This window comes from Streptomyces sp. NPDC093252 (assembly GCF_040683675.1).
Classification (GTDB): Bacteria; Actinomycetota; Actinomycetes; order Streptomycetales; family Streptomycetaceae; genus Streptomyces.
On record NZ_JBFBEM010000008.1, the window covers coordinates 400,170 to 446,306 of the forward strand.

General features: G+C 72.8%; 28 protein-coding genes and 3 pseudogenes (1 of these 31 cut by a window edge). 15 read left to right on the plus strand and 16 right to left on the minus strand.

The genetic code is table 11. From position 1 onward, the window contains the following. A protein-coding gene (locus AB0O01_RS19570) for a glycosyltransferase (protein WP_365314954.1) crosses the window boundary here: on the plus strand, nt 1-478 show its end. The gene continues 677 nt to the left of window position 1, outside the view; the window shows 478 of its 1,155 coding nt (coding positions 678-1,155); its start codon lies off the left edge, out of view; its stop codon occupies nt 476-478. Continuing rightward, nucleotides 475-1,347: an SGNH/GDSL hydrolase family protein gene (locus tag AB0O01_RS19575; RefSeq protein WP_365314889.1), complete on the plus strand. Its 873-nt coding sequence runs from the start codon at nt 475-477 to the stop codon at nt 1,345-1,347. Before AB0O01_RS19570 ends, AB0O01_RS19575 begins: the two co-directional genes overlap by 4 nt. 19 nt (nt 1,348-1,366) lie before the next feature. On the opposite strand, the gene AB0O01_RS19580 is transcribed toward AB0O01_RS19575, so the two are convergent. The 5 genes and pseudogenes from AB0O01_RS19580 to AB0O01_RS19600 form a co-directional block, all read right to left on the minus strand. After that, entirely contained in the window at nt 1,367-2,242 is an 876-nt protein-coding gene (locus tag AB0O01_RS19580) for a biotin-dependent carboxyltransferase family protein (protein ID WP_365314890.1), read from the minus strand. 200 nt (nt 2,243-2,442) lie between these two features. Further along, nucleotides 2,443-3,042, minus strand: a pseudogene (locus AB0O01_RS19585) (allophanate hydrolase subunit 1); the annotation flags it as partial. Then, entirely contained in the window at nt 3,039-3,818 is a 780-nt protein-coding gene (locus AB0O01_RS19590) for a 5-oxoprolinase subunit PxpA (RefSeq protein ID WP_365314956.1), read from the minus strand. The gene AB0O01_RS19590 and the pseudogene AB0O01_RS19585, both read right to left, overlap by 4 nt. 221 nt (nt 3,819-4,039) lie before the next feature. Next, a complete protein-coding gene (locus tag AB0O01_RS19595) occupies nt 4,040-4,906 on the minus strand; it encodes a putative hydro-lyase (protein ID WP_365314958.1) in 867 nt (288 codons plus the stop codon). 17 nt (nt 4,907-4,923) lie between these two features. Next, the gene (locus AB0O01_RS19600; protein ID WP_365314892.1) at nt 4,924-6,243 is read right to left on the minus strand and encodes an MFS transporter; all 1,320 of its coding nucleotides are present in this window, start codon (nt 6,241-6,243) and stop codon (nt 4,924-4,926) included. Nucleotides 6,244-6,423: 180 nt separating this feature from the next. Here AB0O01_RS19600 and AB0O01_RS19605 point away from each other — a divergent pair, with 180 nt between their 5' ends. The 4 genes from AB0O01_RS19605 to AB0O01_RS19620 all read left to right on the plus strand — a co-directional run bounded on the left by AB0O01_RS19605 (nt 6,424) and on the right by AB0O01_RS19620 (nt 15,385). Beyond that, nucleotides 6,424-7,113 (plus strand): GntR family transcriptional regulator, encoded by a 690-nt coding sequence (locus AB0O01_RS19605; RefSeq protein ID WP_365314894.1) that lies wholly within the window; start codon nt 6,424-6,426, stop codon nt 7,111-7,113. Between the two features lie 468 nt (nt 7,114-7,581). Then, a complete protein-coding gene (locus AB0O01_RS19610) occupies nt 7,582-9,108 on the plus strand; it encodes a hypothetical protein (protein WP_365314895.1) in 1,527 nt (508 codons plus the stop codon). 371 nt (nt 9,109-9,479) lie between these two features. Beyond that, nucleotides 9,480-10,370 (plus strand): hypothetical protein, encoded by an 891-nt coding sequence (locus tag AB0O01_RS19615; protein WP_365314959.1) that lies wholly within the window; start codon nt 9,480-9,482, stop codon nt 10,368-10,370. A 167-nt stretch (nt 10,371-10,537) separates the two neighbouring features. Next, nucleotides 10,538-15,385 (plus strand): hypothetical protein, encoded by a 4,848-nt coding sequence (locus AB0O01_RS19620; protein WP_365314896.1) that lies wholly within the window; start codon nt 10,538-10,540, stop codon nt 15,383-15,385. Nucleotides 15,386-15,496: 111 nt separating this feature from the next. Here AB0O01_RS19620 and AB0O01_RS19625 read toward each other — a convergent pair whose 3' ends face one another. From AB0O01_RS19625 to AB0O01_RS19645, 5 genes are all read right to left on the minus strand, one after another. Next, complete coding sequence (locus tag AB0O01_RS19625; protein ID WP_365314898.1) at nt 15,497-17,074, minus strand: GMC family oxidoreductase N-terminal domain-containing protein; 1,578 nt, start codon at nt 17,072-17,074, stop codon at nt 15,497-15,499. Between the two features lie 241 nt (nt 17,075-17,315). Beyond that, the gene (locus AB0O01_RS19630) at nt 17,316-18,848 is read right to left on the minus strand and encodes an amino acid permease (RefSeq protein WP_365314899.1); all 1,533 of its coding nucleotides are present in this window, start codon (nt 18,846-18,848) and stop codon (nt 17,316-17,318) included. A gap of 204 nt (nt 18,849-19,052) precedes the next feature. Then, the gene (locus AB0O01_RS19635) at nt 19,053-20,519 is read right to left on the minus strand and encodes an aldehyde dehydrogenase family protein (protein ID WP_365314901.1); all 1,467 of its coding nucleotides are present in this window, start codon (nt 20,517-20,519) and stop codon (nt 19,053-19,055) included. Nucleotides 20,520-20,728: 209 nt separating this feature from the next. Beyond that, entirely contained in the window at nt 20,729-21,925 is a 1,197-nt protein-coding gene (gene solA, locus AB0O01_RS19640) for an N-methyl-L-tryptophan oxidase (protein WP_365314902.1), read from the minus strand. 546 nt (nt 21,926-22,471) lie between these two features. Further along, on the minus strand, nt 22,472-23,110 hold the full coding sequence (locus tag AB0O01_RS19645; RefSeq protein WP_365314960.1) for a hypothetical protein: 639 nt from the start codon (nt 23,108-23,110) through the stop codon (nt 22,472-22,474). 430 nt (nt 23,111-23,540) lie between these two features. Between AB0O01_RS19645 and AB0O01_RS19650 the strand changes: the two genes are divergently transcribed. From AB0O01_RS19650 to AB0O01_RS19670, 5 genes are all read left to right on the plus strand, one after another. Then, a complete protein-coding gene (locus AB0O01_RS19650; protein ID WP_365314904.1) occupies nt 23,541-26,732 on the plus strand; it encodes a nitrate- and nitrite sensing domain-containing protein in 3,192 nt (1,063 codons plus the stop codon). Then, nucleotides 26,729-27,166, plus strand: a complete 438-nt coding sequence (locus AB0O01_RS19655) for a roadblock/LC7 domain-containing protein (protein WP_365314905.1) — start codon at nt 26,729-26,731, stop codon at nt 27,164-27,166. The genes AB0O01_RS19650 and AB0O01_RS19655 overlap by 4 nt, the downstream gene beginning before the upstream one ends. A gap of 9 nt (nt 27,167-27,175) precedes the next feature. Then, on the plus strand, nt 27,176-27,571 hold the full coding sequence (locus tag AB0O01_RS19660) for a DUF742 domain-containing protein (protein WP_365314906.1): 396 nt from the start codon (nt 27,176-27,178) through the stop codon (nt 27,569-27,571). Nucleotides 27,572-28,017: 446 nt separating this feature from the next. Beyond that, complete coding sequence (locus AB0O01_RS19665; RefSeq protein WP_365314908.1) at nt 28,018-31,818, plus strand: hydantoinase B/oxoprolinase family protein; 3,801 nt, start codon at nt 28,018-28,020, stop codon at nt 31,816-31,818. Further along, nucleotides 31,799-32,404: an ATP/GTP-binding protein gene (locus tag AB0O01_RS19670; protein ID WP_365314910.1), complete on the plus strand. Its 606-nt coding sequence runs from the start codon at nt 31,799-31,801 to the stop codon at nt 32,402-32,404. Before AB0O01_RS19665 ends, AB0O01_RS19670 begins: the two co-directional genes overlap by 20 nt. Before the next feature lie 294 nt (nt 32,405-32,698). Here the strand turns inward: AB0O01_RS19670 and AB0O01_RS19675 are convergent, their stop codons facing one another. The 3 genes and pseudogenes from AB0O01_RS19675 to AB0O01_RS19685 form a co-directional block, all read right to left on the minus strand. Beyond that, entirely contained in the window at nt 32,699-34,351 is a 1,653-nt protein-coding gene (locus AB0O01_RS19675; RefSeq protein WP_365314912.1) for a GGDEF domain-containing protein, read from the minus strand. 237 nt (nt 34,352-34,588) lie between these two features. After that, a pseudogene (locus AB0O01_RS19680) lies at nt 34,589-35,807 on the minus strand (lipid-transfer protein). Beyond that, a pseudogene (locus AB0O01_RS19685) lies at nt 35,804-36,034 on the minus strand (benzoylsuccinyl-CoA thiolase); the annotation flags it as partial. The pseudogenes AB0O01_RS19685 and AB0O01_RS19680, both read right to left, overlap by 4 nt. Before the next feature lie 213 nt (nt 36,035-36,247). Here AB0O01_RS19685 and AB0O01_RS19690 point away from each other — a divergent pair. Next, nucleotides 36,248-37,132, plus strand: a complete 885-nt coding sequence (locus AB0O01_RS19690) for a M15 family metallopeptidase (RefSeq protein WP_365314913.1) — start codon at nt 36,248-36,250, stop codon at nt 37,130-37,132. Nucleotides 37,133-37,192: 60 nt separating this feature from the next. Then, nucleotides 37,193-37,726, plus strand: a complete 534-nt coding sequence (locus tag AB0O01_RS19695) for an NUDIX domain-containing protein (RefSeq protein ID WP_365314915.1) — start codon at nt 37,193-37,195, stop codon at nt 37,724-37,726. On the opposite strand, the gene AB0O01_RS19700 is transcribed toward AB0O01_RS19695, so the two are convergent. After that, nucleotides 37,720-40,095 (minus strand): TIM-barrel domain-containing protein, encoded by a 2,376-nt coding sequence (locus AB0O01_RS19700; RefSeq protein ID WP_365314917.1) that lies wholly within the window; start codon nt 40,093-40,095, stop codon nt 37,720-37,722. The two genes, AB0O01_RS19695 and AB0O01_RS19700, sit on opposite strands and share 7 nt — an antisense overlap. Nucleotides 40,096-40,308: 213 nt before the next feature. Here AB0O01_RS19700 and AB0O01_RS19705 point away from each other — a divergent pair, with 213 nt between their 5' ends. Beyond that, nucleotides 40,309-42,276, plus strand: a complete 1,968-nt coding sequence (locus tag AB0O01_RS19705) for an acetoacetate--CoA ligase (protein WP_365314918.1) — start codon at nt 40,309-40,311, stop codon at nt 42,274-42,276. A 177-nt stretch (nt 42,277-42,453) separates the two neighbouring features. Then, nucleotides 42,454-43,353, plus strand: a complete 900-nt coding sequence (locus AB0O01_RS19710; RefSeq protein WP_365314919.1) for a hypothetical protein — start codon at nt 42,454-42,456, stop codon at nt 43,351-43,353. Nucleotides 43,354-43,440: 87 nt separating this feature from the next. On the opposite strand, the gene ptsP is transcribed toward AB0O01_RS19710, so the two are convergent. Both ptsP and AB0O01_RS19720 read right to left on the minus strand, forming a co-directional pair. Then, nucleotides 43,441-45,111, minus strand: coding sequence for a phosphoenolpyruvate--protein phosphotransferase (gene ptsP, locus AB0O01_RS19715; protein ID WP_365314920.1), 1,671 nt, complete (start codon nt 45,109-45,111; stop codon nt 43,441-43,443). Nucleotides 45,112-45,189: 78 nt separating this feature from the next. Beyond that, a complete protein-coding gene (locus tag AB0O01_RS19720) occupies nt 45,190-45,639 on the minus strand; it encodes a PTS glucose transporter subunit IIA (protein WP_365314922.1) in 450 nt (149 codons plus the stop codon). Nucleotides 45,640-46,137: the final 498 nt, after the last annotated feature.

Below are 46,137 nucleotides of genomic sequence, written 5' to 3' on the forward strand. Positions count from 1 at the left end.
GCGGCGCGGTGTGCGGGCGGTGCTCGTGGTGGCCGGGGACGGCCCGCTGCGGGCGCGGCTCGAACAGCGGGCCGCGGAGCGCTCCCTGCCGGTGACCTTCCTGGGGCACCTCTCCGACCGCCCGCTGCTGGGCGCCCTCCAGGCCACCGCCGATGTCTGCCTGGCGCCCGGACCCGCCGAGACCTTCGGGCTGGCCGCGCTGGAGGCCCTGGCCTGCGGCACACCGGTCGCGGTGAGCGCGTCCTCCGCGCTGCCGGAGGTCGTCGGTGCGGCCGGGGCCGTGGCCGCCGACACGGGGGAGGCGTTCGCCGACGCCGTCGCGCTGCTCCTGGAGCGGGGTGAGGCGGACCGCAGGGAGGCGGCCCGCGCGCGGGCGGAGTGTTTCGGCTGGGGCACGGCCGTGGAGTCCTTCCTCGCCGCGCACGACGCCGCCGTCCGCGTGCCGCGCGGGTCCGGGCTGCCGGGAGGCGTGGCATGAGACCCGTACGGTTCGTGGCGCTCGGCGACTCGCTGACCGAGGGGGTGGGCGACCCCACGGGGAGGGGCTGGCGCGGCTGGGCCGCGCTGCTCGCCGGCGGACTCGTGGAACGCCCCGCCGACTTCACCAACCTCGCCGTCAGCGGCGCGCAGACGGGCGACGTCCTGGAACGGCAGCTCCCCGCCGCGCTGGCCCTGCGGCCGGACGTGGCGTCCGTCGTCGTGGGCGTCAACGACACCCTGCGCGCCACCTTCGACATCCGCACGGTCGCCGCCCGCCTGGACGCCGTCCACGCCGCGTTCGCCGGGAGCGGCACCCTGGTGCTCACGGTGTGCCTGCCCGACCCCGGCACGATGATGGGGCTCCCCGGCGCGCTGGCCGACCCGCTCGCGCGCCGCCAGCGGGCGGTGAACACCGTCGTCCACGCCCTCTCCGAGCGGTACGGGGCGGTCCATCTGCACGCCGCCGACGGCGACTGGACCACGGACCGGGCGATGTGGAGCGCCGACAGGATGCATCCCAGCGAGCGCGGACACCGGCAGCTCGCGCTGCGTTCGCACGCGCTGCTGACGGCCGCGGGCGTGCGGGCGGGCGGGCCCGCGCCGTCCGCCGAGCCCGAGTTCCCGCCGCCCACCCGCTCCGCCGGCCTGTGGTGGCTCGCCACGGCGGGGACGGCGTGGGTGGTGCGGCGGTGCGGCGATCTGCTGCCGCAACTGCTGCGGCTCGCCGTGGACGAACTGCGGCACCGGGTCCGGGGGACCAGCGCCCGGCTGGACCTGCGGGCGTCCCAGGCGTGCGCCGCCGCGCTGGCCGCCCTCCCGCGGGTCGGGGTCGGGGCCGGGGACACGGCGGAGGCGGAGGCGGCGTGAGGCGCCTCCGCCCCTGTCCTCAGCGGCGTCGCCGCCCCGCGCGGACGAAACGGACCGGTGTTCCCGGGCGGGCCTGGGCCACCGCCGGGAGGTCGGCCCCGGTGACCACGGCGATCACGGGGTAGCCGCCGGTGGTCGGGTGGTCGGCCAGGAAGACCACCGGGCGGCCGTCCGGGGGCACCTGCACCGCGCCCAGGACCAGCCCCTCGCTGGGGAGTTCCCCCGGGACGGCCCGCTCCAGGGCGGGCCCCTCGGTGCGCAGCCCGATGCGATTGCTGGCGGGGGAGACCCGGTACGGGCGCGTGGTGAGGGTGTCCAGGGCGGAGTCCGTGAACCAGTCGTGGCGCGGGCCGGGGGTGATCCGCAGGACCAGTTCGGCCGGGGGCCGCGGCTGCGGGGCCACGTCCACGCGCGCGGGCGGCCCGCTCACCGGGCCCAGGGGCAGGACCGTACCGTCCGCCAGGGGCGGTGGGCCGAGGCCGGAGAGCAGGTCGGTGGAACGGCTGCCCAGGACCGGCTCCACGGCGACACCGCCGGAGACGGCCACGTAGCCGCGCACCCCGGCGACCGCAGCGCCGACCTCCAGGAGCGCCCCCGCGGGGACGCGCACGGGCGCCCCCCAGGGCGCCGGACGGCCGTCCACCGTGACCGGGCTGGGGGCGCCGCCTACCGCCGCGACCAGCGGCGAACGCGGGCGCAGGGCACAGCCGTTGAGCGTGGTCTCCAGGACCGCCGCGTCGACGGGGTTGCCGACCAGCCGGTTGACCAGGGCCGCGGCGGGTGCGTCGAGCGCCCCCGAGCGCGGCACGCCCAGATGCGCGTGTCCGGGGCGCCCCAGGTCCTGCACGGTGGTGAGCGCTCCGGCGCGGACGACGGCTAGCGCGCGGTCGGTCATGGGGCGTCCGGGGTGGGGGTTGTTGCCTGTTCAACAGCGAGTTCCCTTGGGGCCGGATGCCGGGGGGCCGGGTCCCTTGGTACCGGGTGCCTTGGTGCCGATTGCCCTGGCGCCGGGGCTCCGGGCGGTCCTTCGGGCGTCCGCCTTGCCGATCCCGCCCTCGGGTCCTCCGCCCGCTCCTCCGCCCCCTCCTCCACTGCGACGAACCGCACCCGCGTCCCCGGTGACAGCAGGGCGGCCGGTACGCGCGCGTGGTCCCACAGCACGGCGTCCGTCGTCCCGATGAGCTGCCAGCCACCCGGCGAGGAACGCGGGTACACGCCCGTGTACGGCCCCGCCAGCGCCACCGAGCCCGCCGGGACGGCCGTGCGCGGGGTGGCCCGGCGCGGGACGTCGTAGCGGGCGGGCAGGCCCGTCAGATAGCCGAAGCCGGGTGCGAAACCGCAGAACGCCACCCGGAACTCGGTGCCCGCGTGGATCCGGGCCACCTCGTCCGGGCCGACACCCCAGTGCGCGGCGACAGCGGCGAGGTCGGGACCGTCGTAGCGCACCGGCACCTCGACGGTCTCTCCGGTGCGCGGGGGAACCGGCGGCACCGCGGTGCCGGACAGTTCGGCGGCCAGCCGGGACGGATCCGCGAGCCCGTCCAGGAGCACCGTCCGCGCGGCGGGCACGATCTCGCGCACGGCCAGGGTCCCCGCGGCGCGGCGCCGCACCAGTTCGGCGTGGAGCGCCTGCGCCTCCTCGCCGGACCCGACCTCCACGAGCAGCGCGTCCGTGCCCACAGGCAGCGCCCTCACGCGAACGCCTCCACCCGCACCCCGGACTCCTCCAGGCGCCGCCGGACCCGCCGGGCCAGCTCCACGGCGCCCGGCGTGTCGCCGTGCAGGCACAGCGAGCGCGCCCGCACCTCCACAACGGCACCGTCCTGCGCGACGACCGTGCCGGAGCGCGCCAGGCCCACCGAGCGCTCCACCACGGCGTCCGGGTCGGAGACCACCGCCCCGTCCCGCCCGCGCGGCACGAGCGTGCCCAGGGGCGTGTAGGCGCGGTCCGCGAACGCCTCGGGGACGGCGGGGAGCCCGGCCTCCGCGCCGAGGGCGAGCAGCCGGGACCCGGGCAGGCCCAGGACAGGCAGGGCACGGGCGGCCCGCCCGGTGCCGCCTCTCGCGAGGAGCACGCCGTCGACCACCGCGGCGGCCTGCTCCTCGTCGTGCACCACACGGTTGTAGAGCGCCCCGTGCGGTTTGACGTACGCCACCCGGGCGCCCGCGGCCCGCGCGAACACCTCCAGGGCGCCTATCTGGTAGGCCACTTCGGCGGTCAGCTCGGCGGGCGGCACGTCCATGGCGCGCCGCCCGAATCCGGCCAGGTCCCGGTAGGAGACCTGGGCGCCGATCGTCACCCCCCGCGCGACGGCCTGCTCGCACACCCGGCGCATGGTAGCCGCGTCCCCGGCGTGGAAGCCGCAGGCCACATTGGCGCTGGTGACGACCGACAGCAACTGCTCGTCGTCGGTCAGCCGCCAGCGGCCGAAGCCCTCACCGAGATCGGCGTTCAGATCGATTGCGGTCACGGTCATGCTGGGGCGTCGCTCCTTCGGACCGGCTTCCGCCGGACGGGGTTCTCCCGGCCGACCGGTTCGGTGTCGGCTGGTTCTGTACGGCTGATTCTGTGCGGCTGTTTCGGCTTGGCCTGCGCCGGATTGGATCGGTCGGGACTGGACTGCTCGGGATTGGATTGGTCGGGGTGGAACGGTTCGGCGTGGAACGGCTCGGGTTGGGACCGCTTCGGATCTCACCCCACCCGGTACTGCTCGTCCCGCGCGTCGGTCAGGAACATCTGTCCCGGCGCGTGGGTGATGGCGAAGGGCGGGCGGGACGCCGTCACGGCCGCCTGGGGGGTCACCCCGCAGGCCCAGAACACCGGGATGTCGTCGGGACCGGCGGTCACCGGGTCGCCGAAGTCGGGCCGGGCGAGGTCCGTGATGCCCAGCACCGAGGGGTCGCCGCAGTGCACGGGACCGCCGTGCACCGCCGGGAGCAGACTGCTCTCCCGGATCGCCGCCGACAGCCGCTCCGGCGGCACCGGCCGCATCGACACCACCAGGGGCCCGCTCAGCCGCCCCGCCGGACGGCACTCCCGCGCGGTGACGTACATCGGCACATTGCGCCCCTGTTCGACATGGCGGATCGGCACCCCGGCCGCCGACAGCGCCCACTCGAAGGTGAAGCTGCACCCGATCAGGAACGTCACCAGGTCGTCCCGCCAGTGCCCGGTGACATCCGTCGGTTCGGCGGCCAGCCGGCCGTCCCGCCAGATCCGGTAGCGCGGCAGATCGGTGCGCAGATCCGCGCCCGGGGCCAGCACCGTGCCGAAGGACCCGGCGTCCGTCACGTCCAGCACCGGACAGGGCTTCGGGTTGCGCTGGCAGAACAGCAGCATGTCGTACGCCCAGTCCGCGGGCACGGCGATCAGGTTCGCCTGGGTGTGCCCGGCGGCGACCCCGGCCGTGGGCCCCGACACGCCCGAACGGAAGCGGGAGCGGGCCGTTGCCGGGCTCCACGCGCGCGCGTCCGGGTGCACGAGGGCGACGGGGCGGTCCGTCCGGCGGCCGGGGGACCGGCGGGACCGGCGCCCCTCGGGGTGCGGGCGGCCGTCCAGGCGTGTGTGTGTCCGGTTCACACCAGCTCCTTCCCGCGGGTCTCCGGCAGCCCCAGCAGGGCCAGTGCCGCGAGACCGTAGCCGATCGCGCCGAAGACCAGCGCGCCGCCCACTCCCCAGCTCTCGGCCAGGAAGCCGACCGTGGTCGGGAACACGGCCCCCACCGCACGGCCCGTGTTGTACGTGAAGCCCTGCCCGGTGCCGCGCACGGCCGTCGGGTACAGCTCGCTCAGGAAGGACCCGAAGCCGCTGAAGATGGCCGACATGCAGAACCCGAGCGGGAAACCGAGCACCAGGACCAGGGTGTTGGCGCCGCTCGGGATGTTCGTGTACGCCAGGACGCAGACCGCCGACAGCAGGGCGAACAGCCAGATGTTGCGCCGCCGGCCCAGCCGGTCGGTGAGATAGCCGCCGGTCAGATAGCCGAGGAAGGCGCCGGAGATCAGGAACGTCAGATAGCCCCCGGTGCCCACCACCGACAGATCCCGCTCGGTCTTGAGATAGGTCGGTACCCAGGTCGCCAGCGTGTAGTAGCCGCCCTGGACGCCGGTCGAGAGCAGCACCGCGAAGAGCGTGGTGCGCAGCAGACCCGGTCGGAAGATGGCCGAGAACGACCCCCTGAAGGTCGCGTTCCGGGCGCTCTTCTCCCGGACGGCGGCGGCCTCGGGCGCGTCCTGGACGCTGCGCCGCAGCCAGATCACCAGCAGGGCGGGCAGCGCGCCGGTCCAGAACATCACCCGCCAGGCCAGGTCCTCGTCCAGGAACGAGAAGAGCATCGTGTAGACGATCACGGCCAGCGCCCAGCCGACCGCCCAGGAACTCTGGATCGCGCCCAGCGTGCGCCCCCGGTGCTTGGCGCTCGCGTACTCGGCGACCAGGATCGCGCCGACCGCCCACTCCCCGCCGAAGCCCAGCCCCTGGAGGGCGCGGAACAACAGCAGCGTCTCGTAGTTGGGCGCGAAGCCGCAGGCCACGGTGAAGACGGCGTAGGTGATGACGGTGATCATCAGCGCCTTGACCCGGCCGATCCGGTCCGCCAGGACGCCCGCCAGGGCGCCGCCGATCGCCGAGACCACCAGCGTGACGGTGGTGAACAGTCCGGTCTGCCCGCTGTCCAGACCGAAGTAGGCGGCCAGCGCCACCATGCTCAGCGGCAGCGTGAAGTAGTCGTACGAATCCAGCGCATAGCCGCCGAACGCGCCGCCGAAGGCGCGTCGCCCCCGGGGGCCGAGGGCGCGCAGCCAGCCGAAGGGGCCGTCGTCGCCCCCGGTCTTCCCGCCGGGCGCGGGGGCGGTGTCGGTGGCCGGTGCGGGTGGGGACGGAGGGGTCGTGCTCATGGGCACCTCGCAGAGGGAGGACGGAGGGTGCTGGGCGATGAGCAGTGCCGTGCGGGAGCGGGCACCGCCCCGCGGGCGGGGTGGTGCCGTTCATGCCATGGGCAGCAAGGTAGAGGATCGTTGAACGATCCTTCAATACCCATGTTGTTTCGTTCAGGTATCTGCGATTGAATTCCGGGCATGGCAGAGCAGCTCACGGGACTGGCCGACGACCGCGCGCTCCTGGGGCGCACCAGCACCGCGGAACGGGTCTCGGACATCCTCAGAAGCCGCATCGCCGAAGGCTTCTTCCCCCCCGGCACCCGCCTGTCCGAGGACGGCATCGGCGGGGCCCTGGGCGTCTCCCGCAACACCCTGCGCGAGGCGTTCCGGCTGCTCACCCATGAACGCCTGCTGGTCCACGAACTCAACCGGGGTGTCTTCGTCCGGGTCCTGACCGTCGAGGACGTCGAGGACATCTACCGCACCCGCCGCCTCGTCGAATGCGCCGTCGTCCGCGGCCTCGGCGACCCGCCCTACGACGTCACCGGCCTCGCCGACGCCGTCACCGAGGGCCGGACCGCCGCGCGGGACGGCGACTGGAAGGGGCTGGGCACCGCCAACATCCACTTCCACCGGGAACTGGTCGCCCTCGCCGCCAGCGAACGCACCGACGAACTCATGCGCAGCGTCTTCGCCGAACTGCGCCTCGCCTTCCACGTGGTGGACGACCCACGTGCCCTCCACGAGCCCTACCTGGCGCGGAACCACCAGATCCTGGAGACCCTGGAGGCGGGAGACCGCGACGAGGCGGAACGCCTGCTGGCGACCTACCTGGAGAACTCCCTCGACCGAGTGGTCGAGGTCTACCGCCGCCGGGTGCAGTCGTAGCAGCCGATCACCGCCCCGATGCCACCGGTCGCGCCGGTCGCGCAACGCCCTTGCTTCTCGGGGGCGCGGGGATCTGGGCGAATCGGAGGGCGCGGGGATCTGCGCGTTCTTGACGATCGCGAGGGCCTGCGCGCTTTTCAGGGGCGTGGGCAACGGCGCGCTTCTTGGGGCCGTGGGGATCTGCCCGCTTTGGAGGGGTGCGGGACCTGCGCGGTCTTCAGGGCTGCGGGGGCCTGGCGCTTGTGAGGGCCGCAGGGAACGGCGCGTTCTCGGGGGGCGCAGGTAGCTGCGCGATTGCGAGGGGCACGGGGAACCGCGCGTTCTGGAGGGGCGCGGGGAACCGCGCGACCAGCTCCCACTCACCCGCACCCGATCAACCCCCTCCACCACCCCCGACCCCACCCCACCCCCAGCGGAGCGGAAATCCCCTTTCGGCCGTTGTCAGACCCAGCGCCTAATCTGTGCATCGTGACTTCACCCGCGACACCGGACACCGCTCCGCCGCAGCTCAGCCCGGGGCCCCGCCCCGCGGTCGGCCCCGCCGCCGACGAGGGCCTGGCCCGCCGGCTGCGCGCCCTCGCCTGCACCGCCCCGCTGCACGACCTGGACGCCCGCAAGGCCAACCTCGCGGGCGAGTACTCGGTGTACGGCATGGCGGAAGTCGCCCTCGCGGCCATCGACCTGGTCACCCTCACCATGGACTTCGACACCGGCGCCGACCACGACCAGGTGGTCGCCCGGCTCATCCCCCGTATCGCCGCCCAGGCCCCGCGCCGCCTCGTCGCCGAGCACGAGCGGGTGGCCCGCTGGGTGCTGGAGAACCTGATCAACGTCGGCAGTGTCGACCGCGGCTTCCGCGCCGTCTACGGCACCTTCGCCCCGGACGGCACCTACGTCCGCCGGGACTACGACTTCAAGCTGATCGAGGAGGTCCCCGGCCCCGGCGGCAGCGTCTATCTCCGCACGACGGACGAGGCGGTCAACGTCCTGGTCGGCGCCCTCGACACGGATGTCACCAGTGCCCAGATCGCCGCCGAGGTCAAGCTGGAGGTGCTGATCAACCGCGGCCGGCTCGCCGACGCCCAGCTCGCCGCCGAACAGGCCCGCTACCGCACCGTGCAGTACTCGGAGTCGCTGCGCCGCGCCCTGGAGGCCACCCGGCGCAATGTCCGCGCGGTGGACTGGCTCGCGGCCGTCCCCGACATGATCGCCGAGGCCCTGGACCATGTGGCGGACCGCTACCGCCACGAGAACGCGATCCTGACCAACATCCGTCGCGCCCGCGACGAGTCCGAGGACCCCGAGCAGAAGCGCCGCGCTGCCGAGCTGGTCGACATCGTCAAGGACTGCATCCGCCGCCACACCCAGCTCCAGTCCCGGCTGCTGGAGGCGGGCCCGCTGTTCCGCGCCGAGCAGGACCGCCAGGCGTTCGCCCCACCGGCGCCGACCGCCGGGATTGACCTCTACGGCCAGTTGATCGCCCCGGCGCTCCCGCTGCCCGTCCAGAGCGCGGTCCGGGTCACGGACGCGTTCTTCCGGCGCGGCACCGGGCTGCGCACACCGGTGTCCGTGCGGGTGGCCGACCTGGTCGACCTGCTGTTCACGCCGCCCGTGGAGCGGGAGCACCTGGGCGCCGAGATGCCCGAACCCGACCTCATCGCCACGCCGGACGACAGCCGGTTCAGCGAGGAGCAGCTCGCCGCGGCGACCGAGCTGCTGGACCTTCCGCCCGACGCCCCGCGCCGCCTCTCCGGGCTGCTCGCCGAGGCCCGGCGCGTCGACTCCGAACTGCCGTACCTGGTGGCCCTGATGGCGGTCCACGCGGCCAGCCCGGCGGTCGGTACGGCCTACCGGCAGGGCGAGGAGAAGCTGCTGTTCGCCGTGGACGACGGGACCGAGCTGGACGACTGGGAGTTCGGCGGCGCCGATCTCATCGTCGGCACCGCGCTCCTGGATGCCGCCGGGATGGCCGCGGACCGGACGGAGGCGGCATGACACCTCCGACACCGAACGCGCGCGACACCAGGACGCCCCACTGCGTCGCCGCCCCGACTCCCGCCTCCGGGGCGCTCCACCACGTCGCCGCCCCCAGCCCCGACCCCGGGACGCCCCGCCGTGTCGCCGCTCTCACCCGCGACTCCGGGACGCCCCGCCGCGTCGCCACCCCCACCCGCGCCCCCCACGCGGGCGCCGCGCAGCTCACCGGGATCACGCCACCCCGCACCGTAACCGAGCCCCTCGCCGCCCCACCCCGCACCGCAGCCGAGCCCCGAGCCGCCCAGCCCCGCACCGCGGCCCTCCAGTCCCGCACCGCGGCCCCCCAGCCCCCCCACCGCAGCCGCCCCGCACCGCAAGGAGCCCCGACCGTGAGTGACCACGCCGACCGGCGCGACGCGGACAGCGGCGGCGCACCCCGTACCACCGCCGCCCCCCTCACCCCCTCGGACACCGCCGACGCCGCCCGGCTCGTGGCGTTCGGGCTCCAGCCCAAGGTGCAGCCCGCCCGCGACCAGGAGTACGCGGAACTGCTGCGCCGCTACCGCGACGACCCGCCCTTCGCCCGGCTCGCGGACGCGGTCGCCACCGGCCTGGGGCTGATCGTGCTGGAGGTGTCCCCGCGCGCGGGGATGGCGGTGACGGCCGCCGAGGACTCGCTGTTCGCGGTCCGGATGGGCGACTACGCGCGCCGGACCGCCGCCGACTCCGGCGACCGCTTCCTGCACGGCCTGGCCCATCTCGCCGTCGCCGCGATGGCGTTCCCGCGCCCCGAGGACCTCGCCGACGACGGCTACATCGGCCGGGTCTCGGTCAACGGCGTCGACACCTTCGTCCGGCAGGCGTGCCGCCGCCTGGAGGAGCGCGCCGAGGAGACCGGCGAGAACACCGACCCGGCGAGCGACGCGCCCGGCCTGGAGGCCGCCTGGCGGATCTGGGCCAGACGCAGCGCCACCGGAGCCACCAAGGACGCCCGACGGCTGGCCGGTTCCACCACCGGCATCATCGGCAAGGCGGTCGCCTTCCTCACCGACTCCGGCTTCCTCCAGCGCACCGGCGACGACCACGGCGGCACCTACCGCACCACGGCCCGCTACCAGTTGCAGGTCCGCGACATGGCGGGCGGCGCGGCCATGGCCGAACTCCTCGACCTGGGCATCGTCCCGGTGACCGACGGCACCCCCACCCTGCTGCCCGCCCGGGACGGCGACGACCTGGACCTGGTACCCGACGCCGGCCTGCCGTTCCACGCCACCCCCTGAAACCCGTACCGGCCCCCCACCCGCTGCTCCCTTCCCGCGCCTCCGCCCCCCGACCACTCGCCGAAACCCGACCACCAACCCCCCCTCAAAAAAGCCAACCACCCCCCACCTGATCCACCCGTCAGCTCCCGCGAACTGACACTGACGACGAATCACGAGAGTCCGCCATGTACGAGCTGTCCCGGGTCCGCCTCTACTCCATCGGGCCGGCCGGTGCGCGCTATGCCGACACCGTGCTGGACCTGCGCGGAGTGGGTGCCGTCGTGCCCGATCCCGCGCCCACCCAGGCGGAGTTCTTCGAGGAGGAGCCGGTCGGCCCGCCCCGCCGCCCCGCGCCCGCGGGGGTGCTCTTCCTGGAGAACGGCGGCGGCAAGTCCGTCCTGCTGAAGCTGATCTTCTCCGTGATGCTCCCCGGGCACCGCAACACCCTCGGCGGCGCCAGCTCCGGCGTGCTGCGCAAGTTCCTGCTCGCCGACGACTGCGGGCATGTGGCGCTGGAGTGGCAGCATGTGCTGACCGGCGAGTGCGTGGTCGTCGGCAAGGTGAGCGAGTGGCGCGGACGCCAGGTCTCCACGGACCCGCGCAAGTTCGCCGAGGCGTGGTACTCGCTGCGCCCCGGACCCGGCCTCACGCTGGACAATCTGCCGGTCGCCGAGGCCACCGCCGTCCGCCCGCCCGCCGAGGGCGCCTCCGGCGCGCAGGGCCGCCGCCGCACCATGAAGGGCTTCCGCGACGCCCTCACCGAGGCCGGCAAGGCGTACCCGCACCTGGAGGTGCACTGGGAGGACATCCACGACCGCTGGATCGAGCACCTCGGCGACCTCGGCCTCGACCCCGAACTCTTCCGCTACCAGCGGGAGATGAACGCCGACGAGGGCGAGGCGGCCGGACTCTTCGCGGTCAAGAAGGACTCCGACTTCACCGATCTGCTGCTGCGCGCGGTCACCGACACCCGGGACACCGACGGACTCGCCGACTTGGTCGGCGGCTTCGGCAACAAGCTGGGCCGGCGTGCCGAGCTGATCGCCGAACGCGACTTCACCGCCGGGTCCGTCGACCTCCTCGGCCGGATCGTGGAGGCCGCCCGGGTCCGCTCCCGCGCGCGGGACATCCACACCGCCGCCGAGCGCCGCACCCGCACCCTCGCCCGGCGGCTGTCCGCGCGCGGCGCCCGGGAGCGGGACCGGGCCGCCGACCTCGCCCAGCGGGTCACCGCCGCCGCCCACGCCGTCACCCACGCCGAGAACGCGCGCGAGCGCAGCGCCCTGATCACCGCCGAACTCGCCTACCGGCACGCCTCCCTGGCGTTGGCCGGAGCCGAGAAGTCCGCCGCCGCCCAGAAACGCGAACTGGCCGACGCCCGCACCCTGCACGCCGCCTGGCAGGCCGCCGAGGCCGTGCTGCGCCACCGCGCCGCCGCCGACCGGGTCGCCCGGGTCACCACCGCCATCCAGGAGGCCGAGCGGGACGCCGCCCCCGCCCTCGCCGCCCGCACCCGGGCCGCCGTGGACCTCGTCCGGGCCCTGCACGCGGCGGCCGGGCGCGCCGAGGCGCTCGCCAACGAGGGCGAGGAGCGCTCCGCCGCCCTCCAGGAGGCCGGGGAGAGGGCCCACCGGGACGCGACGGCCGCCGCGACGGACGCCCAGCGCGCCCGCAGCGAGGCCGGGCATCTGCGCCAGCGCCTCACCGAGGTCGAGCAGGAGACCGCCGAGGCGGTCCGCGCGGGCTGGCTCGACGACAGCGCGCCCGACGCCGACCCCGCCCGCGCGGCCCTCGCCGCGAGCGACGCCGAGAAGTCCGCCGTCGCCGCCTGGGACACCGCGCGCGAGGCGTCCCGCCGGGCCGGTGAGCACGCGCGCGAGACGGCGTCCACCGAGTCCCGCGCCGAACTCACCGCCGCCCGCGCGGCGGACGCGGCCTCGGCGGCCGAGCGGTCCCACGAGGCGGAGCGGCGGCTCGCCGAGTCGCTCGCGGCCGAGGAGCGCCTCGCCGATCTCCTGGGACTACCGGGGCTGCCGGGGCTGCCGGGGCTGCCGGGGCCGCCGGGACCCGCGGCCACCGGCGCGGGCGTGGTACCCGGCCCCCGCGCGGGAGCCCCCGGGCTCCGGACGGCGACCGGCGCGGGCGCCGCCGCCGCCGACAGCGGCCCCGGCGCCGCAGCCGCCAAGGACACGGGACCGGACGGGGCGACGGGACCGGACGGGGCCCACCCCGGCGGCCGGTCCGGCGCCGCCCCCCTGCGCCCCCGCTCCGAGGACCCCCTCACCGCCGAGGAACTCGACCGCTTCGCCGACGAGTTGCGCACCCTGCTCGACGACACCGTGTCCGCCGCCGAGCGGCAGTTGTTCGAGCTGCGCACCGCCGCCGCCGACGACTCCCGCATCCTCGGCGCACTCGGCGACGGCGGGCTGCTGCCGCCCGGCCCCGATGTGCTGGCCACCGTCGAGTACCTGGGCGAGCACGGCATCCCCGCCCTGCCCGGCTGGCGCTACCTCGCCCAGGCCGTCGACCCCGCCGACCACGCCCGCGTGCTGGCCGCCCGCCCCGAACTCGTCGACGGCGTGATCATCACCGATCCGGCGTCCCACGCGCGCGCCCGCGACACCCTCGCCGAGGCCGCCCTGCTGCCCCGCTCCGCCGTCGCCGTCGGCACGGCCGCCGCCCTCCTCGCCCCGACACCCCCGGCCGACGGGGGCGCCGGCGGCGACAGCGGCGTCTTCCTCGTCCCGCCCAACCCCGCCATGCACGACGAGCACGCCGCCGACGAGGAACGGCAGACCCTGCGCGCCCGCGCCACCGCCCGCGACGAGGACATCCGCACCCTCGCCGCCCGGCTCGGCAAGGACCGCGAACTGGCCGCCCGCCTGGCGTCCTGGCGCACCGGCTGCCCCGCCGGACGCCTCACCGAACTGGCCCGGGCCGCCGTCGACGCCCGCGCGTTCGCCGAGGAGTCCGAGGCGGAGCTGGCCGAGGCGCGCACCGCGCGGGCCGAGGCAGAGGAGGCCGCCGCCGAGGCCGCCCTGGTCCGTGACGAACGCCAGGAGGCCGCCCAGCGGGCCCGCCGGGCCGCCGACGCCCTCGCCGGACTCGCCTTCCGGCTGCGCGAACGCGCCGGCTGGCAGGTCAAGCTGCGCGAACTCGCCGACGACGCCGCCGAGTCCGAGGCCCGCGCCCAGAGCTGCCTGGAACGCGCGCGGGCCGCCGACGAGGACCGCCGCGCCGCCCAGCGCGCCGCCGACGACGCCCGCCGCACCGCCCGCGCCCTGCGCGCCGAACGCGCCGAGATCGCGGGCGCCCCCGACGACGTTGCCGACGGCGACCCCGCGAAGGCCGACGGCGGCCCGCCCAAGGCGGCGCTCCCGGCCCTCCGGGAGGCGTACCGGGCGGCGTCCCAGGTCTACGAGAAGGTCGGGGTCGGCGCCGATCTGCGGGCCGAGCAGGCGCGCGCGGAGAGCGACGAGAGCGGCGCCCGCGCGGAGCTGGACCGGCTCAGCAACAAGGTCCGCACCCGCGCGGAACAGCTCCTCCAGTCGCCCGACGGCTCCGACGGCCCCTCCCGGCAGGCCGCCGCCGCCCGCGCCGAGGAACTGGTGCAGCTCCTGGAGACCCGGATGTCCACCGCCAGCGAGCAGCTCGGCCGGCTGCGCGGCGAGGCCGAGCGCCACGCACCCGAGGACGGCGACGCCCACACCGACCTGCCCGGCGAACTCCTCCCGCGTGACGCCGAGCACGCGCAGGCGCTGCTGCGTACCGCCGCCGCCGAACTCGCCGCCCGCACCGGGGCCCGCACCGAGTCCCGCGAGGCCCACGCCGAACTCCTCGACGCCCACCGGGCCGCCGAGGACGGCGCCGGAGGCTTCGACGAGACCGCCGCCCTCCTGCGCGACCTGCTGCGCGAACCGTCCGCCGCCGATGAGGAGCGCGACGAGCCCGAGCCCTACCCCGGGAGCCTGGAGGAGGCCAGGCACTCCGCCGCCGAGGCCCGCCGCTCCCTGCGCGGCTGCGCCGCCGATCTGTCGGCCGCCGAGACCGGTGTCCGCGAGGCCGCCGACATCCTCGTACGGCATGCCAACTCCACCCGCTACGAGCAGGTGCGCACCCCCGCGCGGCAGCAGATCCGGGAGCTGCCCGCCGCCGCCCTGCCGGAGCACGCGCAGAAGTGGGCGGACGCGTTCGCGCCCCGGCTGCGGGTGCTGACGGACGAGCTGGCACAGCTCGAACGCAACCGGGACTCGATCGTGGACCGGCTGCGCGGCCTGGTGGAATCCGCGCTGGCCACCCTCCGCTCCGCCCAGCGGCTGTCGCGGCTGCCGGAGGGGCTGGGGGAGTGGTCCGGGCAGGAGTTCCTGCGGATCCGCTTCGAGGAGCCCGACCAGGCGACCCTGACCGAGCGCCTCGGCGAGGTCGTCGACGAGGCCACCCGCGCGGCCGTCCGGAAGAACTCCGATCTGCGCCGCGACGGCATGTCCCTGCTGCTGCGCGGGGTCGGTGCCGCCCTCCAGCCCAAGGGCGTCGCCGTCGAGATCCTCAAACCGGACGCCGTGCTGCGGGCGGAGCGGGTGCCCGTGGGCCAGATGGGTGATGTCTTCTCCGGCGGCCAGCTCCTCACCGCCGCCATCGCCCTCTACTGCACGATGGCCGCGCTGCGCTCCAACGACCGGGGCCGCGACAAGCACCGGCACGCCGGGACGCTCTTCCTCGACAACCCGATCGGCCGCGCCAACGCCACCTATCTCCTGGAGCTCCAGCGGGCCGTCTCGGACGCCCTGGGCGTCCAGCTCCTCTACACCACGGGCCTCTTCGACACCACGGCCCTCGCGGAGTTCCCCCTGGTCATCCGCCTCCGCAACGACGCCGATCTGAGGGCGGGCCTGAAGTACATCAGCGTGGAGGAGCATCTGCGGCCGGGCCTGCCGCAGCAGCCGCAGGCGGGGGAGACCGTCCGCAGCGAGATCACCGCGACGAGAATGTTCAAACGCCCGGCGCCGACACCGTCCCGCACAGGAACCGGCTGACGGCCCTCCTCGACGGGCCTCGCCCACTTCCGGAGGGCCTCCTCAACCGTGCCCCTTCCACCTCCGGAGGGCGTCCTCAACCGTCCCCGTCCTCCCTACCGGCAGGCGTCCTCACCCGCCCCCCTCCCGCAGCAGATCCGCGCACTTCTCCCCGATCGCCATCGTCGTGATGCACGGATTCACCGTCACCAGGTCCGGCATCACCGACCCGTCCGCCACCCGCAGCCCGCTCACGCCCTTGACCCGCAACCGGGCGTCGAGCGGAGCGAGGGCGTCCGTGTCGGCGCCCATCCGCACGGTGCAGGAGGGGTGGTAGACGGTGTTGTGGGTCCTGCGGAGATAGTCGACCAGTTCGTCGTCCGACCGGACGTCCGGGCCCGGTGCCAGCTCCGCGCCCGCCCAGCCGCTCAGCGCGGGCTGCCCGGCGATCCGCCGCGCCAGCCGCAGCCCGTACGTCATCACCCGTACGTCGTGGTCATGGGTGAAGTACCGGGGATCCACCCGGGGCTTGTCCCGGTAGTCGCGGGTCCGCAGCCGGACCGTGCCGCGCGACCGGGCGCGGGTGACATTGGGGGTGAGGCAGAACGCGTTCTCGGAGGTGGGGTAGCCGTGGCGGGCGGTGTGCAGGTCGAACGGGACACTGCCGTAGTGGAACATCAGGTCCGGCCGGTCCAGGCCGGGTTCGGTGTCGTAGAAGATCCCCGCCTCCCACCACTGGCTGGATCCGGTCGGCATGGGCCGCTGGGCCTCCCACATGATCACGCCCTCGGGATGGTCCTGGAGGTTGGCGCCGACGCCCGGCGCGTCCACGACCGGCTCGACACCGACCTCCCGCAGATGCGCCGCCGGGCCGATGCCGGACAGCATCAGCAGTTTCGGTGAGTCGATCGCCCCGCACGAGACGATCACCTCGCGCCGGGCCCGGACCGTCCGGGTGCGGATCAGATCGGGGTCGAGGTACGCGGCGCCGACGCAGCGCCGCCCCTCCAGGACCAGCCGCTTGGCGCGCACCCCGGTACGCACCTCAAGATTGGGCCGCCCGCCCAGCACCGGGTGCAGATACGCCACGGACGACGACTGCCGGACATTGTGTTCATCGGCGTTGATCTGGAACCATCCCGCGCCCCGCACCACCGTCGTCCCGGTGTTGAACCCGACGGTCGGAATCCCGGCCTGCGCGCACGCCTCCAGCAGGGCGGTCCCGCAGGGGTCCGTGCCCTTGAGGGTGCGCAGCCGGACGGGACCGGTACGGCCGTGGTGGTCGCCGGGGGCGTCGTTGGACTCCAGCCGCCGGTACAGCGGGAAGAGATCCGCCGCGCCCCACCCCGTACAGCCGCCCGCGGCCCAGGCGTCGAGGTCCTCGGCCGGGGCCCAGAACGCGATGCAGGAGTTGTGCGAGGAGCATCCGCCCAGCACCTTCGCCCGCGCGTGCCGCAGAAAGCTGTTCCCGGCGGGCTGCGGTTCGACCGGATAGTCCCAGTCGTAGCCGGACTCCAGCAGTCCCATCCAGCGGTCGAGCCTCAGGATGTCGTCGTCGCCCTCGTCGCTCGGACCGGCCTCCAGCACACAGACCGTCACGGACGGATCCTCGGAGAGCCGGGCGGCGACGACATTCCCGGCGGTGCCGCCACCGACGACGACGTAGTCGAACTCGGCGCCGGGCGATGGATCGAACGTGTCTTCGGGCATGGGGGGTCGGCCTCCTTGCGCGGTCGTTCTTGCACAGTCGTCGTTCCTGCATAGTCGTCGCACAGTCGTTCTTGCACGGTCGTTGAACGATCGTTCGAGCGGCGCCTGCCCGGTGGAGAGCGGGGTATGCCGGGGGCAGGGCGAGGTACGAGGGATTGACGCCGTCAGGGGGCGCCTGTTGAGCCCGTCTACTGCGCCGGACCGGCCGGGCCGACGACCCTGCCCGTGGCGTCCGGCACGGTCACCGCCCTTCCGCGGGCGGCGCGCTCTCCAGCCGGTGCTCGGCCAGCACCCCCGTCCGATGACGCTGCACCAACCAGTAGTAGGCGAAGCCCCCACCCGCGATGACCGCGACGAACAGCACCGCGCCCCAGCGCAGATACCAGTGGAACGGCGCACTCGCGTTGTAGATGGCGGCCCGCGGCCACATCAGATTGACCGTCATGGCCAGCCCCCACACCACCGCGACCGCGTTCACCGGCAGGCCCCAGCGCCCCAGTGAGAACCGCCCGTCACCGGCCGGCTGCCAGCGCCCGCGCAGCCGCGCCACCAGCATCGGCACCGTCACGCCCAGATACGCCAGGTAGACCATGATGATGCCGATGCTGGTCACCACGGTGATGATCTGCGGCTGGCGGATGTTGACCACCAGGATCGCCAGCGCCAGCACCCCGATCACCACGGCCGGGAGCACCGGCGTCCGGAACCGCGGGCTGACCCGGGCCAGCAGCCTGGCGGCGGGCAGATTGTTGTCCCGGGCCATGGCGAACGCCAGCCGGATCGCCGCCGTGTGCACGGCCAGCGCGCACACCGTGACCGCGATCAGCACACACCACAGCATCGCCTTCCCGGCCGTCGACCCGAGCACATCGAGCACGATGAACTGGAGCCCGGCGACGGACAACTCCTCCCCGCCCAGCGAGGACACGCTCATCAGCGCCAGCAGCAGCACCAGCCCGCCGAGCAGGAACGAGGCGACGATCGCCCGGATGATCGCCCGCGGCGCGTTCCGGGACGGATCGAGGCACTCCTCCCCGAGCGAGGACGCCGTGTCGAACCCGTACATCACATACGCCGACGCCAGCGACGCCACCAGGAACGCCCCGAGGTATCCGCCCGCCTGACCGGCACCCGTCCCCTGGGTGTCCAGCACGACCTGCGGCCCCCGCGTGATGTGCACCGCGAGCAGCACGATCAGTACGACGGTGGCGATCAGCTCGATCAGCACACCGGCGGTGTTGATGCGGGCCATCAGTCGGACGCCGAAGGCGTTCACCAGCGTGGTGAACAGGATCAGCACCGACGCCAGGACCACCGCGTTGGTCGCCACGTCGTACCGTCCGGTGCCGTCCCCGATGATCTGGAAGGCGTCGGATATCTGCGGCAGCGTCAGTTGATAGGCCAGCGCCACGGCCGCGATGGAGACGATGGACGCGACCAGCATCAGCCATCCGGCCAGCCAGCCCAGGTGCGGATTGCCCACCCGCTTTGACCAGTTGTAGACCGACCCCGCTATGGGGTGGCGGGCCGCCAGCTCGGCGAAGCACAGGGCGACCATGAACTGCCCGGCGAACACCATCGGCCACGTCCACCAGTAGGCGGGGCCGCCGCTGCCGTAGCCGAAGTAGAACAGTTGGAAGGTGCCGGTGAGGATGGAGATGTAGCTGATACCGGCGGCGAAGGTGTGGAAGTTGCCCAGGGTGCGCTTCAGTTCGGGCCGGTAGCCGAACTCGGCCAGTTCGGTGTCGTCGTGATGTGCGGCGGGCGGTGTCAAGGGCGGACTCCTCGGCGGTGAGGGGTGGTTGGTGCGGTTGGGGTGGGGGTCGGGGACGGGGTTGGAAGAGGCGGGAGCATGCGATGAGGAGAGGTCGAGTCAGGGGAGGCGAGGTGGGGCGGGGTGGGCCGGGACTCAGGCCGGGGGAGGGGACGGGTGCTGCGGGGCGAGGACGGCGAGCGCCGGCCGAAGAGCCCGCCCGCGTCAGGCGAACCAACCCTGCGGCGAAGGTGCCGTGTTGCGCCAGATGTGTTTCGGCTCCCGGTACTCCGCGAGTCCCGCAGGACCGAGTTCCCGGCCGACCCCCGACTGCTTGACGCCGCCCCACTCCGCCTGCGGTACGTAGGGGTGGTAGTCGTTGATCCACACCGTGCCCAGCCGCAGCGCCGCCGCGACCCGTGCCGCCCGCGCCTCGTCACGGGTCCACACCGCCCCGGCGAGCCCGTAGACCGTGCCGTTGGCGAGCCGCACCGCCTCGTCCTCGTCGCCGAACCGCTCCACCGTCAGCACCGGCCCGAAGGACTCCTCCTGGACCACGGACATCCCGGCCGCGCAGCCGTCGAGGACCGTCGGCAGATAGTAGAAGCCCTGGTCGAGCCCGGGATCCTCGGGCCGAGCACCACCGCACCGCAGTACCGCGCCCTCCGCCACCCCCCGCGCCACATACGCCTCCACCTTGGCCCGATGCGCCGCCGAGATCAGCGGCCCGGTCTGTGCCCGCTCGTCGAACGGCCCGCCCAGCCGGATGCCCCGCGCCCGGCGCACCACCTCCGTCGCGAACCGCTCGTGCAGCGAATCCGCCACCAGCAGTCGGGCGCCCGCCGAGCAGACCTGCCCGGAGTGCAGAAACACCGCGGTCAGCGCCATGTCCACGGCCGCCTCGAAGTCGGCGTCGGCGAACACGATGTTGGGGTTCTTGCCGCCGAGTTCGAGCGCGACCTTCTTCACGGTGCCCGCGGCGGCGGCCATCAGCAGGCGCCCGGTGTGCAGTCCGCCGGTGAAGGAGAGCAGGTCGACGTCCGGGTGCTCGGCGAGCGGGGCACCCGCCCGGGGACCGGCGCCGAGCACCAGATTGCCGGTGCCCGGCGGCAACCCCGCCTCCTGGAGCAGCCGCATCAGATGGATCGCCGTGTGCGGCGTCGCCTCGCTCGGCTTCAGCACGAACGCATTGCCCGCCGCCAGCGCCGGGGCGACCTTCCAGGCGGTCTGCAACAAGGGGTAGTTCCACGGGGTGATCAGCCCACACACCCCGACCGGCTCATACACCACCCGGCTGTCCACGTCCGCCCGCCCGGTGTCCACCACCCGCCCCTCGTCCAGCACGGCCAGCCGTCCGAAGTACCGGAAGCAACGCGCCACGTCATCCATGTCATACGCGCTCTCCACCAGCCGCTTCCCGGTGTCGAGGGACTCGGCGCGAGCGAGCGCGTCCTTGTCGCGGACCAGCAGCCCGGCGACCCTCAGCAGCAGTTCACCCCGCGCCGCAGCGGACGTCCGGGGCCAGGGCCCGGCATCGAACGCCCGCCGTGCCGCCTCGATCGCGAGCACGGTGTCCCCACCGTCTCCCTCATCGACCACGGCGACGAGGGAACCGTCCGCCGGACACCGGATCTCCCGGGTGAGACCACCGACCGCGCCCCGCCACTCGCCGTCGATGAACAGATCAGGCATGGCAGTCTCCTGGCTCGCACAGGGGATGGGACTGCTGGGCTGCTTCCCCGTTTCGAACCGGCCGAACAACCGACGCAGACCCGACCCGCACATCCACCCCCACCCCCACCCCCACCCCCACACCCACGACCCACCACCGTGCCATCAAGGCGAAGCACCCCGCCCCCCGCCCCGACCCGGCCCGGCCTAAGCCCGACCGGCCACCGGCATCATCTCGCCACGTCCCCGAACCGCGCCGGATCGAACAGCCCGATCGGATGCCGAGTCGCTCCGTCGAGTGCGAGATCGGCGAGGATCTCGCCCACCACCGGCACGAACTTGAACCCGTGCCCCGAGAACCCGCAGGCCACGCTCACCGACTCCGGATGCGCGGGATGCCGTGCGATCACGAAGTGCTCATCCGGACTCGTGGCGTACATACAGGTCGCGGCCCGGAGGAAGCGCCCGGCCAGATCCGGTATCCGATCGGCCATGTACGCGGCCATCCCCCGGATCTCCCCCTCGTGAACCGTCCGGTCGATGGTCTCCGGCGTCACAGCACCCTCACCCACCTCCCCGGCACCCCCGCTCCCCGCACGGAAGAAGGCCACCTTGGCCCCCTGCTCGGGCCCGTCGATCGCCGGAAAACCGTAGACCTGAACTCCCTCCCGGTCCTCCCAGACATAGATCGGCTGACGCTCCGGACGGAACGGCTCGACCCCGTGCCGCGGCTGGAACCAGTACATGACCTGCCGCTCGACCCTGATCGGCACCCCCAGATCAGCGAGCAGCCCCGGCGCCCAGGCCCCCGGACAGATCACCAGCCGATCCGCCGTGTACGTGCCCCCGGCGGTCCGCACCCGCACCCCGTCGCGGTACGGTTTCCAGCGCGTGACCGGCTCCTCGAAGCGCAGGTCGGCGCCCTGCCGGCCGGCGAGCTGGAGATGCGCGGCGACCGTGTTCTCGGGCCGGAGTAGCCCGGCTCTGCGTTCGTACAGCGCCACCTCGTCATCGGCCGGCGTCAGCGTCGGGAACCGCCGGCGGATCTCCTTCGCGTCCAGCATCTCGTGCGGCAGCCCCCACTCCCGCGCCGACCGCAGCGAACCCGCGACGGTACGGCTCTCCGGCCGCCCGATCATCAGGCCCCCGCCGAGAATCGCGATCTCCCGCCCGCTCGCCCGCTCCAGATCCTCGTACAACTCGTACGCCCGCAGCAGCAGCGGCACATACGCGGGATCCTCGAAGTACGACTGCCGGGTGATCCGCGACCCCCCGTGACTCGACCCCTGCCGGTGCACCGGTCGGAACTTCTCCAGCCCGAGCACCCGGGCCCCGCGCGCCGACAGATGATGCGCGGCGGCACTCCCCATCCCACCGAGCCCGACGACGATGACGTCGTACGTTGTTCCTGTTCCCCCGGAGGCCAAGGTGCCCTCCCTCCCTCTCACTTCTCGCTCCACTCGCCCGCCGCTCCCGGAACAGCGGGTCACCCACGGCAACCGACGACCGATCCATTGATCCATTGGTCCATGCGGTCAGAACCCGGCAAAGAGTCGACATGATCGGCCGAAATTGAACCCTGGTCAGTCACCGGACCGCTGCCTCGGCCCCTGCTCTGCCCGCTGCCAAGAGCGTCGACGATCCGCTCCACCGGGCACCGCACAGACTCGGCCCGTTCTGGCGACCTCGCCCGTGTCCCCAGACACCGCGCCCAGGAGCAGCGTCCCTGACACCCGCTCCAGAAGATGCCTCCCCTGACACCCGCTTCACGAGAGAGCCCCTGATACCCGCTTCAGGAGAGCGGTGCTCAGAAGCGAGCACCGTCACCCGGATCGCCTGGATCAACCGGCTCACTCGGCTCACCCGATCACCCGCAGGTCACCCTCGCCGGACGCCCACCCCTCTCCCTCTCCCTCTCCCTCCTCCGCGTTGCGCCCCTGCCCTCACTTGCCCCACGCTCGTGCCCCGCCCACTCACGGGTGCGAAAGCCGCCCGGCGTTCCCGGGCCGGCGTATCCGCTCCTGTGAACGTGCCGCCGCCCGCGCCTGGCGCCGGGCCCGCCGCCGCTCGCGGCGCAGGCTGCGCGCGGTGCTGCTGGGCGCGGAGACCACGCCGTTGCGCTGGTACCAGACCTGGCGGGTCACCCAGACGTCCAGCACGCTCCAGGTCGCCACGACCGTGCTGACCACGCTGCTGATCAGCATCGGGAACGCCAGCCATGACCCGGCCAGCGTGCTCAGCACCGTCACCATCGCCTGTATGAGCGTCACCGAGATGATCAGTACCGCCCGCACGGCAGAGGTCCGCACCGGGTCGGGCAGCCTGCGGCGCTTCGCCGGCTCCTCCACCCACAGCGGTCGGTAGCCGACCTGCGTCTCGATCCTGGGCTGCGCCGAAATCCGCCGCTCACCCGCGCTCACGCCCGTATGCGCGTACACGCTCGCACCGCCGGCTCCGGCCGTCGAGACCGTCTCTCCCCGCCCGCCCGAGACCACGTCCGCCCCCGTCCTCACCGGAACCTCGTGATCCGGCGCCCGCACTTCGTCGCGCGACTCCTTGACCTCGGCCCCCGAACCGTCCCGGGGCGCCTCCTGCCGCTGCGCCGTGCCCATCATCGTGTCACTCCCCACCGCCTCGCCGACCGGCTGCCCCGGCCCGAAGACCCGACCCCACAGTGGCTGCCCGGCTTGCGCTGATTTACGCCGCCAGGGTGCGGGATGCGGCTCGTGTGGCCGATTCCGTCCCCATTTCCCATAGAGAAGGACGAACGAGACGCCCCGAAGATTCCCCCGTATCGAAAACTTCCGGCCAACACCGGATGTCACAGAGTCGTCCCGATCCGCCCGAAGGTGACCGTGGTGACGGACACAATCTCCCGCAATGACCGGACAACTCCCCCTGTCTTGTCCCGGCTTGTCGCAGCGGCGGACGTTCGGCCTCCGGACGGCCCTTCGAGTTACTGGTGTGTCGGTAGTAGGCTCGCGCCGTTTGTTGACGCACTTGTGCACCCCCTGCCGGTGGGGGTTGTCGCTGGGGGAGGCCATGCGCTTTCGCGGGAAGTCCATCCGCAGGAAGATCGTGGCGCTGCTGCTCGTGCCCTTGGTCTCCATGAGCGCCCTGTGGGCCTTCGGCATGGTGCTCACGGGCCAGGAGGCAAGCGGTCTGTTCACCGCCTCGTCGGTCGTCGAGGACGTCGGCTACCCGACCGAGGACACCGTGCGCGTGCTCCAGCAGGAGCGCCGCCAGACCCTGGTCCACCTCGCCGACCCCCGCGACTCCGACGGCCTCGCCGCGCTCCGCCGCACCCGCGCCGCCACCGACGAGGCCGTGGCCGAACTCCGCAAGAACGCGGGCGATCCCGGCATCCGTGACGCCATGGGCGGTGCCACCGGCGAACGGCTGACCGCCGTCCTCGAAGCCTTCGACGGCATCTGGACCCTGCGCCGCAGCGTCGAGGACGGCACTGTCAACCGAAGCCAGGCACTTGACCTCTACAACCGGCTGATCGACCCCTGCTACACCCTGCTCACCAACCTCCACGCCGTCGAGGACGTCGAACTCGACAAGCAGTACCGCGCGCTCGTCGGCCTCTCCCGCGCCCGTGAACTCCTCGCCCGCGAGGACGCGCTGCTCGGCTCCGCCCTCGTCGTCGGCAGTCTCTCCGCCGCCGAGGTCCGCGACATCACCGACCTCGTCGCCCAGCGCAGCCTGACCTATGACGTCAACCTCCCGCTGCTGCCGACCGCCGAACGCAACCGCTACGAACGGTTCTGGAAGAACGCCGACTCCGCCCCGCTGCGGGTCGCCGAGGAGTCCGCGCTCGCCTCCGGCTCCGGCACGCCCCGCCATGTCGACGCGGGCGACTGGGACGAGGCCGCGGGCAAGGTCCTCGACCAGCTCGGCACCCTCAACGACGAGGCCTCCGACCGCTATCAGGACCGCGTCCGCCCCATCGCCACCGGTGTCATCGTCCGCGTCGCCTTCGCCGCCGCCCTCGGTCTGGCCGCGCTGCTCCTCTCCCTCCTCGTCTCTGTGCGGATCGGCCGCGGCCTCATCCGCGACCTGCGCCAGTTGCGCCTCGACGCCCACGAGGCGTCCGGCGTCCGCCTGCCCAGCGTGATGCGCAGGCTCTCCGCGGGTGAGCAGGTCGACGTGGAGACCGAGGTCCCGCGCCTGGAGTACGACCGGAACGAGATCGGCGAGGTCGGCCAGGCCCTCAACACCCTCCAGCGCGCCGCCGTCGAAGCGGCCGTCAAGCAGGCCGAACTCCGCTCCGGTGTCTCCGAGGTCTTCGTCAACCTCGCCCGCCGCAGCCAGGTCCTGCTGCACAAGCAGCTCACCCTGCTCGACACCATGGAGCGCCGCACCGAGGACACCGAGGAACTCGCCGACCTCTTCCGCCTCGACCACCTCACCACCCGGATGCGCCGCCACGCCGAGGGCCTGGTGATCCTCTCCGGCGCCGCCCCCTCCCGGCAGTGGCGCAAGCCCATCCAGCTCATGGACGTGGTCCGCGCGGCCGTCGCCGAGGTCGAGGACTACGAGCGCATCGAGGTCCGCCGACTGCCCCGCACCGCCATCACCGGACCGGCCGTCGCCGACCTCACCCACCTGGTCGCCGAACTCCTGGAGAACGCCACCGTCTTCTCCCCGCCCCACACCGCCGTCCAGGTCATCGGCGAGCGCGTGGCCAACGGCTTCACCCTGGAGATCCACGACCGCGGACTCGGCATGGCCGCCGAAGCGCTCCTCGACGCCAACCTGCGGCTCGCCGAGACCCCCGAGTTCGAACTCTCCGACACCGACCGTCTCGGTCTCTTCGTCGTCAGCCGTCTGGCCCAGCGCCAGAACGTGCGCGTCTCCCTGCAACCTTCCCCCTACGGTGGCACCACCGCCGTCGTCTTCATCCCTGATTCCCTGCTCACCGACGCGGTACCCGACACCAACGGCACGGGCTTCCGGCTCGACCGGCCCCGCGCGGCCGGCGAGGGCCCTCACCCCGACCTCGCCCAGCGACCGGTCCAGCTCCCCGGTCTGCCCGCCTCCCTCCTCGACGGCCCCGTCGAACTGGAGGCCCCGGTCGATCTCGACGCCATCCGGGACTTCTCCGGCGTCCTCGGCGACGAGGACAGCGAACGCGGCGGCATCTTCCGCCCCCGCACCTTCCTCAACGCCGACCCCGTCACCGACCCCGTCTCCCGGACGCCCGGTGCCGTACCGGGCCCGCGCGGTGCCGGCGATCCGGACGACGACGACTCCGGCGCCCCGCTCCCGCTGCCCCGCCGCCACACCCCCAAGCTGGTCAGCTCCCACGGCCGTCCCGTCACCGACCAGCGCGGCCGCCGTCCGAGCATCCAGGAGGGCACCGCGCCGACCGCCGCGCGCCCCGGCCCCGACGACTCCGCCGCCCCGCTCCCGGCCCGCCGCCGCGACACGGGCCCCGTACGCCGTACGACGCCCGGCCCGACCCCTGCCACCGGCCCGAAGGGAGCCCCGGGCCCGACCGGAGCCACCGGCCCCGGCAGCGGCCCCGAGCGCCCGGAGGCCATCACCCTCGACCCGCCCGCCGGACCCTCCTCCCTGCCCCGCCGCGCCCGAGGCACCACCGACCCCGGCGAGGCAACCACAGGCCCCTCCGGCCCGGCCCCCGACGGACCCGGCACCCACCGGCCCCCCGGAGAGCTGCGAGGCATGCACCGCGCCCGAGACACCGGCGACCCCAACGGCACCGGCCCCGAGAACCCCCGCAACACCGGAACCCCAATCTTCGACGGCCGCACACCCCGCGCCGACGCTCCCCTCCGCGCCCCCGGCGAGGGCCTTCGCACGGACGGACTCCGAGGCATCGGCACCGGCCACCCGACGGACCAGCCCCGCACCCACGCCGCCGGCCACCACCCCGCCGCCCTGCGCGGCCCCGGACAACCCCGCCCCATCGACGCACCCGGCGTGTCCGGTGCATCCGGTGACGGCACTGCCGAGACCGCCGCCCCCGACGCGGGCGCCCTGCCCCGCCGGATACGGCAGGCCAACCTGGCCCCACAACTGCGCAGCACCACCGAACGGCGTACCGAGACCACCGCCGCACCTGACGAGCGGGACGCCGACGAGGTCCGCAGCCGTATGGCCTCGCTCCAGCGCGGCTGGCAGCGGGGCCGTGAGGAGAACGCCGCGGGCGACGACACCCAGAGCGGCACAGCACCACAAGGAACGACAAAGGGGGACGGTCGATGACCGCACCGAAGCCGACCGGCCACTCCGCGAGCAACAAGTCGGGCGAGCTGAACTGGCTCCTCGACGATCTGGTGGACCGCGTCGCGAGCATCCGCAAGGCCGTCGTGCTCTCCGGAGACGGCCTCGCCACCGGAGTGTCCAAGGACCTCACCCGGGAGGACGGCGAGCACCTCGCCGCCGTGGCCTCCGGCTTCCACAGCCTCGCCAAGGGGGTCGGCCGCCACTTCGACGCCGGGAGCGTACGCCAGACGGTGGTCGAGCTGGACGACGCCTTCCTGTTCGTCACCGCGGCCGGCGACGGCAGTTGTCTCGCCGTGTTCTCCGACGCGGACTCGGACGTGGGCCAGGTCGCGTACGAGATGACCCTGCTGGTCAAGCGGGTCGGCGTACATCTTGGTGCCGCTCCGCGCACCGATCTGTCCGCAGGCGGGTAGTGGGATGGCATGAGCGCTGACGGTGAGGCAAGAAGCCACTGGTTCGACGACGAAGCGGGACCGGTCGTCCGCCCGTACGCGATGACCCGTGGCCGTACCCGGCACGCCGCCCAGCACCGCCTGGACCTGATCGCGGTGGTCGTCGCGGAACCGCGCGCGGACGACGCCGACACCGACGGCTCGCTGTCCCCCGAACATGTGGACATCGTCGCCCTGTGCCGCGAGGCCCCGCAGTCGGTCGCGGAACTCGCCGCCGAACTCAACCTGCCCATCGGCGTGGTACGGGTCCTCGTCGGGGATCTCGTGGACAACGACCTCGTCCATGTGAACCGCCCCGTACCGCCCGCCGAACTCCCCGACGAGAGTGTCCTCCGCGATGTGATCAACGGCCTCCGGGCGCTCTGACCAAGCCCCCGGAGGCACCGGCCACAGCCCTGACCCGGCATACGAAGGCCCCGGCAGCCCTGACCAAGCTCCCGCATTCCCCGCCCGGCCGGCACCACCCCCGCGCCGTCACCTTCACCAAGCCACCCAGCCCGGGCACGCTCCCCCATCCGCCCACCGCCCGCACCCCCACCCCGCCGCCCCGCGCAGGGACCCTCGCTCCGCCACCCCGCACAGGCACCGTCACCCCACCACCCCGCACCTACACCCCCACTCATCCACCCCGCCCCGACTACCTCACCCCACCACCCCGACGCGACCCCCACCTCCCACCGCCCCCGAGCACCCCCGCAACCACTGCCCACCCCCACCCCCGCCACGACAGGCACCCTCCCACCCCGGCCGATATGATCCGACCGATCGTCGGCATCCCTCCGCGGCCCCGCGCACGGCGGCCCACAGGGACGGTGCCGAGCAGCGCGATCCAGGAGACCAAGGTGACGACGGGCTGGCAGTTCTGGGTCGACCGGGGCGGCACCTTCACGGACATCGTCGCCCGCCGCCCCGACGGAACCCTCCTCACCCACAAACTGCTCTCCGACGACCCCGCGCGCTACACCGACGCCGCCGTAGCCGGTGTGCAGGCCCTGCTGGGCGGCTCCGACCAGCCCGTGGAAGCCGTCCGCATGGGCACCACCGTCGCCACCAACGCCCTGCTGGAACGCAAGGGCGAACGCACCCTGCTGATCATCACCCGCGGCTTCCGCGACGCCCTGCGCATCGCCTACCAGAACCGCCCCCAGATCTTCGCCCGCCGCATCGACCTCCCCGAACTGCTCCACGAACAGGTCGTCGAGGTGGACGAACGCATCACCGCCGACGGCACCGTCCTGCGCCCGCCCGATCTGGAGGCGCTCGAAGGGCCCCTGCGCCGGGCCCACGAGGACGGCATCCGCGCGGTCGCCGTGGTCTGCCTGCACAGCCACCTCCACCCCGCCCACGAGCGGGCCGTCGGCGAACTGGCCGCCCGCATCGGATTCCCGCAGATCTCGCTCTCCAGCGAGGTCAGCCCCCTGATGAAGCTCGTCCCCCGCGGGGACACCACCGTGGTCGACGCCTACCTCTCGCCCGTACTGCGCCACTACGTCCGCCAGGTCGCCGGCCAACTGCACGGCGTGCGGCTGATGTTCATGCAGTCCAACGGAGGACTCGCCGAGGCCGGCCAGTTCCGCGGCAAGGACGCCGTCCTGTCCGGCCCCGCCGGAGGCATCGTCGGCATGGCGCGCATGTCGCGACTCGCTGGATTCGACCGGGTGATCGGCTTCGACATGGGCGGCACCTCCACCGATGTCTCCCACTTCGCGGGCGAGTACGAACGCGTCTTCACCACCCGCATCGCGGGCGTCCGGCTGCGTTCGCCCATGCTCGACATCCACACCGTGGCCGCGGGCGGCGGCTCGGTCCTGCACTTCGACGGCGCCCGCTACCGCGTAGGGCCGGACTCGGCGGGCGCGGACCCGGGCCCCGCCTGCTACCGGGGCGGCGGCCCGCTCACCGTCACCGACGCCAATGTCCTGCTCGGCCGGATCCAGCCCGCCCACTTCCCGCGCGTGTTCGGCCCCGACGGCGACCAGCCCCTCGACGACACCGTGGTCCACGAGCGCTTCACCGCCCTCGCGCACGAGATCCGCGCGAGCACCGGCGACGACCGCACCCCCGAGCAGGTCGCCGAGGGCTACCTCCGGATCGCCGTCGCCAACATCGCCAACGCCGTGAAACGGATCTCCGTCCAGCAGGGCCACGACGTCACCCGCTACACGCTCACCACCTTCGGCGGCGCCGGCGGCCAGCACGCGTGCAGCGTCGCCGAGTCGCTCGGCATCCGTACCGTGCTGGTCCCACCCATGGCGGGCCTGCTCTCCGCGCTCGGCATCGGCCTCGCCGACACCACCGCCATGCGCGAGCGGTCCGTCGAAGCCCCACTGGAACCCGCCGCCATGCCCGGCATCCGCACCACCGCCGACGCACTCGAACAAGCGGCCCGCGCCGAACTCCGCGCGGAGGGCATCCCCGAGGACCGCATCCGGACCGTCCGCCGCGCCCAGCTCCGCTACGACGGCACCGACACCACCCTCACCGTCCGCCTCGCCGCACCGGACGCCATGCGGCAGGACTTCGAAGCACGTCATCGCGCCACGTACTCCTTCACGCTCGACCGCCCGATCGTCGTCGAAGCACTCTCCGTCGAAGCCACCGGAATCACCCAACCCCCCGATCTCTCGGCCCTCGCCCCGTACGAAGGCCGCCCCGCCCCACCCGACACCGTGCGCCTGCACACCGGCGGCGCCTGGCGCGACGTACCCCTCCACCGCCGCACGGCACTACCACCCGGCGAGAGAGTCACCGGCCCGGCGATCATCACCGAGGCCGGCGCCACCACCGTCGTCGACGACGGCTGGTGGGCCACCGCGAGCCACGACGGGCATCTGGTCATGGAACGCGCGGCGATTACACAGAGTTCCGACCCGAGCACAAATCTGAACGCGCATCCGAACACAGATCAGAGCGCGGCTCGGAACACAGATCACCCCACCGCCCAGCCCACCGCGCAGAGCGCCGCCCAGCCCCTCGCACACAGCACCGACCCGGCATCCGATCCCGACACACAGATCGATCCGGTCCTGCTGGAGGTCTTCAACAACCTCTTCATGTCGATCGCCGAGCAGATGGGCGCCCGGCTGGAGTCGACCGCCCAGTCCGTCAACATCAAGGAACGGCTCGACTTCTCCTGCGCACTCTTCGACCCCGACGGAAACCTGGTGGCCAACGCCCCGCACATCCCCGTCCACCTGGGCTCGATGGGCACCAGTGTCCAGGAGGTCATCCGCCGCCGCGGCTCCGCGATGCGCCCCGGCGACACCTACGCCGTCAACGACCCGTACCACGGCGGTACCCACCTCCCCGACATCACCGTGATCACCCCCCTCTTCGGCACCGACCCGACCGGCACCGCACAGCGTGACCGGATCCTCTTCTACGTCGCCTCCCGCGGCCACCACGCCGAGATCGGCGGCATCGCCCCCGGCTCCATGCCCGCCGACAGCCGCACCATCGACGAGGAGGGCATCCTCTTCGACAACTGGCTGCTCGCCGAGAACGGCCGCTTCCGCGAGCAGGAGACCCTCCGCCTGCTCACCGAGGGCCCCCACCCGTCCCGCAACCCCGCCACCAACCTCGCCGACCTGCGCGCCCAGATCGCCGCCAACCACAAGGGCACCGACGAAGTCGCCCGCATGATCCACGACTTCGGTCTCGATGTCGTCCAGGCATACATGCGGCACGTCCAGGACAACGCCGAGGAATCGGTACGCCGGGTCATCGACGCCCTCGACGACGGCTCCCACGCCTATGAGACCGACTCCGGCGCGATCATCCGCGTCCGCATCGAGGTCGACCGTACGGACCGCTCCGCCACCATCGACTTCACCGGCACCACCGCACAACTCCCCACCAACTTCAACGCCCCCTACGCCGTCGTCAACGCGGCCGTCCTGTACGTCTTCCGCACCCTGGTCGCCGACGACATCCCGCTCAACGACGGCTGTCTGCGCCCCCTGCGGATCGTCGTACCGCCGGGCTCGATGCTCTCCCCCGAGCCGCCCGCCGCCGTCGTCGCGGGCAACGTGGAGACCTCCCAGGCGATCACCGGCGCCCTCTATGCCGCCCTGGGGGTCCAGGCCGAGGGCTCCGGCACCATGAACAACGTCACCTTCGGCAACGCGCGCCACCAGTACTACGAGACCGTCGCCTCCGGATCCGGCGCGGGCGACGGCTTCCCCGGCGCCGATGTCGTACAGACCCATATGACCAACTCACGCCTCACCGACCCGGAGGTCCTGGAGTGGCGGCTGCCCGTCCTCCTGGACGAGTTCACCGTGCGCCGGGGGAGCGGCGGCGCCGGCCGCTGGCGCGGCGGGGACGGCGCCGTACGCCGGATCCGCTTCCGCGAGCCCATGACCGTCTCCACCCTGTCCCAGCACCGCCGGGTGCCCCCGTACGGCATGAACGGCGGTGAACCCGGGGCACTCGGCGCCAACCGCGTGGAGCGTGCGGACGGTACGGTCACCCCACTGGGCGGCAGCGACGCCACGGACGTCGGCCCCGGCGACGTGCTCGTCATCGAAACCCCCGGCGGCGGAGGCTACGGGCCCCCGCCCGCCGATCCCCATCGAGCAGGAGAAGAGACCGATGAAGTTCGGGCGATCTGAGCGCGGCAAGTCCCCGGTCGAGCCCGTCACGCTCAAGATCCTCGTGGCAGGCGGCTTCGGCGTGGGCAAGACCACCCTGGTCGGCGCGGTCAGCGAGATCAGGCCGCTGCGCACCGAGGAACTGCTCACCGAGGCGGGCCGCCCGGTCGACGACACCAGCGGCGTGGAGGGCAAGCACACCACCACCGTCGCCATGGACTTCGGCCGCATCACCCTGCGCGAGGACCTCGTCCTGTACCTCTTCGGGACACCCGGCCAGGAGCGGTTCTGGTTCATGTGGGACGAACTGTCCGAAGGCGCCCTGGGGGCGGTCGTCCTCGCCGACACCCGGCGCCTGGAGGACTGCTTCGCCGCCGTGGACTACTTCGAACGCCGCTCCATCCCTTTCGTCGTCGGCGTCAACTGCTTCGAGGGGGCGGCCCGTTACCCGGCCCACACGGTCCGCCAGGCCCTCGATCTGGACGACGGTGTCCCGGTCGTCCTGTGCGACGCGCGCGACCGCGAGTCGGTGAAGGAGGTCCTCATCGGCGTCGTCGAGCACGCGATGGCCGTCGCCGCGGAACGCCGCCAGAAGGTGACGACCTGAACCAAGCCCCCTTGCCGGGTGCACGCCGGGCCCGGTCAGCGGGACGCCACCCACACCCCAGACCCTCATCCCGAGCCCCGAGCCCCGAGAGGCTCCTGAAGCCCACCCCACACCGCCTGAATCGGCTTCTGACGCCCTTGGAGCCACGGAGGGTCCCCAGGAGTCCCCCCGGCACCCCTCCACGCCTCCCAAGCCAACAGAGGCCCCCTCAGCACCCGTAGCGGGCCACGATCCGGACGGCGCCCACCTACCCCCCTCCTCCACCGACCCCCACCCCGCTCCCACCCCACCCCCTCACCCCCGCCCCGGCTCCGCCACCGCGAACCCCGCCCGCCCCGCCGAGGGCCCCGCACCCCGCCGCACCTCATGCCCCGGCAACCCCGCCCGCCCCAGCACCCAACTCGCCCCGTCGAGCCCCTTGGCGGCCTTCTTGAGCGGCGCGAGAGACGCCGCCGCCTCCCGGTGATCGGCCACGCTCCCCGGCACACAGACCACCGTGGCCAGCGACAACGTCACTGGCAGCCCACCCGCGGACCAGGGCACGTCCAGCACCGACGCGGCCATCGGATCGAGCCCCTCCGGATCGGCCAGGACCAGGAAGTCGTCCCCGCCGATATGACCCACCCGCATGCTCCCGGTGGCCACCCGTTGCAGCATCCGCCCCACCGACCGGATCAGTTCGTCCCCGGCCGCGAAGCCCGCCCCGTCGTTCACCTCCTTGAAGTGATCCACATCGAGCCAGCTCAGTGTGAACGTCCACCCGTCCGCGATCCGCCGGTCCACCTCCCCCGTGATCGCGTCGGACCCCGGCAGCCGCGTCAGCGGATTGAGCCCGACCGCCTCTTCCACCCGCGTCTCGGACAGCGCCCGCACCAGATCGGCCAGCCGTACGACCCCCACGCACCGGCCGTGATCATCGACCACGGCCACATCGTCGGACGTCCGCGCCCGGTCCCCGTCGGCCACGACGTCCAGCACCTCCCACGCCGTGGCGTGCACTCCGACCGTGCGCGGCCGATCGCCGAGCTTGGCGGCGGGCCGGTCCGCGTAGAGAGCGTGTCCGTAGCGCCCCGACATCGACAGCAGGAACCGTGACCGGTGCACCGACCGCACCGGCACCCCGTCCCGGTCCACCAGCAGTACCCCGGAGACATCCGGCGACCCGGTCAACAGCGCCCGCACCTGCCCCGCCGACGCCGTGTCCGGCAACAGCGCCGCAGGCCGTACGAACTCCCGCACCGACGGCCCCGGCCGCCGCACTGCCTCCGGAGCGGGGGAGCCCGACGGCACATACGCCTCCGCCACCGGCAGCCGGCTCGGCGGTGCGATCAACTGCCCCTGCGCGAGCTGCGCCCCCGCGGAACGGGCCGTCGCGCACTGGAGTTCCGTCTCCACGCCCTCGATGGCGAGCAGGGCGCCCAACTCCTCGCACAGCGCCCGCATCGACCTCACCGCCGCGGGCCGCGCCAGCAGCGACGCGTCCAGCTTCACCAGATCCGGCGCCAGGTCCGTCAGCAGCCGCAGCGGCACATCCCCATCACCCACCCCGTCCGCACTGATCCGGAACCCCTGCTCCCGCAACGCGCCCACCGCCTCCAGCAACGCCTGCTGCGGTACGTGGGTGTAGGGCGGCCCGATGTCCACCGTGACCTCCCACGGCAACCGCCCGGCCTGCCGCACCGCGTCGTGCAGCGGGGTGAGTCCACCGAGATCGGCGAGCGTGCCCGCGAACACATTCACATGCAGCGGCAGTGTCGCCCCCTTGCGCACCGCCGAGCGGAGCGCCAGCACCGCGAGCGTGCCGTCGAGTTCGGGATCCCGCCGCGCCTCGGCCAGGACGTCCCCGGCCTCCGGGCGGGCCAGGATCTCCAGTGCGGCGATCCCCCCGGTGGTGAGATTGACCACGGGCTGGAACGCGAAGCGGAGGGAATCCGTCCAGGAGCGCACGGGAGCATGATGACTCCCAGGACATACGCCGAAGGGCAATTCATAAGACGTTCACGCAGGATTCCGTACCGACCACAACGCGTACGATTCCCGCTCCGCCCCTGGTCGCACGACCACCCGAGCCGCCCGACCCCACACCCACCACCCACACCCAACTCCCCGATCCCACCGCCTCCCACCCCACCTCTCCCCACTGCCAACCACTCCACCCGCCCCCTCCCTCCCCTCCTCTCCCCATCACCGCACCGCGATCACCGCCGACCCATGCCCGAACAACCCCTGATTCACCGTGATCCCCACCCGTGCCCCCGCGACCTGCCGGTCTCCCGCCACCCCTCTCAACCGCCACGTCACCTCACAGACCTGCGCGATGGCCTGAGCCGGCACGGCTTCCCCGAACGACGCCAGCCCACCGCTCACGTTCACCGGTATGCGCCTACCCACCGCCGTCGCCCCCTCCCGCAGCAGCTTCACCCCCTCACCCGCACCAGACAGCCCGAGATCCTCGTACCACTGCAACTCCAGCGCGGTGGAGAGGTCGTACACCTCCGCCAGTGACAACTCCTCGGCCCCGATCCCCGCCCCCGCATAGGCCGCGCGCACGATCGACTCCCTGAAGGACACCGGGTCCGGTTCGACCGCCACCGCCGAGTCCGTCGCCAGGTCCGGCAGATCCAGCACCGTGGCCGGGCAGCGCGGTGTCACCGTCGAGACCGCCCGGATCCGCACCGGCGCCGACACCCCGTGCCGCCGAGCGCACTCCATGCTGGACAGCACCAGCGCCGCCCCGCCGTCGGAGGTGGCGCAGACGTCGAGCAGCCGCAGCGGATCGGCGACCAGTCGCAGCGGATCGGCGACCAGCGGCGAGGCCGTCACCTCCTCGGCCGTGACCCGCGTGCGATAGCGCGCGTACGGGTTCAGCGCCCCCATGGCGGAGTTCTTCACCTTGACCTGCGCGAAGTCCTCCACGGTGTCCCCATGCACCGCCATCCGCCATCCGCCTGCGCGCGTAGAGCCCGAAGTACACCGGATTCGTGGTCCCGAGCAGCCGGAACCGCAGCCAGTCCGGATCATCCGGCCGATCCCCGCCGACCGGCCGGAAGAACCCCTTGGAAGCGGCATCCGCCCCCACCACGAGCACCACATCGGCCAGCCCTGCCAGAATCTGTGCCCGCGCGGCGCCCACCGCCTGCGCCCCCGACGCGCAGGCCGCGTACACGCTCGCCACCCGAGCCCCCTGCCACCAGAGCGCCTTCGCGAACGAGGCACCGACCACATACCCCGGATATCCGCCACGCACCGTGTCCGCGCCCACGATCGACTCCACGTCCCGCCACGCCACCGAGGCGTCCGCGAGCGCCGCCCGAGCCGCTACCACCCCATACTCGACGAAGCCGCGCCCCCACTTGCCCCATGGATGCATCCCCACGCCCAGCACCGCCACATCGCCCGTCATGCCAACACCCCCGTAGGCCGCCAGTACCAGGTCAGCCACGTAGTCTCCGCGTCATCGTGCAGTGCGCCGAACACGGCCTCCACCTCCATGCCCACCGCCAGATCAGCGGCGGTGACGCCCGGCGGAGCCTGCCCCAGAATCACGATCCGGTCCTCCGCCGGCTCTGAAGCGATCAACGCGCACGGCTCCCACGGAAGTTCCGGATTCGTCACATAGGGTGACGGAGGAGGCTCCTCCCCCGACCCCGAGCTGACGATCCGTCAGAATCCGAAATCCGAGTCTGCCACGGCCCACCACACACCGGCAGAGGGCCGCACCCACCCAAACCAGCCCCCCGCCCGGCCGGCCCCTCCCACCGACCGACCCATTCCGGACACCCCCCACCCCCTCCGCCCCGACACGCTTCCGCCCCCCACAGCCGCCTGATAGACGCAGACCCCATGACACAACCCCCCACCACCCCACGGGCTCTCCCTGCCGCCTTCACCGCCCTACTGATCCTCACCGCCACCCCAGCGCCCGTCCCTCCAGCACCCGCCGCCCCAGCACCCACCACCCCGGCATCAGCCTTCCCCGCGCCCGCCCACCGGACATCCCCCCACCCGCCCGCCGAGCCCACCGCCCCCAAGGACTTCGTGGCCCTCCGCACCATCGACCGGACGATCATCGAGGACATCCGCTACACCACCCCCCACAACTTCGTCGGCGACCCCATCGACGGCTACCACCACCCCCTGTGCCTCCTCACCCGCCCCGCCGCCCAGGCCCTCCACAAGGCCCAGCGCACCCTCCTCCGCCAGGGCTACTCCCTCAAGGTGTACGACTGCTATCGCCCTCAGCGCGCGGTGGACCACTTCGTCCGCTGGGCCGAGGACCTCGACGACGAGGCCATGAAGCGCGAGTTCTACCCGGACATCGACAAGTCCCGCCTCTTCGCGGACGGCTACATCGCGAAGAAGTCCGGCCACAGCCGCGGCTCGACCGTCGACCTCACCCTCGTCCCCCTCCCGGCCCGCCCCACCAGGCCCTGCATCCCCGGCGAGCCCCTGGTGCCCTGCCACGCGCCACAGTCGCGGCGCTTCCCCGACAACTCGGTCGACATGGCCACCGGCTACAACTGCTTCGACACCCTCTCCCACACCCTCGACCCACGTGTCCAGGGCCCCCAGCGCGCCCATCGGCTCCTGCTGAAGGACACCCTCGAAGACCTCGGATTCGTGAACCTCACCGAGGAGTGGTGGCACTTCACCCACCGCCCCGAGCCCTACCCCGCCACCTACTTCGACTTCCCCGTGGCCTGGAAATCCCTCACCAAAGGCACATGACAAGGACGAATGGCACCGCGCGGAGAGACGCCCTCCACGTCATCGGATACAGTCCGCGACGTGTCCGAGAACCCACAACCCATCCCCAACTCCGCAGCCGACTCCCACTGTTCGAGCTGCGGGGCGCCCTATGGAAAGGGCATCACCGGCTGGCCCCGCACCTGCGCGTCGTGCGGCACCGTGGCCTACCGCAACCCGCTGCCGGTCGCCGTGGCCCTCCAGCCTGTGTACGACACCCAGGGCACCGCCCTGGTCGTCATCAGGCGCACCATCGCCCCCGCCCTGGGCGGCATCGCGCTCCCCGGCGGTTTCATCGACGACCGCGAGGACTGGCGCCATGCCATCGTCCGGGAGCTGAAGGAAGAGACCGGCATCGACGCCGCCGCCCGCGACGTCCGGCTCGCCGACGCCATGAGCGCCCCCGACGGCTACCTGCTGCTCTTCGGCCTCCTCCCCGAACGCCCCGTCGACGGACTGCCCCCGTCGGCGGCCACGGACGAGACCGAGGGCTGGCACCTGCTGCGCCGGCCCGAGGAACTGGCCTTCCCGCTGCACACCGTGGCCGCCAGAGCCTGGTTCGAGGGCCGCTACTGAGCCGGGCCCTCCGGGAGCCCGCGGACGCGGACCGGGTGGGGCGGCTCCGCCGGGCCGTCCTCCCGCTCCCGCTCGACGACCACCTGTGAGCCCTCCCAGCGGGTGAAGTACCGCTCGACCTCCGGCTCGTCCCATCCGTCGCCGCTGTCCGCCACCACCAGCCCGCTCCCCGTCCGCCCCCGCGCGGGCGCCCACACCTCCAACTCCAGCCCGCCGTCCTTCCCCCGCACCGGAAGGACGGCACCTGCCCGCGCCAGCACCGGAATCCGTGCCAGGGGCGCGTCCACCAGCACTTGCCCAGGACCCTCGTAAGCCCGCTCCGTCGTCGTGTCGTACCAGCGCCCGCGCGGCAGTTGCACCGCCCGCCGGTCCGCCCCCGGGTCGAGCACCGGCGCCACCAGCAGCGCGTCACCCAGCAGAAACGCGTCCTCGCAGTCCCGCAGCGCACGGTCCTCCGGCGCCCCCCACCACAACGGCCGCACATAAGGGGCACCCGTCCGCCGCGCCAGATGCGCCAGCGTCACGAAGTACGGCAGCAGCCGCCTGCGCTCTAGCAGCGCCCCGCGCGCGTGCCCCAGGACATCGGGCCCGAACTCCCACGGCTCCCGCCGCCCCGCCCGCATGCTCGCGTGCGTACGGAACAGCGGCAGATAGGCCCCCAACTGGAACCACCGCAGATACAGCTCCGCGGACGGAAACCCGTCGAACCCGCCCACGTCCGGCCCCGAGTACGGCACCCCGCACAGCCCGAGCCCCATGACCAGCGCCAGGGACGCCCGCAGCCCCGGCCAGCCGGTCGCCACGTCCCCCGACCAGGTCCCGCCATAGCGCTGCATCCCGGCCCAGCCCGCCCGGGAGAACACGAACGGCCGCTCCTCCGGACACAGCTCCCGCAGCCCCTCGTACGCCGCCCTGGCCATCCCCAGGGCGTACACGTTGTGCGCCTCCCTGTGGTCGCCTCCACGACCCTCCAGGGCGTGTCGCGCCGACCTCGGCAGCGTGGACTCACCGAACGCGGCGAACGACGTCGGCTCGTTCATGTCGTGCCAGAACCCCGCGAACCCCTGCGCCAGCCGCTCCTCGTACTGCCGGCCCCACCAGGCCCGCACCCCCGCGTCCGTGAAATCGGGGAAGACCGACTCCCCGGGCCACACCAGCCCCCGTACGACCTGCCCCGAGGCATCCCGCACGAACGCGTCCCGGGCCGCCCCGCCGTCGTACAGCGCGCCCCCCGGTGCCGCCTTCACCGCCGGATCGACGATCGACACCAGCCGGACCCCGTCCCGCCGCAGATCCTCGGCGAGTCCCGGCAGCTTGGGAAAGCGCTCGTGGTCGACCGTGAACACCTGGTGCCCGTCGAAGTGGTCGATGTCCAAATGCACGGCGTCGAGCGGCAGCCCGTGCTCCTGATAGCCGGCCACGATCCGGCGCACCTCCTGCTCGCCGCCGAACCCCCAGCGCGCGTGATGATGCCCCAGCGCCCACACCGGCGGCAGCGCGGGCGCGCCCGTCAGCGAGGCCCAGCACAGCAGCACGCGCGCGGGCGTCCCCACCATCACCCAGCAGCGCAGCGGACCACCGTCCATCCGCAGCTCACTCGTCCCCGCCCGGTCGTGCCCCGACCCGGCCCCTTCCTCGCCCTCCGCCAGGCTCACCGTCCCGTCCCAGGACGTGTCGTAGAAGATCAGATGCGTCGAGGCGTCGGCCACCACCATCTGCACCGGCATCGTCACGTACAGCGGATCCTCGTCCGGCCCGAACGGCCGCCCGGGGTCGGTGTTCCACAGCCGGTACGTCCCGTCCCGCAGCCGCGGCCCCGAAGCGCGCCCGCCGAGCCCGAAGAACCGGGCGTCCGACGCCACCTCCGAGCGCTGCATCCACCGCGCCACGCCCCCATGGACCGGCTCCCACCAGCGCGGCGGCTGCTCCCGGCGCAGAGTGACCCCGCCCGGCGTGAGCACCTCGACCGCCCCGTGCCGTGAGATCACCAGCGTCACCCGCTCGGCCACCACCCGCCAGCCGCCATCCTTGTCCGGCTCCAGCACGGCCCGCGGGTCCGGCTCCGGACAAACCCCCGCCAGTGCGTACGACGGCTCCGGGGCCGCCCCGTCCCAGCCCCAGAACACCGTCCCGTTCACCGCGACCATGATCCGCAGCTCCGAACGGGCGAACCGGATCAGCCCCCCACCAGGACCCGGCTCCACCTCCGTGACAGGCCCCGGCACCCGCGCGCGTTCCGCCCCCCGCTCCGGCAGCCCGGCCGCGTCCACCCGCCTCCTGCGCCAGGCGGCGCGTACGGTACGCAACCCGTGGGCTGCCCCCGCAGCACCGACCGACTTCACCGAACGCACCAGGTCACGACCATCCATGCTGTTCAGCCTGCCACTGACCCGCCCGTCCAGGGGGATCGTTCAACTCCCGTTCACCCGTGCTGGGAGCACATCTTCAGGACCAGGACTATGTGGGGCAGAACCTGGTGCACCCGTCGATCACGTGGCATCGTCCCCATGAGCCGTGTCGCGCGCCCACCACAGCCCGTGAGCGACCGACGCAACGACGCGCAGAGTCCCGGGAGCCACCACATGCCGACCGCCACCCCTCAGCCACTCTGGCAGCCGGATCCGCAGCGCATCGCGGAAGCGCGGATCACGAAGTTCCAGGCATGGGCGGCCGAGCACCACGGAGCCCCCGCCGAGGGCGGCTACCCGGCCCTGCACCAGTGGTCCGTCACCGCCCTGGAGGACTTCTGGAAGGCCGTCACCGAGTGGTTCGACGTACGGTTCACCACCCCCTATGCGCGCGTGCTGGGTAGCCGCGACATGCCCGGCGCCCAGTGGTTCCCCGGAGCCACCCTCAACTACGCCGAGCACGCCCTGCGCGCCGCCGACGACCGCCCCGCCGAAACAGCCCTCCTCTGCGTCGACGAGACCCATGAACCGCAACCGGTGACCTGGGGCGAGCTGCGCGGCCAGGTCGGCTCCCTCGCCGCCGAACTGCGCGCCCTCGGCGTACGCCCCGGCGACCGCGTCTGCGCCTACGTCCCGAACATCCCGCAGGCCGTGGTCGCCCTCCTCGCCACGGCGGCCGTCGGCGGCGTATGGACGTCCTGTGCCCCCGATTTCGGCGCCCGCAGCGTCCTGGACCGCTTCCAGCAGGTCGAACCCGTCGTCCTGTTCACCGTCGACGGATACCGCTACGGCGGCAAGGAGCACGACCGCCGCGACACCGTCGCCGAACTCCGCCGCGACCTGCCCACCCTCCGCGCGGTCGTCCACATCCCCCTCCTCGGCACCGAGGCCCCCGAGGGCACCCTGGAATGGCAGACCCTGACCGCCGCGGACACGGCCCCGGTCTACGAGCAGGTCCCCTTCGACCACCCCCTGTGGGTGCTCTACTCCTCCGGCACCACCGGCCTGCCCAAGGCGATCGTCCAGTCCCAGGGCGGCATCCTCGTCGAACACCTCAAGCAGCTCGGCCTGCACTGCGACCTCGGTCCCGGCGACCGCTTCTACTGGTACACGTCGACCGGCTGGATGATGTGGAACTTCCTCGTCTCCGGCCTCCTGACCGGCACCACGATCGTCCTGCACGACGGCAGCCCCGGCTATCCCGAAACCGGCGCCCAGTGGCGCATCGCCGAACGCACCCGAGCCACCCTCTACGGCACCTCCGCCGCCTACGTGATGGCCTGCCGCAAGGCCGACGTCCACCCCGCGCGCGACCACGACCTCTCCTCGGTGCGCTGCGTCGCCACCACCGGCTCCCCCCTGCCCGCCGACGGCTTCCGCTGGCTCCACGACGAGGTCCGCGACGACCTCTGGATCGCCTCCGTCAGCGGCGGCACCGACGTCTGCTCCTGCTTCGCCGGCGCCGTCCCCACCCTCCCCGTCCACATCGGCGAACTCCAGGCTCCCTGCCTCGGCACCGACCTCCAGTCCTGGGACCCCGACGGCAACCCCCTCATCGACGAGGTCGGCGAACTCGTCGTCACCAACCCCATGCCCTCCATGCCGATCCGCTTCTGGAACGACCCCGACGGCAGCCGCTACCACGACAGCTACTTCGACACCTACCCCGGCGTCTGGCGCCACGGCGACTGGATCACCGTCACCTCGCACGGCTCCGTGATCATCCACGGCCGCTCCGACTCCACCCTCAACCGCCAGGGCGTCCGCATGGGCTCGGCCGACATCTACGAAGCCGTCGAACGCCTCCCCGAGATCAAGGAATCCCTGGTCATCGGCGTCGAACAACCCGACGGCGGCTACTGGATGCCCCTCTTCGTCCACCTTGCCCCCGGAGCAGAACTGGACGAAAGTCTCCTGACCCGCATCAAACAGACCATCCGCGCACAACTCTCCCCCCGCCACGTCCCCGACGAGGTCATCGAAGTCCCCGGCATCCCCCACACCCTCACCGGCAAACGCATCGAAGTCCCGGTCAAGCGCCTCCTCCAGGGCACCCCACTGGAAAAAGCGGTCAACCCCGGCTCGATCGACAACCTCGACCTCCTCCACTTCTACGAGGACCTGGCCCGCAAACGCGCCTGATCCCAGGGAAGTCAGCACCGTGCGCCCCCGGACGCCCCGGGGCCGCACCCCCTCACACCCACTCCGACCTGCAAAAACAACCCCTCACCCGATCGATGCCGACCTCACCCCACCCCCATTGTCAGTGCCGCCGGTTACTGTGAGTGAGCATTGATCGACTGCACACAGGGGGAAACCATGGCCCAGACCGACCAGTTGACCATGCGACGCGTCCTGCGCCGCGAAGTCGCCGGCACCATCGGCCTGCTCACCGACGAACACGACTTCCGCAGCATGCGCCGCTACAGCACCTTCGTCTTCGACGACCACCGGACCTATCTCCAACAGGTCGAAGCACTCCTCAAAACCCGCGCCTCCCAAGGCAGCCACACAACCGTCGCCCTCTTCGACCCCCAGGAATACGCCGAATTCTGTGTGAGCGCCGGACTGGACCCGGACATCCCCACCAGCCGCGCCCGCTACACCGCGGAACTCGCCACCACCGGCCCGACCCTCCCCTACGAGGGCCAGCCACTGGACGACCTGGTCCCCGCCCTCGTCGATGCGGCCGTCCGCCAGGCGACCTGGGACTACGCCTCCACCCTCCTCGCCCGCCTCGGCACCTGCGCCACCTGCGGCGAGGACATCGGCCGCGCGGCCTTCGCCCGCGCCTCCGCCCTCCTGGTCCGCATCCTCGACACCGCACCCCCCGGCGACCGGCACCTCGTCTGCACGGTCTCCGGCACCCCCGAGATGCTCGCCGCCGCCCTCCACGCCGACCAGAACCCCACCGGGGCGACCCAACTCGACGAAACCGAAGCCCTGGAGTTCACCACCGTCCTCGCGGTCGGCCTCGCCACCCACAACCCCGGCGGACTGGTCATGCGCACCAGCGCCCCCGGCACCATCGACCGCGTCTACGGATGGCGCCTGCGCGGCCAAGGACTCGCCCCCCTGACCGCAGGCGAGGTCTTCGACGCCTACTGCACCGACGTCGACTCCGGCGACCTCATCTCACCCGAATCCGGCGTCGACTACTGCGTCCCGCCCGACCTGGACATGGACATGGACGACACCACACCCGGCCACCACCACTGACACCACGAGGGGCTCCCCACCCTTCGGTGGAGAGCCCCTCACACACAGGACGATCCTGGCCAACCGGCCCCATCAGCCGCCCGACGACTACGCGCCGGACAACACCGCCTGCGCCGCGGCCCGCGCCTCATCGGCACTGTCCGAAGCCCGCGCGGCAGCCGCAGCCCGCTCGCACTGCGCCAGCGTGTACTTCGCCAGCGTCGCCCGCACATACGGAATCGACGCCGCACCCATGGACAGGGAGGTGACCCCCAGCCCGGTCAGCACACAGGCCAGCAGCGGATCCGACGCGGCCTCACCACAGACACCACAGCTCTTGCCCTCGGCCTTCGCCGCCTCGGCGGACAGCGCCACGAGGTCGAGCAGCGCTGGCTGCCACGGATCCTGCAACCGGGACACGGCCCCCACCTGACGGTCGGCGGCGAAGGTGTACTGCGCGAGGTCATTGGTCCCCAGCGAAAGGAACTCCACCTCCTGGAGCACCGACCGGGCCCGCAGAGCGGCCGACGGGATCTCCACCATGGCCCCGAACTTCGCCTTCAGCCCGGCCGCCCGACAAGCGTCGGCGAACGCCTTGGCGTCGGACCGGTCGGCCACCATGGGAGCCATGACCTCAAGGTAGACCGGCAGCCCTTCCGCGGCCTTGGCAAGCGCGATCAACTGTGTGCGCAGCACCTCGGGGTGGTCGAGCAACGAGCGCAGCCCCCGCACACCCAGCGCCGGGTTCGGCTCATCGGCAGGCGTCAGGAAGTCGAGCGGTTTGTCGGCACCCGCGTCGAGCACCCGCACCACGACCCGGCTCTCGGGAAACGCCTCCAGAACCTTCCGGTACGACTCGACCTGCTTCTCCTCGGACGGCGCGTTCTCGCTGTCATCCAGGAACAGGAACTCGGTACGGAAGAGACCGACGCCCTCTGCACCCGCCTCGACAGCCGCGGCCACATCACCCGGACCACCGACGTTCGCCAGCAGCGGCACCTTGTGCCCGTCGGAGGTGGCCCCGGGACCGGTCGACGAGGCCAGCGCAGCCCTGCGCTCGGCCGCGGCGGCCTCCAACTGCCCCTTCTTCTCCTCGGTCGGATTCACGAAGATCTCACCGCTGGCACCGTCGACCGCGATCATCGTGCCCTCGGCCAGCTCACCCGCACCGGGCAGCGCCACCACGGCAGGCACCCCCAGCGCCCGCGCCAGAATCGCGCTGTGGCTGGTCGGACCGCCCTCCTCGGTGACGAACCCGAGCACCAGAGCCGGATCCAGCAGGGCCGTGTCCGCCGGCGCCAGATCACGGGCGACCAGCACATACGGCTCGTCACTGTCCGGCACACCCGGCATCGGCACCCCGAGCAGACGAGCGACGATACGGTTCCGCACGTCATCGAGGTCCGCCACCCGCCCGGCCAGGTACTCACCGGCACCCGCCAGCAGCTCCCGGTACGCGGCGAACGCGTCGTAGACAGCCCGCTCGGCCGTGCTCCCCCCGGTCACTCGCCGGTCCACGTCGGCCATCAGCTCGGGGTCCTGAGCCATCAGCGCCTGCGCCTCCAGCACGGCCTGCGCCTCGCCCCCCGCCAGATTGCCGCGCGCGGTCAGGTCGGCCGCCACAGCCTCGACGGCCTGCCGGGCGCGCCCCTGCTCACGCTCCGCCTCCTCCGCCGGAATCTGTTTGGCGGGCGGTTCGAGCACGGCCGTTCCCATGTGCCGCACCTCGCCGATCGCCACACCCTGGCTCACGCCGACGCCCCGCAGCGTTGTGTCCATCTCACCCGTCTCCGATAGTGCGGCGGGTCCCGCCGCCGCGATGGTTGCCCTACTGCCGCCACTGGGACGGTGCAGACATCACTGCCAGACGAAGAGGCTGTCGCCCGCCTTGACGTCGCCGTCCTCACGCAGCTCGGACAGGGCCTCGGCCGACGCCTCCAGTGCCACGATCGGGCACACGGGCGACTTGCCCGCCTCCTCGACCGCGGCAGGGTTCCAGCGCACGATGGCCTGGCCACGCGTCACGGTGTCCCCCTTGTTCACCAGCAGCTCGAATCCCTCGCCGTTCAGTTGCACGGTGTCGATACCGAGGTGAGCGAGCACCCCGTGCCCCTCGCTGTCCACGACGACGAAGGCGTGCGGGTGCAGCGAGACGATGACGCCGTCGACGGGCGAAACGGCCTCGCCGGGCTCACGCACGGGGTCGATGGCGGTACCCGGGCCGACCATGGCCCCGGAGAAAACCGGATCCGGCACTGCGGCCAGTCCGATGGCGCGTCCGGCGATCGGGGACGACACAGTGGTCATGGGAAGCCTCCCAGGGGTGGAGATTCATCGGGGCCGGCCGTCACTGCTTGTCCCGGACGGCGCACTGTTGAGCAGGGTATGTCATATGAAGTCCCGGTTCCTTGCGAGAGGACCGGGTTCGCGACTCAAGGAGCGACCACAAATCGGTTTGCCCCCGCTCCAGAGCCGCCTGTACAGTCGTACTCCTGCTTGAGGTCGAGCAACGCACCAGGCGACTCTGCCCAGCAGCACCCAACTTGTCAGATCCTATCCCGGGGTCGCCTTCTGCATGCTTGCAGGAGGGTGGTCAGGGGGACGGAAAAACACTGATAGAGTTCGGGACATCGAAGGGAAGCGCCCGGAGGAAAGCCCGAGAGGGTGAGTACGAAGGAAGCGTCCGTTCCTTGAGAACTCAACAGCGTGTCAAAAATCAACGCCAGATATGTTGATACCCCGACATCGGGAGCCTTCGGGTTTCTGGTGGCAGGGTTCCTTTGAAGTAAAACACAGCGAGGACGC

What these genes read in the sequence shown, in the direction of transcription:
- AB0O01_RS19700 (WP_365314917.1), bottom strand. Translation starts at nt 40,095, where the DNA reads ATGGATGGTCGTGACCTGGTGCGTTCGGTGAAGTCGGTCGGTGCTGCG.
- AB0O01_RS19605 (WP_365314894.1), top strand. Translation starts at nt 6,424, where the DNA reads ATGGCAGAGCAGCTCACGGGACTGGCCGACGACCGCGCGCTCCTGGGG.
- AB0O01_RS19650 (WP_365314904.1), top strand. Translation starts at nt 23,541, where the DNA reads ATGCGCTTTCGCGGGAAGTCCATCCGCAGGAAGATCGTGGCGCTGCTG.
- AB0O01_RS19705 (WP_365314918.1), top strand. Translation starts at nt 40,309, where the DNA reads ATGCCGACCGCCACCCCTCAGCCACTCTGGCAGCCGGATCCGCAGCGC.
- AB0O01_RS19645 (WP_365314960.1), bottom strand. Translation starts at nt 23,110, where the DNA reads ATGGGCACGGCGCAGCGGCAGGAGGCGCCCCGGGACGGTTCGGGGGCC.
- AB0O01_RS19690 (WP_365314913.1), top strand. Translation starts at nt 36,248, where the DNA reads ATGACACAACCCCCCACCACCCCACGGGCTCTCCCTGCCGCCTTCACC.
- AB0O01_RS19720 (WP_365314922.1), bottom strand. Translation starts at nt 45,639, where the DNA reads ATGACCACTGTGTCGTCCCCGATCGCCGGACGCGCCATCGGACTGGCC.
- AB0O01_RS19620 (WP_365314896.1), top strand. Translation starts at nt 10,538, where the DNA reads ATGTACGAGCTGTCCCGGGTCCGCCTCTACTCCATCGGGCCGGCCGGT.
- AB0O01_RS19660 (WP_365314906.1), top strand. Translation starts at nt 27,176, where the DNA reads ATGAGCGCTGACGGTGAGGCAAGAAGCCACTGGTTCGACGACGAAGCG.
- ptsP (WP_365314920.1), bottom strand. Translation starts at nt 45,111, where the DNA reads ATGGACACAACGCTGCGGGGCGTCGGCGTGAGCCAGGGTGTGGCGATC.
- AB0O01_RS19635 (WP_365314901.1), bottom strand. Translation starts at nt 20,519, where the DNA reads ATGCCTGATCTGTTCATCGACGGCGAGTGGCGGGGCGCGGTCGGTGGT.
- AB0O01_RS19580 (WP_365314890.1), bottom strand. Translation starts at nt 2,242, where the DNA reads ATGACCGACCGCGCGCTAGCCGTCGTCCGCGCCGGAGCGCTCACCACC.
- AB0O01_RS19670 (WP_365314910.1), top strand. Translation starts at nt 31,799, where the DNA reads ATGAAGTTCGGGCGATCTGAGCGCGGCAAGTCCCCGGTCGAGCCCGTC.
- AB0O01_RS19655 (WP_365314905.1), top strand. Translation starts at nt 26,729, where the DNA reads ATGACCGCACCGAAGCCGACCGGCCACTCCGCGAGCAACAAGTCGGGC.
- AB0O01_RS19625 (WP_365314898.1), bottom strand. Translation starts at nt 17,074, where the DNA reads ATGCCCGAAGACACGTTCGATCCATCGCCCGGCGCCGAGTTCGACTAC.
- AB0O01_RS19600 (WP_365314892.1), bottom strand. Translation starts at nt 6,243, where the DNA reads ATGAGCACGACCCCTCCGTCCCCACCCGCACCGGCCACCGACACCGCC.
- AB0O01_RS19710 (WP_365314919.1), top strand. Translation starts at nt 42,454, where the DNA reads ATGGCCCAGACCGACCAGTTGACCATGCGACGCGTCCTGCGCCGCGAA.
- AB0O01_RS19575 (WP_365314889.1), top strand. Translation starts at nt 475, where the DNA reads ATGAGACCCGTACGGTTCGTGGCGCTCGGCGACTCGCTGACCGAGGGG.